This window comes from Streptomyces sp. NPDC004732 (assembly GCF_040609235.1).
Classification (GTDB): domain Bacteria; phylum Actinomycetota; class Actinomycetes; order Streptomycetales; family Streptomycetaceae; genus Streptomyces.
The window spans coordinates 393,633-451,303 of record NZ_JBEXJR010000009.1 but is presented as its reverse complement, the minus strand read 5'-3'; the positions used below and the strand labels follow the sequence as shown (position 1 = coordinate 451,303).

Below are 57,671 nucleotides of genomic sequence, written 5' to 3'. Positions count from 1 at the left end.
GCCACGGCGTCGGCGAGCGCGCGGGGCACGGGGGCGACCGGCACCCCCGTGATCTGCTGGGGAGTCGGCATCGCGGCGCTGCGCACGAGCCGGGCGAAGCCCACGGAGCGCAGCCGCCGGGTGCGGGGCACCAGGACGTCGATGCGGTCCAGGGAGAGCAGTGGGGGAGCGGACGAGAAGCGGTGCAGGGCGAGCGCGGCGAGCCCCGTGATCATCGCGTCGGCGTAGGCGGCGTGCGGCTCGCCCGCGCGGGGCTGCGAGGGCACCGCCCTGGCCTGGCGTGCGGGCAGCCGTCCCGCGTACAACAGGGCGCCGTGCAGCCGCTCCTCGCTGGTCGGCGGGCCGGGGTGCAGCAGGCAGACGCCGGGCAGGAGCTGCTGCCAGGGCCCGCCGGGGCGGCAGTGCGCGCCCGCGTCCGCGGCGGAGACGCCGTGCTCGCCGAGCTGGGCCGTGCTCATGACGCGGGGGCGGGCGTCGGCGAGGTGGGTGAGGGGGAGGGGGGAGAGCGGGGCGTTGTGGTTCATGACCCGGTCGTTCCCGCGCCCCCTCGCCCCGCTAACCGCTGTTACACGCCCGTCGACAAACCAGGACAACCTCGCCCTAAAGCACGGGCGTTCGACAGCCGATGATCCCTAGTCCCGGGAACATCGCCTGACCTGCACCGCCGCGAGACGGCGGCGCAGGCCCTTCCCTCGCCCGACACAGGCCCTAGACCGCCGCGCCCGCGTCGCACGCCTGTGCCCGCAGCGACCGCGCGAGGTCGTCGCGGGCCTCCAGGACCAGACGGCGCAGGGCAGGCGCGGACGCCTCGTGCGCGGTCAGCCACTCGTCCGCCGCCGCCAGCGTCGCCGCGTCGCCCTGCAGCTGCGGGAACAGGCCCCGCACCACGTCCATGCCGATCTGGATGGACCGCTCGGCCCACACCCGCTCGATCGCCGCGAAGTACTTGGACACGTACGGCGCCGCGAGCTCCCGCTGCGAGGGCTGCGCGAATCCCGCGATCGTCGCCTCGACCAGCGCGTTGGACAGCTGGTCGGACTCCACCACGGAGGCCCACGCCTGCGCCTTGACCGCCGCCGAGGGCCGCGCGGCCAGGCACCGCACCTGGTGCCGCTTGCCGGACGCCGTGTCGTCCCTGGCCAGCTCGGCGGCGAGCGCCTCCTCGTCGGCGGCGCCGTGCGCGGCCAGCGGGCTCAGGAACGCCCAGCGCAGCTCCTGGTCGACCTCCAGACCGTCGATCTTGGCGTTGCCGTCGAGCAGGCCCTGCAGCAGCTGCAGGTCGGCCGCCGACGACGCCACCGCGGCGAAGAACCGCGCCCACGTCAGCTGGTGCTGGCTGCCCGGCGCCGCGATCCGCAGCTCCCGCAGCGCACCCTCGGCGAGCGCCCGTGCGCCCTCCTCGCGCCACTCCGGAGCGGCGTAGTGCGTGACGGCGGAGTTCGTCCACGCGTGCAGCATCTGCAGCACGCCGATGTCGCTCTCGCGCCCGGCGAAGCGCAGCACGAGCCCGATGAAGTCCCGCGCGGGCATGAGCCCGTCCCGCGTGAGGCTCCACAGCGCGGACCAGCACAGGGCGCGGGCCAGCGGGTCGGTGATGTCCCCGAGGTGGTCCCGCAGCGTCGCCAGGGAGTTCTCGTCGAAGCGGATCTTGCAGTACGTCAGGTCGTCGTCGTTGACCAGGACGAGCTCGGGCGCCGTCTCGCCGGCCAGCTCGGACACGACCGTGCGCGGCCCGTCGACGTCGACCTCCGCGCGTGCGTACCGCTCCAGGTCGCCGCCCGCCGCCCTGCGGTAGAGGCCCACGGCCACGCGGTGCGGGCGCAGTTCGGGGTGGGACTCGGCGGCCTCCTGGAGGACGGAGAGCTCGGTGATCCGGCCCTCCGCGTTCAGGATGACCTGCGGGGTCAGGGAGTTGACCCCGGCCGTCTGGAGCCAGGCGCGCGACCAGGACGCCATGTCGCGCCCGGAGGTCTCCTCCAGGACCGAGAGCAGGTCGCCGAGGACCGTGTTGCCGTACGCATGCCGCTTGAAGTAGCGCCGGGCGCCTTCCAGGAACGCGTCCCGGCCGACGTACGCCACGAGTTGCTTGAGGACCGAGGCGCCCTTGGCGTACGTGATCCCGTCGAAGTTGAGCTTGGCGTCCTCCAGGTCGCGGATGTCGGCCGTGACCGGGTGCGTGGAGGGGAGCTGGTCGGCGCGGTAGGCCCACGCCTTGCGGTTGTTGGCGAAGGTGATCCAGCCGTTGGTGAAGCGGGTCGCCTCCACCATCGAGAAGGAGCCCATGAAGTCGGCGAAGGACTCCTTGAGCCACAGGTCGTCCCACCACCGCATGGTGACCAGGTCGCCGAACCACATGTGCGCCATCTCGTGGAGGATGACGTTGGCCCGGCGCTCGTACGACGCCTGGGTCACCTTGCCGCGGAAGATGAACTCCTCCCGGAAGGTCACCAGGCCCGGGTTCTCCATCGCGCCGAGGTTGTACTCCGGCACGAACGCCTGGTCGTACTTCCCGAAGGGGTACGGGTAGTCGAAGTTGTCGTGGAAGAAGTCCAGGCCCTGCTTGGTGACGAGGAAGACGTCGTCGGCGTCGAAGTGCGGGGCGAGGCCCTTGCGGCACATCGCGCCGAGGGGGATCTCCAGGCGGGAGCCGTCCTCCAGGACGCGGGTGTAGGAGTCCGTCACGTAGTGATACGGGCCTGCCACGACCGCCGTGATGTACGTCGAGATGGGCTTCGTCTCGGCGAACTTCCATACGCCGTCGGTCAGCTCGCCCTCGCCGTTGGACCACGCGGTCCATCCCTCGGGGGCCTGGACCGCGAAGCGGTAGGGCGCCTTGAGGTCGGGCTGCTCGAAGTTGGCGAAGACGCGGCGGGAGTCCGCGGGCTCGTACTGCGTGTAGAGATAGACCTCGCCGTCCTCCGGGTCGACGAAGCGGTGCATGCCCTCACCGGTGCGGCTGTAGGCGCACTGGGCGTCCACCACCAGTTCGTTCTCCTCGGCCAGGTCCTCCAGCGCGATCCTGGTGCCGTCGAAGACTTCGGAGGGGTCCAGGTCCTTGCCGTTGAGCGACACCGCCGTGACGCTCGGCGCGATCAGGTCCGCGAAGGTCGCGGCGCCGGGCTCGGCGCTGCGGAACCGGATCGTGGTGACCGAACGGAACGTGCGCGGCTCCTGACCGCTCTCGCCGATCGCCGAACGCAGGTCGAGGAAGACCTCGTACCCCTCGACGGACAGCAGCGCGGCCCTCTCGTGGGCCTCGTCGCGGGACAGATTCTCACCGGGCACGGGCGGCACTCCCTTGTGACTTGTGACTCGTGACTCGCATGGACTGTGGCTCGCACGACGCACATGACGCGCGTCACTCGTACGAATGTCTACGATCCTCGCATGTGCCGTCAGCGGTCGACATCCGGGAATGCCCCGGTGCGCCCCGGACGTTTTCCTGGCCAGATGCGAACGCATTCCCTAGGGAGAGACATGTCCGAGAACGGCAGCAAGACCCCCGTCGATTTCTGGTTCGACCCGCTGTGCCCCTGGGCCTGGATGACGTCCCGGTGGATGCTCGAGGTCGAGAAGGTCCGCGACGTGGAGGTCCGCTGGCATGTGATGAGCCTTGCCGTCCTGAACGAGGACAAGCTGGACGACCTCCCCGCGGAGTACCGCGAGATGCTCGAGACGAAGGCCTGGGGCCCGGTCCGGGTCGTCATCGCCGCCCAGCAGAAGCACGGCGACGAGATCCTCGGCAAGCTCTACACCGCGCTCGGCACCCGTTTCCACAACCGTGGCGAGGGCGCCACGCGCGAGGCGGTCGCCGGGGCTCTTGAGGACGCCGGTCTGCCCGCGGACCTCATCGATTACATGGACTCGGACGCGTACGACAAGGAATTGCGCGCCTCCCACCAGGAAGGCATCGACAAGGTCGGCCAGGAGGTCGGCACGCCGGTCATCGCCGTCCCCGGCGCCGACGGCTCGCAGGTCGCCTTCTTCGGCCCCGTCGTGACCCCGGCCCCCAAGGGCGAGGCGGCGGCCAGGCTCTGGGACGGCACCCTGCTGGTGGCCTCGACCCCGGGCTTCTACGAGATCAAGCGCACCCGCACCCAGGGCCCGATCTTCGACTGAGCCTCGGGCATACCGAAAGGCCCCCGTGAGTCATGTCCTCACGGGGGCCTTTCGTCTATCCGCCCGCCTCGGCGAAAGTTGAGAAGACGATCACGAGGCAGGACGTTCTTTACGGGAGCAGCCTCACGGGGCCAGCAGGAGGCTGTTCACGCGCTCCTTCGCGGCCGCGTAGCGCTTGGCCACGTCCTGCCAGTTGACGACCTCCCACATGGCCTCGATGAAGTCGACCTTCTGGTTCTTGTACTGCAGGTAGAAGGCGTGCTCCCAGGCGTCGAAGACCAGGATCGGCGTCGAGCCCTGGCCGATGTTGCCCTGGTGGTCGTAGACCTGCTCGACGATGAGGCGGTTGCTGAGCGGCTCGTAGGCGAGCACGCCCCAGCCCGAGCCCTGCGTCGTCGCCGAGGCCTTGGTCAGCTGGGCCTTGAACTTGGCGAAGGAGCCGAACGACTCGGTGATCGCGTCGGCGAGGTCGCCCACGCCGTCCGCGGCCAGCGGCTCGCCGCCGCCGCCGTCCTTCGGGCTGTTCATGTTGTGCCAGTAAATGCTGTGGAGGATGTGGCCGGAGAGGTGGAACGCGAGGTTCTTCTCCAGGCCGTTGATGGCGCCCCACGTCTCCTTGTCGCGCGCCTCCTCCAGCTGCTCAAGAGTGTCGTTCGCGCCCTTCACGTACGCCGCGTGGTGCTTGTCGTGGTGCAGCTCGATGATCTGCGGGTTGATGACAGGTTCGAGCGCCGCGTAGTCGTACGGAAGTTCAGGAAGCGTGTAAATGGCCATGATCCGAGCCCTCCGACTGCTGCTCTGCTGTGATTCTCAAGTTATTGCAAGTCTCTCGCAAGTGCAGGCTAGCAGCAGGTGACTGGAGAAGTTGATCAGCCCTTTGTCCTAGGTCCGTACGGGAATATCCGCGCATGCGAAGAAGCCCCGGACCGTCAGGTCCGGGGCTTCTCGGGGAATCTGCGGCCAGGGCCCTAGGCGGCCGCCGCCGCCCGCTTCTCCGCTATCTTCTGCCGCACGATTCCGATCACCGCGAGCGCCAGCGTCAGCGCGCCGGTGGCGAGCAACTGCTTGCGCGTGTCGGGCTGGTCGGTCATCAGGTAGAAGACGTACGCCATGGCGGCCAGCGCCACCCAGGTCAGGAACGGGAACGCCCACATCTTGATGACCAGCTTCTCCGGCGCCTCGCGCTCGGTCCTGCGGCGCAGGATCAGCTGCGAGACGGCGATGAAGATCCAGACCATCAGGATCATCGCGCCGATCATGTTGAGCAGCCAGGGGAAGACGTCGTCCGGACGCCAGTAGCTGAGCAGCACACAGACGAAGCCGAAGACCGAGGAGGCGAGCACCGCGAGGCGCGGCACGCCGCCCGAGACCTTGCCGAGCGCCTTGGGGCCCTGGCCGCGCTCGATCAGGGAGTACGACATGCGCGAGGCGCCGTAGATGTTGGCGTTCATCGCGGAGAGCAGGGCGACCAGGACGATGACGTTCATGATCTCGCCGGCGCCGGGGATGCCCAGGTGGTCGAGCGTGGCGACGTACGGGCCCTTGGCGACGACCTCCTTGTTGTCCCACGGCAGCAGCGTCACGACGACGAGCATCGAGCCGACGTAGAAGACGGCGATGCGCCACATCGCGGTGCGCACGGCCTTGGCGACGCTCCTGACCGGGTTCTCGGACTCGGCGGCGGCGATCGTGACGGTCTCCAGACCGCCGTACGCGAAGACGGAGGCGAGGAGGCCGATGATCAGGCCGTCCGTGCCGTTCGGCATGAACCCGCCCTCGCCGGTGAGGTTCTCCAGGCCGGGGGCCGAGGTGTCCGAGCCGGGCAGGATGCCGAGGATCGCGAGGACGCCGATGCCGAGGAAGAGCGTGATGGCGCCGACCTTGAGGGCGGCGAACCAGAACTCGAACTCGCCGAAGTTCTTCACGGCCGTCAGGTTGGCGGCGCAGAACACCAGCATGAAGAGGGCGACCCACGCCCACTCCGGGCTGTCGGGGAACCAGCCGACCATGATCTTGGCGGCGCCGATGCCCTCCAGGCCGACGGCGACGCAGAGCAGGAACCAGAAGCCCCAGCCCGCGGTGAAGCCCGCCCAGGGGCCGATGGCCCGCTCGGCGTGGACCGAGAACGAGCCCGACGCGGGGTTCGCGGCCGACATCTCGCCCAGCATGCGCATCACGAGCATGACGAGCGCGCCGGATATGGCGTAGGCGAGGACGATCGAGGGACCGGCCGCGGCGATGCCCGCCCCGGAGCCCACGAAGAGACCGGCGCCGATCACGCCACCGAGGGCGATCATGGAGAGATGCCGCTGCTTGAGGCCGTGGACCAGCGGGGAGTCGGCCTTCGGTGCTTCGTCGGGTGCTGCGTCCTGGTGGGTGGACGTCCGAGACATGGGCGTGCCCTGTTCAGTAGCCGAGACGGGGGAGCGAGCGGCCCACAGTCTGAGGTCCGGTACCGCTGACAGGGAACACTTGACCGCTATACGGACACGACGCTCACACGTTGTGAAGGAATACGCACGTCAAGTTCACCTGCTGTTCATGTGGCTTTCGCGCCACTCCCGCAGCCCCGCGACCACCAGGACCAGCGCCGTCGCCCCCGCCGACCACAGCAGCTGCGGCCGCGCGTCCTCGTCCGTCAGCATCAGGCCCAGCACGGCAACCATCGCGGCCAGCGCCGCCCACGTCAGATAAGGGAAAGCCCACATCCGCAGCACGAGACGCTCCGGCGCCTCGCGCTCGATGCGCCGTCGCAGCCGCAGCTGAGAGACCGCGATCAGCGCCCAGACGAAGAGCAGCACCGCCCCGACGGAGTTGAGCATGTAGAGGAAGACGGAGTCCGGCCACTTCAGATTGAGGACCACGGACACGAAGCCGAAGGCGACGGACGCGAGGACCGCGCGGCGCGGCACCCCGCCGCCGGACACCTTCAGGAGCACCTTGGGCGCCTCACCGCGCTCGGCCAGTGAGAAGACCATCCGGGACGACCCGTAGAGGTTGGCGTTCAGGGCGGAGAGCAGCGCCACGAACACCACGATGTTCATGATCGTCCCGGCGGACGGCACCCCGATCGAGTCGAGGACCGTCACATACGGGCTCGCTCCCGCCTTCTGTGCCGTCCAGGGCAGCACCGTCACGATGACCAGCATCGACCCGACGTAGAAGAAGAGGATCCGGTAGACCGCGCTGCGCACCGCGCGGGCGACCGAGCGCACCGGGTCGTCCGACTCGGCGGCCGCGATCGTCACGACCTCCAGGCCGCCGAACGCGAAGACGACGGCGAGGACGCCCGAGACGACGCCGTCCCAGCCGTGCGGCAGGAACCCGCCCTGTCCGGTCAGGTTCGTCAGGCCCACCGGGTCCGTCTCCGGAAGCACCCCGAAGACCGCGAGCAGACCGAGGATCAGGAACGCGACGATCGCGAAGACCTTCAGCGTCGCGAACCAGAACTCGAACTCGCCGAAGTTCTTCACCGACGCCAGGTTGGCCGCGGTGAAGACCAGCATGAAGACCAGCACCCAGGCCCACTGCGGCACCGCGGGCGCCCAGCCGTTGGCGATCTGCGCGGCGCCGGTCGCCTCCACGGCGAGCACCACCACCAGCAGGAACCAGTAGAGCCAGCCGACGCTGAACCCCGCCCAGCGGCCGAGCGCGCGCTCCGCGTGTACGGAGAAGGAACCCGATGCGGGCATCGCGGCCGACATCTCGCCGAGCATCCGCATCACACACATCGCGAGCGCGCCCGCGATCAGATACGAGACGACGATGCCGGGCCCCGCCACCGAGATCCCGGCCCCCGACCCCACGAAGAGCCCGGCACCGATGACACCGCCGAGCCCCAGCATGGTGAGGTGACGCTGCTTGAGACCACCGCCGAGGGGCTCCGGTCCCGAACCCGGCACGGGCGGGCTGTCCGATGGTGCGTCGTGCATGGTGCTCAGGCTGCTCTCGGGGGTCACAAGACTTTGGCGGGACCCCACAGTCTCCCCGCGGGGCGGCCCCTCGCGCAAAACGGGGCACCCACCCGCCGACCTCAGTGACGAGCATCACGCCGCCCGAGGTGTACGCGGATCCCTTTGTACGGAGCCCACCAAGGCCCCGCCCCCGGGTTGTCGGCCGATGACCGTGTTGCCGCCGCGTCGCCTGGGATAGCGTCAACGCGTTCCCACCTGCCCACGTCCCCCGCGGAGTCCCGATGAGCATCGCCGCTGCCACCACCCGTCCCGGCCAGGTCCTCGCCGACCTGCTGCCCGCGTCCCGCGTGAAGGACGCGGCCCTCGTGCTCGGCGGCGCCGCGCTCACCGGCATCGCCGCCCAGATTGCGGTGCCCGTGCCGGGCTCCCCGGTGCCGGTGACCTGGCAGACCTTCGCCGCGCTGCTCGTCGGCACGTCGCTGGGCGCCCGCCGCGGCTTCCTTTCGCTCGCCCTGTACGCCCTCGTGGGCATGGCGGGCATGCCGTGGTTCGCGCAGGCGGGATCCGGCGCCGCGGCCCCGTCCCTCGGCTACGTCCTCGGCATGCTGCTCGCCGCCACGGTGGTGGGCGCCCTGGCCCGCCGCGGCGGCGACCGCTCGGTGCTGCGCACGGCGGGCACGATGGTCCTCGGCTCCGCGATCATCTACGCGGTCGGCGTCCCGTACCTGGCCGCCGCCACCGGCATGTCGCTGACCCAGGCCGTCGCCGCCGGGCTCACGCCCTTCCTGATCGGCGACGCCCTGAAGGCCGCGCTCGCGATGGGCGCGCTGCCCACGGCGTGGAAGTTCCTGGACCGCTGACGGCGGGCGGCGGGGCAAGGCCCTAACCGACGCTGTAGTTCCGCCTGAAGAGGTTCGCCGGGTCGTACGTGGCCTTCAACACGGCGAGCCTCTTCCGCGTCTCCGCGTCGTACAGCCCCTCAGGACGGTCGCTGCCGCCGAAGACGAAGTTGAGCGACCGCCCCAGGGTCTGCGGCGCCACGAGCCCGAACGCCTCGGCGTGCACCTTCCGCTGGGCCTCGACGTCCGTCCCGTCCAGCGGCGACAGGAGCCGGAGCAGCCAGCCCGCCTCGCGGTAGGGGACGGCGTTCTGCGTGTGCTCGGAGGAGCGCGCCAGCGCCCCGCCCAGGTGGTTGAGCTGCAGGATGTGCATCGTGGCCGCGTCGGGCCCGGCCAGCGTGAGGATGTTCCCGGCCGCCTCGGTGTCGAGGGTGCTCAGGACGGCGTTGTCGCCGTAGAAGGCGTGCGGGAAGTCCGGGTCGCCGTGGATGGAGGGGCTCTCGGCGTACGGCATCTCCCGCAGCGTGTCCGACACCGTGGGCCCGAGCTCGCGCAGCGGCGCCACGAGCCGCTCTCCCTCGGCCGCCGAGCCGGTGAACGCGACCCGGATCAGGACGAGATAGCTGCCCCGCAGGTGCGGCGGGAGCTGCGGCAGGTCCGGGTAGACGAGCGCCGCGAGCGACGACGTCACCTCGTCGGGCAGGGTCCGCGTCCACTCCTCGTAGCCGCGCAGCACCGCGGCCGGGTCGACCGCCGTGCCGTCGAACGTCAGCGCACCGCCGTACAGCCGCGCCACCGGCACCAGGCCGATCTCCAGCTCCGTGACCACGCCGAGGTGCGCGCCGCCGCCGAGCAGGCCCCAGAACAGCTCGGGGTCGCTCTCCCGCGTGACGTGGCGCAGGACGCCGTCCGCGGTGACGACGTCGACCGAGCGGACGTGGTCGGCCGCGTACCCGAACTCACGGCCCAGGATGCCGAGTCCGCCGCCGAGCGTGTAGCCGACGGCGCCCACGGACGGCGCCGTGCCGTTCAGCGGGGCGAGGCCGTGCTCCACCGAGGCCTCGACGACCTGGCCCCAGCGGGCGCCCGCGCCGAAGGTGGCGGTGCGGGCCTCGGGGGCGATGCGCACGGAGTCCATGCGCCGCGTGCTGATCAGGACGCCGCCCTCCGACGCCCCCGGCAGGCCGTGCCCGGTGGCCTGGACGCCGACGGGCAGACCGGCTTCGGCCGCGTACGACACCGCGGCGACCACGTCGTCGGCACTTCCGGCGCCGAAGACGATGTCGGGCCGCGTCGCGAAACCCGTCTGCATTCCGGCGATCTCCTCGCCGTATCCGGCGTCGTCCGGCCGGAACACGAGTCGCTGTGCGGTGTAGTCCACGGGAGCCTCCGTTGTCGTGTCTGACACAGGAGAGCATTACTCACCGGCGGGCCGTCCTGTCGTCAACTCCTCCGTGACTCCAGCGGAATTCCGGTGCACTACCGCACGACGCCGCCCCCGCGGATGGCCCGCGGGGGCGGCGTCGGAGCTGGGGGAGGGGTCAGGCGTCGACCGCGTCCCTGGGCCGGACCTTCTCCCGTACCAGCGAGAAGGCGACCACGAAGGCGGCGGCGAGGAGCGAGAGCAGCACCTGCTTGCGGCCTGCCTCGTCGGTCAGCATGTAGACGAGGACGAACGAGATCATCGCGATCGTGACCCACGTCAGATACGGGAAGAGCCACATCTTCACGACGAGCTTCTCCGGCTCCTCGCGCAGGATGATCCCGCGCATCCGCAGCTGCGTGAAGGAGATCATCAGCCACACGAAGAGGGCCACCGCGCCCGAGGAGTTCAGCAGGAAGTCGAAGACGGTGTCCTTCCACTGGTAGTTGAACCAGACGGCGACGAAACCGAAGACGACCGAGCCGAGGATCGCGGCCTGCGGCACGCCCCGCTTGTTGGTGCGCGCGAAGGCCTTGGGCGCGTCACCGCGCTGGCCGAGCGAGAACGCCATGCGGGAGGCGGTGTACAGGCCGGAGTTGAGGCAGGAGAGCACGGCGGTGAGGACGATGACGTTCATGACCTGACCGGCGTGCGGGATGCCGATCGAGTTCAGCGCGGCGACGTAACTGCCGTCCTTGACGATCGACTTGTCGTTCCACGGAAGCAGGGTGATGACGACGAAGATCGAACCCAGGTAGAAGACGCCGATGCGCCAGATGACGCTGTTGGTCGCCTTGGTGACGGCGCGCTGCGGGTCCTCGGACTCACCGGCGGCCAGCGTGACGATCTCGCTGCCCATGAAGGAGAAGACGACCATCAGCACACCGGTGAGGATGGCGCCCGCGCCCTTGGGCATGAAGCCGCCCGCGTCGGTGAGGTGCGCGAATCCGGCGCCGGGGTTGTCGGAGCCGGGCAGCACGCCGAAGACGGCGAGCAGGCCGATGATCACGAAGCCGCCGATGGCGACGACCTTGATCCCGGCGAACCAGAACTCGAATTCGCCGTAGGAGCCCACCGAGACGAGGTTCGTCGCGGTGAGCACGACCATCACGATGAGCGCCCAGCCCCACTGCGGTACGGCGGGTATCCAGCCGTTGAGGATGACGGCACCGGCGGTGGCCTCCACCGCGAGCACGACGACCCAGAAGAACCAGTACAGCCAGCCGATGGAGAACCCGGCCCAGCGGCCGAGCGCCTGGTCGGCGTAGGTGGAGAAGGAGCCGGAGGCGGGCCGTGCGGCGGCCATCTCGCCGAGCATCCGCATCACGAGGACGACCATCGTGCCGACGAGGGCGTACGAGACGAGGATGGCGGGCCCCGCGGCGGCGATGCCGGAGCTCGATCCGACGAAGAGGCCCGCGCCGATCACACCACCGATGGCGATCATGGAGAGATGGCGGTTCTTGAGACCCGCCTTCAGGCCGTCACCGGTGTCACCACTGTCGCCAGACTGCGGATCCCCAGGGGAATTGGGGGTGCTGTCTGCCTTCGCAAGGGAGGGTTGCGAGGTCATGGACGAATCCTTAAGTTCTCGGGTCACGAGCCCCCGCATTCAAACTCAGGGGTGAACGGGACGGAAGTCCTGAATCCGGATCGTTGTATTCCGGGCTTAAGGCCTGGACCAAGGTCCCGACCAGGGAGATCAAGATCCTGCCCGGTCGCGGCTACCCGCCCCACGGCGTGCCACACTCGGACCCATGCGCGTGTACCTCGGCTCGGATCATGCCGGCTACGAACTCAAGAACCACCTGGTCGAATGGCTCAAGAGCCACGGCCATGAGCCCGTCGACTGCGGGCCCCACATCTATGACGCCCAGGACGACTACCCGCCGTTCTGCCTGCGCGCCGCGGAGCGGACCGCCGCGGACCCGGAGGCACTCGGCATCGTCATCGGCGGCTCGGGCAACGGCGAGCAGATCGCCGCGAACAAGGTGAAGGGCGTGCGGGCGGCCCTGGCCTGGAGCGAGCAGACGGCGGCGCTCGGCCGCGAGCACAACGACGCGAACGTCGTCTCGATCGGCGGCCGCATGCACACGCAGGAAGAGGCGACGAAGTTCGTCGAGATCTTCCTGGGTACGCCGTACTCGGGTGAGGAGCGTCATACCCGACGCATCGAGATGCTGTCGGCCTACGAGCAGTCGGGGGAGCTTCCCCCCATCCCCGCCGGGCACCCCCAGCAGTAGCGGGCGTCACGGGGCTCCGCCCCGGACCCCGCTCCTCAAACGCCGGAGGGGCTGGATCTTCCGACCCGGATCGTTCAGCCCCTCCGTACTCACCCCCGGAGGGACACCGTGCCGGAGGGGCACACGATTCACCGGCTCGCGGCCGACCACCGGGACCGGTTCCAGGGCCGCCCCGTCCGCGCGACCAGCCCGCAGGGCAAGTTCTCCGACAGCGCCGCCCTCGTCACCGGCCAGGTGCTGGACACCGCCGAGGCCCACGGCAAGCACCTCTTCCTCGGCTTCGAAGGCACCGGCTGGATCCACATCCACCTCGGCCTCTTCGGCAAGTACACCCTGGGGGAGACCCCCGCCCCGCCCCCGACGGACACCGTCCGCCTCCGGCTCCTGAACGACGCGTACCACTCCGACCTCCGCGGCCCCACCACCTGCGCCCTCATCACGGACGGGGAGAAGCAGGCGATACACGACCGGCTCGGCCCCGACCCCCTGCGCCCCGCGACCGCCCCCGAGAACGACCCGGCGAAGGCCTACCGCCGCATCTCCCGCAGCCGCACCACGATCGCCGCGCTCCTCATGGACCAGAAGGTCATCGCGGGCGTCGGCAACGTCTACCGCGCCGAGGTCCTCTTCCGGCACGGCATCGACCCGTACCTCCCGGGCAAGGACCTCACCGAGGCGCAGTGGACCGCGATCTGGGCGGACCTCGTGGAGCTGATGCACGAAGGCGTACGCCTCAACCGCATCGACACCGTCAGGCCCGAGCACACCCCGGAGGCGATGGGCCGCCCGCCGCGCGTCGACGACCACGGCGGCGAGGTCTACGTCTACCGGAGGGCGAACCAGCCCTGCCACCTCTGCGGCGGCGACATCCGCACCGCGGACCTGGCCGCCCGCAACCTCTTCTGGTGCCCCACCTGCCAACGGCCCGCCTGAAGCCCCCGGCTAGAACCCGTGCGGCAGCCACGGCTCCGTGTCCGACCCGAACGCCACGGACGCCTCGGCCAGCGCCCCCCGGCGCAGCTCCCGCACCCGCCCCGCACCCGCGAGCGACGTAAGGGAAGTGCCGCCGAGGTAGGCGGCACCCAACTCCCGTACGGACAGGGCGAGGTCGGCCGCGTCGTCCGTGCGCTCGCACGAGGCGCCCTTCGCGTCGCCGGTGAGCCGCCAGCGCCCCTCGTTCCAGGGGCAGAAGGCGTCCTCGACCTCGAACACCACGTCCAGGGGCGCCTGGTACGTCCGCGCCTCAAGGGCCGCGCCCACCTCGACGAGCCGCACGTGCAGCGAGTCCCGCACCGCGATGTCGCAGCGGCGGACGTCGGAGACCAGCTGCAGCAGCGCGTCGTCCACCGGGCGGTTGCGCGCGACGACCGACGACGTCAGGTCGATGTCGAACAGGAACCGCCACAGCGCCGCGTACGCCGCCGGGTCCAGGGCCTCGATGTCGTGCACCTGGACCGACCCCTTCGGGCCCTGCCAGTCCCAGTCGGGCTTCACCGCGAACCGCACGTACCCGACGAGCTCGCCCGCACGCTCGGCGACCACGCACTGCAGCGGCGACGCGCCGTTGCGCTCGCTCTGCGGGTCGAGCAGCGCGAGCCGCTCCCAGCCGGGCTGCCGGGCCGTCATGCCCGGACGCGCGGTCACCCGTCGTGCGTACAGCGCCTCACAGTCCTCGTGGACGTCGGCGGGCCGCACGTACCGAAGACGTACGTCGTCCGTCCCGGGCGGGGCGGACAGGGACACCCGCGTCGTGTCGATGTCGACCTTCATCTGCCGGGTCGCCGTGCCGTACCCGAACCGGCCGTAGATGACCGGCTCGGAGGCGGTGAGCACGGCGAGCGGCTCGCCCAGCGCACGCACGTCGTCCAGCTGCCGCCGCATCATCGACGTCAGGATCCCGCGCCGCCGGTGCGTGGCGGCGACGCCGACCATCGTCACGCCCGCCGCGTCCACCAGCGCGCCGCCCGGCACGGCGAGGCGGAAGGAGAAGGCTCCCGCCGTCCCCACGCACGCCTCCCCGTCCCACACGCCCACCGAACGGTCGTGCTCGGTGAGCGTGCGCCACAGCTCGCGCTCCTCGGCCGACTCGGCGACCCCGCCGAACGCCACCTCCAGCGATCCGTACCACGTGTCCCAGTCGGCCTTCGCGAGCACCCGCATGTCTGTCGTCGTCATATGCCATGCGTACCAGGGCAATACCACCCGATGCGACAGGATTTTCATGCTCCGCGGCCCCGTCGCCGCCCGTCCCCGGCATGCCCCTGACGGGGGACAACCGGGACCTCCCGTGCGAAGTACGCGGCCCGCTGGATAGGGTCCACGAGCAATGGCAGAACGACGAGCACGGCTCGCACGTCGCGTACGGCGGGATCGACGCGAAGGGCGTGCAGAAGCCGATACGTTCACGGCCCGGATGAAGAAGCGGCTGCACCGGGCCCGCATCGCGCTGCGCAAATCCGGGGTCGACTACTTCCGCGGCGACGGCTCCGACTGGGTCGCCCTCGCCGGTCTGCTCCTGACCATTCCCGTGATCACCACCTGCACGATCATCAACAACGTGTGGTTCTCACCGGCCGCGCTCGTCCTGCCCATCGTCGCGGGCGGCCTGCTGCTGCGCCCGGCCAGCCTCCTCGGCCTGTACGCGGCGTCGGCGGTGGCCCTCATCGTGGAGTCCGTCCGCCTCGGCCCGTACACGGAAGGGCCCTCCCGCGTCACACCGGGCACGGTCCTCGTGGTCGCTGCCTGCGGCTTCTTCGGGCTCCTCATCGCCCAGTTCCGCAGCCGGGTCGGCGTGCCCTGGCGCGGCGGCGGCACCATGCTCTTCGACCTGCGCGAGCGCATCCGCGTCCAGAGCAAGCTGCCGAAGCTGCCGCGCGGCTGGCACCGCGAGATGGCGCTGCGCCCGGCGGGCGGCCAGTCCTTCTCCGGCGACTTCGTGGTCGCGGCCCGTACGAACGGCGGCCGCACCCTGGAGGCCGTCCTCACCGACGTCTCGGGCAAGGGCATGGACGCCGGGTCGCGTGCGCTGCTGCTCTCCGGCGCGTTCGGCGGCCTGCTCGGCTCGCTGCCCCCGCACGCCTTCCTGCCCGCCGCCAACGGCTATCTGCTCCGCCAGGACTGGGACGAGGGTTTCGCGACCTCCATCCACCTGGTCCTGGACCTGGAGACCGGCGACTACGAACTGTTCTCCGCGGGCCACCCGCCGGGCCTCCAGCTCAGCGCGGGCAGCGGCCGCTGGGAGGAGAAGGCGGGCCAGGGCCCGCTGCTCGGCGTCTACGACGGCGCACAGTTCGACCCCGTCAAGGGAGTCCTGCGCCCCGGCGACGTCCTGATGCTCTTCACCGACGGCCTGGTCGAGACCTCCGACCGCGACATCGCCGAGGGCATGGACCGCCTGACGGGCGAGGCCGACCGCTATGTGGCCGGCGGCTTCCACGGCGCGGCCTGGCACCTGATCGAGGCGGTCGCAAAGGACGTGAACGACGACAGGGCGCTGCTGCTGATCTGCCGGGAGGCGTGAGGTGGGCGGCGTGCGGACGCCGGTGAGCGGTCTCGTGAGCGTGGCGTACGGCCAGCTCTACGTGGAGAGCGGCCCGGACGGCGCGGGCCTGGGCTTCCACGACGCGTGCGCGGGCCAGGAGAACGGGCTCTGCGGCGCGGCGATACCCGGCTTCCTGTACCTGAACTCGGGCCTGCACACCGGGGAGCTCGACTTCACGGTGGAGGTCCACGAGAGCCCGCCGCTCCTGGAGGACCAGTGGGAGGAGATCGTCGAGGTCTCCTTCCGTCCCGTGGGGCCGGAGACGGCGCTCGCCCTGTGGGGCGGCATGGGGGCATTCCAGCTGGGCCTCGAAGAGATCGACTACCGGGTCCGCTACTGCGGCAGCAGGCTGGACGAAGCCGTCGACAGGGAGGACGAGTTGATCGAGTCCCCCGGCATGGAGGAGCACCTCCTGCAGTTCTGGCCCGCGCCGCCGGAACGCGACCGGCTGGTCAAGCAGACCGGGAACTGCGCCGCGTACTGGCACCGAACGGCCCGCGACCTCCCGTCCGCCGAGCGGCGTGCCGAACAGCGGGCCGAGGCACAGCGCCGTGAGCGGGAAGCGGCGGAGCGGGCCACCCGGGAGGCGCACGAACGGTACGAACGCCACACCTGGGGCGGGCGGCTGCCCAGTGACCGCCTGCGGAACGTGGGCGGCAGCATCTGGGGGGTCCTCGAGCTCGACTCCGAACTCGCCCATGCCCTGGACCGGTTGGCCCCCGAACAGCAGCGCGCCGTCGCCCGCTGGGCCGCGCGCCGCGCCGCCGAGGAAGCCGGGCTCGACCGGGTCGACTGGATGGTCCCGGCACTGGAGGCGGCCGAGCGCGGGCGGCCGCTGCCCGCGCCCTTCGACGACCATGGCCACGTGGTGAGCCGCATCCTCGACGATCCGGCGGTGCCGGACACGACCGTGGCCCCGGCCCGGCCGACGTACCCGGCGGCCACCCGGCAGCAGTTCTCCGCGCTCCCCGCCCTGTACGCCGCGGTCGAGGACGACCCCCTGCGGGCCGCCCTCGATGCCGTCTTCGCCGCGGCCGTTACCGTCGGGCGTGACTACGCCGTGCTGCTCGCGGAGCTCCGTGTCAGGTTCTCCGACGAGCTGGGGCCGCCGGACGCGCCGTCTCCGTAGCCGTCGTCGTCCTTGCCGCCCGGCAGGATCCGGGCCAGCCACTCCGAGCGGCCCGCGGCCAGGGGGCCGAGGACCGCGAGCAGCAGCACGTACCCCGCGATGAAGGGGGAGAGGCGCTCGTCGAGGCCTGCGCCCGCCGCCATCGTGGCGAGGATCAGGGCGAACTCGCCGCGGGCGAGCAGCGTCGTGGAGATGTTCGCCGCGGGGCCCGCCCCGAAGCCGTACACACGCGCCGCGCCGAGCCCGGCGAGGACGTTCATCAGGAGCGTCACCGCGACCGCGGCGAGGACCGGCCAGAGCACCACCGGCAGGTCGCCCGGGTCGATGGAGAGTCCGAAGGCGAAGAAGAAGATCGCGCCGAAGGCGTCCCGCAGCGGGTGCACGAGGGTGCGGATGCGGTCGCCGGACGCCGTGCTGCCGAGCATCAGGCCGACCATGAACGCGCCGATGGCGTCCGCCACGCCGAACCACTCGGAGACACCGGCGACGAAGACGGCGACGCCGAGGAAGGAGATGACGAGCAGCTCGTCGTCCTTGGTGTCCATGAGGCGCCCGACGAGCTTGGTGCCGAAGCGGGCCGCGAGGGCGAGCAGGAGGAGGAAGCCGAAGGCCTTGCCGCCGTCCATCACGGCGGCGGCGAGACTGTCCGCGCCGGACAGGATGGGCTGCAGCGCCGCGAGGTACAGGGCCAGGAAGATGTCCTCGACGACGATGATGCCGAGGATCGGCTTCGTCTCGGGGTTGCCGAGCCTGCCGGTGTCGACGAGGACCTTCGTGACGATCGCCGAGGAGGAGATGCCGAGCACTCCGGCGAGGACCAGCGCTTCGGAGGTGCCCCAGCCGAGCGCGAATCCGAAGCCCAGGCCGGCGCCGACGTTCAGGGCGAGGTAGGTCCCTCCGGCGACGGCCATCTTGCGGCCACCGGTCTTGAGGTCGTCCATGTGGAACTCGAGGCCCAGGTAGAAGAGCAGCAGGACCAGGCCGAGCGCCGAGAGCATTTCCAGGTCGTGGGGGTCGGAGACCAGGACCACGCCGGGGGTGTGGGGGCCGAGGAGGATCCCGGCCAGGATGAAGAGCGGAATGGTGGGGAGTCCGATGCGGCCGCCGAGGCGGGCGAGGACTGCGGCGGCGAGAAAGGCGCCGCCCATGGCTATCAAGGTGTCTGCGTGTCCGATGGGCCCGTTCCTCCCGTAGGGGTGGCAAGTAAGGGAACAAAAAGAAGATGGCAAAGGGAGCGTCAAGAACGCGTCAATACTTAGGTTACCAAACGATCGATGAGGGTGTCCCTGAACGCGCGTGGTGGGGTTCTCCCCACCCTGGGTTCGCCAGCCGTCCTCATGGTCCACACCACCCCCGTCTCCGTACGTTCAAGAGGTCGAATTCGTATGGAGAGGTGGACAGGGACATGGGGCTGCGGCGGAAGAAGAACCGAGTCGTCGAGGAGGACGTTCGCGTTCTCGGCGGGGCGCCCGGCGACTGGGCCGTCGAACTGCGCGGCGTCCGCCGCCAGTACGGCCGCGGCTCCGGCGCCGTGCACGCCCTCGCAGGCATCGACCTCGCCCTGCCCCGCGGCAGCTTCACCGCCGTCATGGGCCCCTCGGGATCCGGCAAGTCCACCTTCCTGCAGTGCGCCGCGGGCCTGGACCGGCCGAGCGCGGGCACCGTCCGCCTCGGCGGCACCGAGATCACCGGCATGAGCGAGAACAAGCTCACCGCGCTCCGCCGCACCCGCCTCGGCTTCGTCTTCCAGGCCTTCAACCTGCTGCCGTCGCTGACCGTCGAACAGAACGTCGTGCTGCCGATGCGTCTCGCGGGCCACCGCCCCGACCGCCGCAAGGCCGCCGAGATGCTCACCCGCGTCGGCCTCGGCGACAAGGGCCGCCGCCGCCCAGGACAGCTCTCCGGCGGCCAGCAGCAGCGCGTCGCCATCGCCCGCGCCCTCGTCACCGAGCCGGACGTGATCTTCGCCGACGAACCGACCGGCGCCCTCGACACCACCACCGCGAGCGAGATCCTCGGCCTGCTGCGCTCCGCCGTCGACGGCCTGAACGCCACCGTCGTCATGGTCACCCACGACCCGGCCGCCGCCGCCCACGCCGACCGCGTCCTCTTCCTCGCCGACGGCGCCCTCGTCGACCGCCTGGAGCGCGCGTCCGCCGCTCAGATCGCCGCCCGGATGACCGCCCTGACCGCGCCTGCGTACGCGGGGGTGGCCGCGTAATGGCGTACGTCCCCAACGGCCTCGCCCGCGCGGCCGTCCGCTTCAAACCCGCCGCGTTCGCAGGCACCTTCGTCGCCCTCATGATGGCCTCGCTGATCGTGGCCGCCTGCGGAATCCTCCTGGAGACCGGGATACGCGCCTCCGTGCCGCCCGAGCGCTACGCGGGCGCCCCCGTCGTGGCCGCCGCGGACCAGTCCATCCACTTCGTCACCGGCAGCGGCGACAGCGAGTCCGAGGACGCCACACCGCTGCCCGACCAGGCGCGCATCGACAACTCCCTGGTAGCCAAGGCCGGTTCGGTGCCCGGCGCCCGCACCGCCGTCCCCGACGTCACCTTCCCCGTCAAGTCCGGCGGCAAGGACGTCACCGCACACGGCTGGGGCTCCACCGCCTTCACCGGCGAGAAGCTGACCGCGGGCCGCGCCCCGCAGCCCGGCGAGGTCGTCCTCGCCGCGCCCGGCGGCCGCGTCGGCGACCGCACCACGCTCACGACGGCCGACGGCCCCCGCGACTTCCGCGTCTCCGGCACCGTGCGGGCCGGACAGTCCGCCCCCACCGCCTGGTTCGCCGACTCCGAGGCCGTCCGCATCTCCGGGCACCCCGGACGCGTCGACGCCATCGCCGTCCTGCCCGAGAAGGGCGTGTCCGACGACACCCTCAAGTCCCAGGTCGCCCACGCCATCGGCAAGAAGGCCGACGTCCACACCGGCAACGACCGCAGCGCGGCCGAAGGCTCCTCGCTCGCCTACGCCAAGGAAATGCTCACCGGCCTCGGCGGCTCCTTCGGCGGCATCGCCGCCCTGACCGCCGTCTTCACCGCCGCGGGAACCGTCGCCCTCTCGGTGGGCCAGCGCGCCCGCGAGTACGCACTCCTGCGCGCCATCGGCACCACGCCCCGCCAGATCCGCCGCACCATCGCCACCGAGACCCTGCTCGTCGCCCCGGCCGCCGCGGCCGTCGGCCTCCTGCCCGGCATCGCCCTGGCCACCTGGTGGTTCGGGCAGCTGAAGGAGAAGGGCGCGATCCCCGAGGCCGTCGACCTGTCCATCTCCTTCATCCCGCTCGTCAGCGCCGCCGGAGTCGCCGTCCTCACCGCGCTCGGCGCCGGATACATGGCCGCCCGCCGCCCCTCCCGCATCAAGCCGGGACAGGCGCTCAGCGAGGCCTCCGTGGAGCGGGTGCCGCTCGGCTGGATCAGGACGCCGCTGGGCATCGCCGCCGCCGTCGGCGGTGCGATCTTCGCCGGCTTCGCCGCCAGCAACACCGGCGAGGACGCGGCGAACGCGGCGCTCGGCGTCGTCATGCTCTTCATGCTCGCCGTGGCCCTGCTCGGCCCGCTGGTGGCCCGCGGCTGCGCCGCCCTGTTCGGCCTCCCGCTGCGCGGCGCCGGTGCGTCCGCCTCGCTCGCGGCCGCCAACTCCCGTTCCAACGCCCGCCGACTGGCCTCCGCGATCACCCCGATCGTGCTCGCCATGGCCTTCTCCTCCGTCCTCGTCTTCATGCACACCAGCGAGGAGCGGGTCGCCGCCGACCAGCAGCGCGCGGGCATCACCGCCGACCACATCGTCACCTCCGAAGGCGGCCTCGCCCCGGCAACGCTGGCCAAGGCCGCCGACGCGAAGGGCGTCACCTCGGCCGTCGGCCTGCTCAAGACCTCCCTGCTCGTGCCGGTCGGCTCGGGCGGCGACCGCTGGCTGGAGTCCGCGTCGGCCCAGGGCGTCACGGGCACGGCGGCCGGGCTCGCCAAGGTCCAGGACCTCAAGGTGGAGACCGGCGCCCTGAAGCTCGGCAGGGGCCAGATCGCCGTCGACGCCGCCCTCGCCACCTCCGCCCACGTGCAGACCGGCGACCGCCTCGACGTCCGCCTGCCCGACGGCACCAAGGCCTCGCCGACCATCGTCGCCACGTACGGCAGGGGCCTCGGCCTCTCCCAGGTGACCATGCCCGCGGCCGACCTCAAGCAGCACGTCACCTCGTCCTTCGCCACCGAGATCTGGACCAGGGGTGGCTCCGCGCAGGCGCTCTCCGGACTCGGCGAACTCAAGGACCGCGACGGCTACGCCACCGCCCGCTCCATGGACAATGAACTCAACGCCTGGGCCAACACCACGATGGCGGCCGTCCTCGGCGGCTTCGCGGCCGTCGCCGCCGTCAACACCCTGGTGATGACGGTCCTGGACCGCCGCCGCGAACTCGGCACGCTGCGCCTGATCGGCTCCACCCGCCGCCAGGTCCTCCGGATGATCCGCTGGGAGGCGCTCCTCGTGGCCAGCGCGGGCATCGTCATCGGCTCGGCGATCGCGTTCGCCACCCTCGTCCCGATGATGAGGGGCCTGACCGGCGAATCCCCGTACGTCCCGCCGCTGGTGTACGGCTCCTTCGTGGGCGCGGTCCTGGTCCTCGGCCTGGCCTCGGCGACGATCCCGGCGAGGGCGGCGCTAAGGTCGGCCGCATGACGCCCGCCGACCGAGGCCACCCGCCGCTGTCCCTGCCCGAGGTGGCGGCCATCGCCCGCGAGGCCCACGCCGCCCAGCAGGACAAGGCGGGCCGCCCCTACGCCGAACACCTCCAGGCCGTGGCCGAGGGAGTGCGGCGGCGGGGCGGTGACGACGAGCAGATCGCGGCCGCCTGGCTGCACGACTCCGTCGAGGACGACGCCCTGTCCGAGCAGTGGCTCGGGGACGCCCCGCTGACCCGGCGCACCAAGGACATCGTCCTCGCCCTCACCAAGCGCGCGGGCGAGCCCAAGGAGGCGTACGCCGAGCGCATCCTCGCGACCCCGGGCGCCCGCCTCGTGAAGGAGGCGGACCTGGCGCACAACGCGGACCCGGCCCGCCTCGCGGTCCTCGACGCAACGACAAGGGCGCGCCTGACGGCGAAGTACGCCACCATGCGCGCCCTGTTGGGGCTCGGGGAGAACCCGCTCCCGTAGCTTCCGTTACGTCGACTTGGCCCGCTCACGGGCGAGTTGCGCCGCGTCCCGCTTGAACGCCCACTCCATCTTGGGCTCCATCGCGAAACGGAACATCCGCTGCACCGGTGGTGTGCACAACGCCGTCACCACGCTTGCGGCGACCACCGACACGAAGATCTCGCCGAGCGGCTGGTGCAGCCACTCGTAGTTGTCGAACCAGCCCCAGAAGCGGGAGCCCTTGGCGAGGAAGCCGTGCAGCAGGTAGCCGTACAGCGTGCCGGCGCCGAGGACCGTGAACCACATCTTGCGGCGCGGCACCCAGGCGAAGAAGCACGCGGTGAGGACGACGGAGCAGCCGAAGAGCGCCAGCGTCATCACGACACCGGCCCACCACGGGGCGCCCAGCTCCTGGGCGCTGTCCCGGCGGTAGAACCAGGCCGAGGTCATCCGGGGAGCCGCCCAGTACGCCAGGAGCAGCGCGCTCGCGAAGACCGGGATCGACAGGATCCGCACCTCGCGGCGGCGCACCAGCTGGAAGTACTCGGGCTTCATGAAGAGGCCCAGTACGAAGAACGGCAGGAACTGCAGCACGCGCTGCAGGTCGAGGTCGTCGCCGATGTCGGGTGAGATCACGGCGAGCGTGGCGATGGCCAGTGCGAGCGGCACCGGCCAGCGCACGATCTTCCACAGCGGCACGGTGAGCCGCCACACGAAGAGCGCGACCAGGAACCAGGTGAGGTACCAGGGGTCGAGCAGGCTGATCGGCTGACCGGGGTCGTCGTCCGCCCAGCGCTTGAAGAAGGTGTACGCGATCTCGAAGATGACGTACGGCACGGCGATGCCGGTCACGAGCCGCTTGAGGCGGTCGGCCCGCATGTCGAAACTGCGCGAGAAGTAGCCGGAGATCACGATGAACGCCGGCATGTGGAAGGTGTAGACGGTCATGTACAGCGACTCGGCGACGCGGCTGTGATCCGTCAGGGGTTCCCATGCGTGGGCCATCGCCACGAGGACGATCGCCAGGTACTTGGCGTTGTCGAAGAACGCGTCGCGCTGCTTGGCGGGCTTGGACCCGCTCTGGGCGGTGCTGCGGCCTGCCGGGGTGGGGGGTGCGGTGGCGACGGCCTGCGGGGGCGGTTGGGGGGCGCGGGGAGTGGGGACTCCGTCCGCCGGCACCTGGGCCGGGGGGAGGGGCGCCCGGTGGCGTCCGTGCGGGTGCACCGAGTTGGTCACAGGCCCTCCCACCAAGAGCTCGGTGAGACGACCCGGGACCGCACTGCGCCTACGGGGGTGGTGGCAGCGTGGAACATCTGAGGCACCCTAGCGTCGCTGCCGTCTATTCGTAAAACCCTCGTCACTTCTCTCAACGCAATCTCCGACAATCACGTGGGTGAATCCCGCTTAACCGGGTAGCCGGTACCCCGAGATTCGGTCGAGTCGACAAAGAGATCTGGTCGCATGCGGCCCGGTTCTGTCCGTTACGTCACAACTCATCCGGTTTAAATGGTGCATAACGCCTGCGGGCGACTCTGGTGAAATGTCCGGTTGGCCGGAGGTATCGACGGAGTTCACCTCTCTTGGTGCACCTTCGATGTGCCCTCGGCGACAATTCGAATTTCCTGCGAACGTCGTGTGTGGCGATGGCAACGATCAAGGCGAATTCCTGATGACGGCAGGTCGTCGAATTGCTGTACGACAGTGCGCTGCCCTTGCGCCCCCAAGGCGCCCTTGCGCTCCGGGGCCGTGACGTGTTGGCCGACGATGTGTCACCGGCCGCATGGAGGGGGCTTGTTGGTGGCACGATGGTCCCTGGCGGGGGTGTGCGGGGTCGTACCCCCCGGGCCGGGAGAGCGACCGACCTAGGGTGTGATCAGTGTGGCCATTTCGCTGTCAGTGGTGCTGCTGTTGGCGATCATCCTTGTGGTGCTGATCCGAGGGGGATCGCTCAAGGCGGGGCCCGCGATCGTCGCGGTGCTCTTCGGTTTCTTCCTCGCCTCCACAGGCATGGCGCCTTCCATAAACCGCTTCTTGAACGAAGTGGCGGAGACCATCAACTCGATCAGCTTCTGAGGTCCCCCGGGGGAGCGTTCTCGAACCCGCGTACGCTGCGGGGCGACGACCAGGAGTTCCGTACCCTCCCCCGAGCTCTTAAGGAGCAGGGGGGGACGCCCATCGCCGTGAGGTGGCCGCCGCCCGTCAGGTCAGCGGGGCCTTCACCGCACCCGTCGTGGACGCCGACGCGGACGCGTCGAGCCCCTGGATGGCCACGGTCCACATCCCGGGCGAGAACCTCGGCACCCATGTGCGCCGCGAGGGCCCGCTCCCCCTCGACCGGCTCCACGAACCGGCCGCGGGCCTCACCGAAGCGCTGCGCGACATCCACCGCGTGGGCGTGGTCCACCGCGACCTCAAGCCCGCCAACGTCATGCTCGCGGAGGACGGCCCGCGCGTCATCGACTTCGGGGTGTCCCGCGCCGCCGAGGCCCTCGGCGCCGACGCCCTCACCCAGACCGGCCGCGATGGGGGTGCCCCCTGCTCCTTGAGAGCTCGGGGGAGGGCACCCCGCCCTACATGTCCCCGGAACAGCTCACCAACCCCCGCGACGTCGGCCCCGCGTCCGACGTCTTCTCCCTCGGCGCCGTCCTCGCGTACGCGGCGACCGGACGCGGCCCCTTCGACAGCGACAGCCCCTACGAGACGGCCGCCTGTGTCGTCACGGGCACCCCACCCCCGACGAACTCCTCGCGCTGCTCAAGGGCGAGCCGGTACCGCCGCGCCGCGAGACGCCCCCGCCCGCCGAGCAGCAGCCCCCGGCCCCCGGCTCCGCTCCTCCCCGGCGCCGCCGCCGCGGACTCCTCCTTGCGGCCGCGGTGGGCGGGCTGCTGCTCGCGCTGGTCGGTACGGGCGTGGTCGTACGCCTCGTACGGGACGACGACCAGGTGGCGAGCCAACTGCCCGCGGGCTGGCGGGACTGGACGGCGAAGGACGCCGTCACCGCCGCAGAGGGAAAGGACCCCTCGCCCTCCGGCCCCTTCGTGCGCTGCACCACCGCCCGCGGCGGCCTGATCTGCGCAGGCGACGACGTCAAGGCCGTCCGCTTCTCCCTCGCCACGGGAAAGCGGGAAAGCCGAGCACCCGCGTCTCCCGCCTCGACCCCGCCACCGGCAGGCCCGCCTGGACGGTCACCGTGCGCGGCACCCTCACCCTCGTCGGCCAGGCCGACGGGCGGCTCCTGCTCACCGACACCTCCGGTCCCGAGTACCGCAGCATCGTCGCCGTCACCGCGACCGGCAGCCACACCCGCCGCACCATCGGGCTGTCCCGCACCCAGCCCGGGGCGGCGTCCGTCACGCTCAGCCGGGGCACGCTCCGCGACCCACGTCTTCGTCGCCTCGCCCAGCGGCCGCCTCGCCGCACTGGACGGCAGGACCGGCGACGTCGCGTGGACCCGGCCCGGACGGGGCGTCGGCTCGGCCTGGATAGGAGATGAAGGCGCCCGGCTCACGCTGGCGGGAGACGCGCTCTACATCCCCTACGGCACACGCTCCGTGTACACGGTCGACGTACGCCATCCCTGAGTGCCGCAGCAGTGCCGCGGCCGGGCTCGAACGCAGAAACCCCAGGCCGTCTCCGGCCTGGGGTTTCCCTATGAGAGCGGGCGACGGGAATCGAACCCGCGTAGCTAGTTTGGAAGACTAGGGCTCTACCATTGAGCTACGCCCGCACAGATCGCGCCACGAGCGGAAGCCGCGGCACGACAGGCATCGTAGCGGGTCCCGGCGCCTCGCCGCACGTGCCCCCCTGATCCGCCCCCGTTTAACGGGGAGCCGCACTGCCTGCGGGCATGTACCCTACGTGTCGCACCGACGGGGTGTGGCGCAGCTTGGTAGCGCGTCCGCTTTGGGAGCGGAAGGCCGTGGGTTCAAATCCCGCCACCCCGACCACCTTTTTCCCCTTCTGGGAACCGTCCCGTCCTTCTTCGCGGGATGCCGGTCCAAGATCGCATTGTCGGTCGGCTCCTGCTTGCCGTTACTATGCAAGCTGTGTGCCCGTGTGTCTCTGAGCCGGGCAGAATCCCAAGAAGTCAGCCCCAAGGAGACCGAACCGTGAAGAGCGCCGTGGAGACCCTGAACCCGACCCGGGTTCGGCTCACTGTTGAGGTGCCCTTCGAGGAGCTCAAGGACAGCCTCGACGCGGCCTACAAGAAGATCAACCAGCAGGTCACGGTGAAGGGCTTCCGTAAGGGCAAGATCCCGAACCGGGTCATCGACCAGCGGTTCGGTCGCGGCGCCGTCCTCGAAGAGGCCGTCAACGACGCGCTCCCGAAGTTCTACACCGAGGCCGTGAACGAGGCCGAGCTCAACGTCCTGGGCCAGCCCGAGGTGGACATCACCGAGCTGAAGGACAACGAGACCCTCAATTTCACCGCTGAGGTCGACATCCGTCCCGCGATCGAGATCCCGGACTACTCCGGCATCGAGGTCGAGGTCGACGCGGTCGAGGTCAGCGACGAGGACGTCGACAAGGCCGTCGAGGAGCTCCGTGAGCGCTTCGCGTCCACCTCGCCGGTCGAGCGTGCCGCCGCGGACGGCGACGTCGTGACGATCGACCTGGAGGCCAAGGTCGACGGCGAGGTCCTGGAGGACGGCGTCGCGTCCGGCGTCTCCTACACGATCGGCTCCGGCGAGCTCCTCGAAGGCATCGACGAGGCCGTGACGGGCGTGGAGGCCGGTGGCGAGGCCACCTTCACCTCCGAGCTCAAGGGCGGCTCCGCGCAGGGCAAGGAGGCCGAGGTCACCGTCAAGGTCACCCAGGTCGCCGCCCGTGAACTCCCGTCCCTGGACGACGACTTCGCGCAGCTCGCCTCCGAGTTCGACACCCTCGACGAGCTGAAGGCCGACAGCCGCAAGCGCCTCGAGAACATGAAGCAGTACGACCAGGCGACGCAGGCCCAGGAGCGCGTCCTGGAGAAGCTGCTCGAGCTGGTCGAGGTCCCCGTCCCCGAGAAGCTCCTCGCGGACGAGATCCAGACCCGCACGCACAACCTCGAGCACCACCAGCTCGGCCAGATGGGCCTCGACCTGGACAAGTACCTGGAGATCCAGGGCAAGTCCCGCGAGGAGTTCGACGCCGAGACCAAGGAGCAGGCCGAGAAGGGCATCAAGACGCAGTTCGTCCTCGACGAGCTCGTCAACAAGGAGAAGCTGAACGTGAACCAGGAGGAGCTCACCGAGCACCTCATGCGTCGCGCGCAGTCCTCCAACATGTCCCCCGACCAGTTCGCCCAGGCCGTCGTCGAAGGCGGCCAGGTCCCGATGCTGGTCGGCGAGGTCGCCCGCGGCAAGGCCCTCGCGGTCGTCGTCGAGGCCGCCACGGTCAAGGACACGAACGGTGAGGTCGTCGACCTCGAGGACGACGAAGACGAGACGGCCGAGACGGCTGAGGCCGCCGAAGCCGCCGAGTCGACCGACGAGAAGGCCGAGGAGAAGACCGAGGCCTGAGCCTCGCTCTGACGCTCGCACACCGGGCCCCCAGGACTTCTCGGTCCCGGGGGCCCGGTGTCTTTAGGGGCGCGGGGAACTGCGCGAGCAACCCCCACAGGCCGCACCCGCCGTGGGTCCTGCCGCGGCAGACGCGCCCGCGGCCCCGCGGGGGCTGACCGCGCAGTTCCCCGCGCCCCTGACGGGGCACGACCGGCACCACTCGAGGCGCCCCGCAGAACCTGCGCTCACAGCGAACAGTCACCTTTGCGGGATTCCCCGGACGGGGCTGAGCGTTAGGGTCCATGAATACGAGGGCAGGGGAGTCCCCGGAGCCGCCCCGGAGCGGCGAGCACGCGGGTGCCCCAGGCCCCAGCTGAAGACGTGAGACGGCCCGGCGCCGTCGTAAGACGAGCAGGTGGATACGTGACGAATCTGATGCCCTCCGCCGCCGGCGACCCCTCCATCGGTGGTGGCCTCGGCGACCAGGTCTACAACCGGCTGCTCGGCGAGCGGATCATCTTCCTCGGCCAGCCGGTCGACGACGACATTGCCAACAAGATCACCGCACAGCTGCTGCTCCTTGCCTCCGATCCGGAGAAGGACATCTACCTCTACATCAACAGCCCCGGCGGCTCGATCACGGCCGGCATGGCGATCTACGACACCATGCAGTACATCAAGAACGACGTGGTGACGATCGCGATGGGCATGGCCGCCTCCATGGGCCAGTTCCTGCTCAGCGCGGGCACGCCCGGCAAGCGCTTCGCGCTGCCGAACGCCGAGATCCTGATCCACCAGCCGTCCGCGGGCCTCGCGGGCTCCGCGTCGGACATCAAGATCCACGCAGAGCGGCTGCTGCTGACCAAGAAGAAGATGGCCGAGCTCACGGCGTTCCACACCGGCCAGTCCGTCGAGCAGGTCACGCGCGACTCGGACCGCGACCGCTGGTTCGACCCGCAGGAGGCCAAGGAGTACGGCCTCATCGACGACATCATGTCCAGCGCCGCAGGCATGCCGGGCGGGGGCGGCACCGGCGCCTGAGCCCCGCTCAGCGCCCCGGAGCCGACACCTAAGCCCCTCGCTTCTCAGGAGAACCCAGAGATGAACAACTTCCCCGGTCGCGGCCTCTACGGCCGTGCGCAGGCCGAGAGCGGCCAGGCCGAGTTCACCGGCCCCAGTGCCGAGTCGCGTTACGTGATCCCGCGCTTCGTCGAGCGCACCTCGCAGGGCGTGCGTGAGTACGACCCGTACGCGAAGCTCTTCGAGGAGCGCGTGATCTTCCTCGGCGTGCAGATCGACGACGCCTCCGCCAACGACGTCATGGCGCAGCTCCTGTGCCTGGAGTCGATGGACCCGGACCGCGACATCTCCATCTACATCAACAGCCCGGGCGGCTCGTTCACGGCCCTCACGGCCATCTACGACACGATGCAGTTCGTGAAGCCCGACGTGCAGACCGTCTGCATGGGTCAGGCCGCCTCGGCCGCCGCCGTGCTCCTCGCGGCGGGCACGCCCGGCAAGCGCATGGCGCTGCCGAACGCTCGCGTGCTGATCCACCAGCCCTACAGCGAGACCGGTCGCGGCCAGGTCTCCGACCTGGAGATCGCCGCCAACGAGATCCTCCGGATGCGCTCGCAGCTGGAGGAGATGCTGGCCAAGCACTCCACGACGCCGATCGAGAAGATCCGCGACGACATCGAGCGCGACAAGATCCTCACGGCCGAGGACGCGCTCTCGTACGGCCTGGTCGACCAGATCATCTCCACCCGGAAGATGAACAATGCCTCGGTTGCCTGACGCAGGGCTGTAGCATCTGCCGCTCCTTGGCACGGTTTGCGCACGACCCACGTCGAAGTGAACCGTGCCAAGGGGGGCCCGAACGGGGGGCCCGGCAAGGTACCGTCGGATATGAGGCACCAGGAGCCGCTGAACGTGGCGTCTCCCAGGCGAAGGGGAAGCACCTCGTGGCACGCATCGGTGACGGCGGCGATCTGCTCAAGTGCTCGTTCTGCGGAAAGAGTCAGAAGCAGGTCAAGAAGCTCATCGCAGGCCCCGGTGTGTACATCTGCGATGAGTGCATCGACCTCTGTAACGAGATCATCGAGGAAGAGCTCGCGGAGACGAGCGAGGTGCGCTGGGAGGAACTCCCCAAGCCTCGCGAGATCTACGAATTCCTTGAGGGCTACGTCGTGGGCCAGGAGCCCGCGAAGAAGGCCCTCTCGGTAGCGGTGTACAACCACTACAAGCGGGTCCAGGCAGGAGAGAACGGCGGCGCGCAGGGCCGTGACGACGCGATCGAACTCGCGAAGTCCAACATCCTGCTGCTCGGCCCGACCGGCTCCGGCAAGACGCTCCTGGCGCAGACGCTCGCCCGCATGCTGAACGTTCCGTTCGCCATCGCGGACGCGACGGCGCTCACGGAGGCGGGCTATGTCGGCGAGGACGTCGAGAACATCCTGCTGAAGCTGATCCAGGCGGCGGACTACGACGTCAAGAAGGCCGAGACCGGGATCATCTACATCGACGAGATCGACAAGGTGGCTCGCAAGAGCGAGAACCCCTCGATCACGCGCGACGTCTCGGGTGAGGGCGTCCAGCAGGCCCTGCTGAAGATCCTGGAGGGCACCACCGCCTCCGTACCGCCGCAGGGCGGCCGCAAGCACCCGCACCAGGAGTTCATCCAGATCGACACGACGAACGTCCTGTTCATCGTGGGCGGTGCCTTCGCGGGCCTGGAGAAGATCATCGAATCCCGGGCGGGCGCCAAGGGCATCGGCTTCGGCGCCACCATCCGCTCCAAGCGCGAGATGGAGGAGAAGGACCAGTTCGAGGACATCATGCCGGAGGACCTGGTGAAGTTCGGGATGATCCCCGAGTTCATCGGCCGCCTCCCCGTGATCACCTCGGTCCACAACCTCGACCGTGAGGCCCTGCTCCAGATCCTCGTCGAGCCGCGCAACGCGCTGGTGAAGCAGTACCAGCGGCTGTTCGAACTCGACGGCGTGGAGCTGGAGTTCGAGCGTGAGGCCCTTGAGGCCATCGCGGACCAGGCGATCCTGCGGCAGACCGGCGCCCGAGGGCTCCGCGCCATCATGGAAGAGGTCCTGCAGTCGGTGATGTACGAGGTGCCGTCCCGCAAGGACGTGGCCCGTGTCGTCATCACGGCGGACGTCGTTCGCTCGAACGTGAACCCGACGCTGGTGCCGCGCGACGCGCGCGGTCCGGGCGCCGGGGAGCAGAAGTCCGCATAAGCGGCAGCTGTTTGCGCTACGCCGAAGGGGGCGCCCCGCGAGTGATCGCGGGGCGCCCCCTTCGGCGTTACTTGGCCTCGACGCGGACGTCGGCGCGGAGCTTGGCGGCCAGGCCCGCGACCGTGTCCAGGGAGATCTTCTCGCCGCTGGCGGTGGCGCTCGCGTCGGAGTGGCCGACGGAGGCGACCGTGCTGTGGTCGCCCCAGATGCACAGCGGGGTCTCGAAGGTGTTCGGGATGCTGTCGTCCGTCTCGGCCTTGTCGGGGGCGCCCAACCGGAACTCGGCCTTCTGGCACTTCATGACGCCGTTGTCGAAGCCGTCGGGGGTGAACTCCTGAGGGCTGCCCAGGAGGGTGATGCTCCCGGGCTGCTCCTTGGACTTCTTCTTCATCTCGGCGAACATCGCGTCGACGACCTTCTCGGGGTCATCGATCTTGCCGTACACGCCGGAGAAGTTGAGGCTCTTCTGGCTGGTGCTCGTGCCGTTGCTGTACTGGCCGTCGACGTCCGTCGGATTGCTGACGCCCTGGCTCTCCAGGTCCTTGAGGTCACCGGAGGACATGCCGCCGCCACCGCCTGCCGACTCCGTCTTCTTGTACGTGCCGCCCAGCACGGTCGCGGGAGCCGTCAGCTTGTACGTCTTGCCGTCGTCGGCGACGGAGGAGCCGCCGTCGCTCTTGGCGAAGAGGAAGTACCCGCCGACCGCGGCCGCCGCCACGACCACCACGGCACCGATGACCAGCCCGGTCTTCTTCTTGCCGCCACCCTGAGGGGGCCCGGGGTACTGCCCGTACGGCTGCTGCGGCGGGACGCCCTGCGGCGGCTGCCCGTAGGGGCCGGGCTGCTGGGGCTGGCCGTAGCCGTAGGGCTGGGCGGGCTGGGCGGGCTGGCCGTAGGGGGGCTGCGGCGGGACGCCCTGCGGCTGCTGGCCGTACGGGCCGGGCTGCTGGGGCGGCTGTCCGCCGTATGGACCGGGCTGGTTGTAGCTCACTTCGTGTTCCCCTCGTTGGTGATGCGGTGGTGCGGTGGTGCGTCAGGACTTGACGCGGACCTCCTTGCGGACGCGGAGCGTGGTGGCCGAGGCGTCGCTGAGCGAGACCTTGCCCGCCATGGCGTTCGCGACCTCGACGGGCACCACGACGGCGACGGTGCTGTGGTCGCCCCAGATGCAGACCGGCATGCGGATCTCCTTGGGGCCGGAGGCCGAGCCGCTGCCGCCGCTGTCGTTCTTGATCACGGACTCCTGGCACTTGAGGACCGCGGCGCCCGTGCTGAAGTCCTTGGGGCTGCCGACGAGTTCGCCCGTCTCCGAGCTGTTCTTCTTGGAGTCCTGCTGGATCTTGGCGAACATGGCGTCGACGACCTTGCCCGGGTCCTTGATCTCGCCGTAGACGCCCATGAACTGGATGGCCTTCTGCGACAGGGGATTGCTCTCGTCCCCGGACTCGTAGCCCGCGTCCACGTCCTGCGCGTCCTTCACGCCCGCCTGCTCGGCGGCCTCCAGGTCGCTGGAGTTGAAGCCGCCGGTCGAGTCGTCGCTCTTGTCGTACTCGCTGAGGATCGTGGCGGGCGTCGTCAGCGTGTGCGGGCCGTCGTCCTTGAGGCCGCCGTCCGCCACGTTCGAGGTGCCGCCGTTCTTGCCGTTCTTGCCGCCCTTGTCGTCGCCGCCCGCGAAGACGAAGTAGCCGCCGACTGCGGCGGCGGCGACCACGGCGACCGCGGCGATGATGAGGCCGGTCTTCTTGCCGCTGCCACCGCCGGGGGGCGGGGGCGGGACCTGGCCGTAGGGGGCCTGCTGGCCGTATGGGGGCTGGGGCGGCTGCCCGTAGGGGCCGGGCTGCTGGGGCTGGCTGTAGCCGCCCTGCTGCGGGGCCTGCTGGGGGTAGCCGTAGCCGGGCTGGGGCGGGGGAGCCTGCTGGGGGTAGCCGTAGCCGGGCTGCGGCGCCTGCGGCGGCTGGCCGTAGGGGCCGGGCTGCTGCGGCGGGGCGCCCTGCGGCTGCTGGCCGTACGGCCCGGGCTGCTGGGGCTGCTGCCCGCCGTACGGGCCCGGCTGGTTGTAGCTCATGGGGTTCCCCTCCGAAATGCTTAAGTGTTGCCGACATCCTGACGCAGCAGGGCCCGGCCGGATGACCGGGCCCTGCTGCGTCGAGGCCGACGGGCCGGACGCGGCCCGGCAGGTGTCAGAGCTTGACGCGGACTTCCCCGCGGAACTTGGCGGTGGTGCTCGCCGACGCGTCGAGGTCGGCGGGCGTTCCGGCCAGTGCGCTGGCGACGTCCGTGGTGACGACGTAGCCGAGGGTGCTGTGGTCGCCCCAGATGCAGGTCGCCGCGGACATCTTGCTCGGCCCGGAGGAGCCGGAGGTGCCGGCCGTGGAGCCGGAGGTGCCCGCGCCCCCGCCCAGGTCGACCTTCATCTCCTGGCACTTCAGGACGGCGCCGTTCAGCCCGGCGGGCTTGTACTCCTTGGGCTCGCCGACCAGCGTGACGCTCTCGCCGCTGCTGCCGCCCGCCTCGTTCTTCTCCTTGGCGTTCGTGAACATGTGGTCGACGACGCCCTCCGGGTCCTCGATGTCTCCGTAGACACCGCCGAAGGTCAGCACCTTCTGCGCCATCGGGTTGTCCTTGCTGCCCGACTGGTACTGCGCCTGCACGTCCTTGGGGTTCTTCACCCCGGCCGCCTCGGCCTTGTCGAGGTCGATGCTGTTCAGACCGTCGGAGCGCGACTCGTCCTTCTTGTAGTCGGTCATGACGAGCGACGGCGTCGTCAGCTTGTGCGGGCCGTCGTCCTTGATGCCGGAGCCGTCGCCCCCGCCACCCGCCACGTCCGAGGACCCGCCGTTCTTGCCGCCCTTGTCGTCGTCGCCGCCCGCGAAGACGAAGTAGCCGCCGACCGCGGCGGCGGCGACCACGGCGACGGCCGCGATGATGAGGCCGGTCTTCTTGCCGCCACCGCCACCGGGGGGCGGGGGCGGGACCTGGCCGTAGGGGGCCTGCTGGCCGTACGGGGGCTGGGGCGGCTGCCCGTAAGGGGCGGGCTGCTGGGGCTGGCTGTAGCCGCCCTGCTGCGGGGCCTGCGGCGGCGCCTGCGGCGGGGGAGCCTGCTGGGGGTAGCCGTAGCCGGGCTGCGGGGCCTGCGGCGGCTGGCCGTAGGGGCCAGGCTGCTGCGGCTGCTGGCCGTACGGCCCGGGCTGCTGGGGCTGCTGCCCGCCGTACGGGCCCGGCTGGTTGTAGCTCATTGCTGGGGGTCCCTCCCAATGCTTATGTGTTCCGAACATCCTGGCGGATGGGAGCGCGGGGTTGGGCGGCCGGGGCGGATCGATGCGGAGTTGTTGAGCGGCTGTTCCAGAGGACGGACGTACGAGGGGCGTCCCCGGGGGCTCACGAGGGGCGTACGACGGCCCGGGGCGCGCGCACCACCCCGGGCCATTCCTCCGCGTATGTTCCGCTGATCCGCTACGCCTTGACGCGCGCCGCCTTGCGCAGGTCGCTGGCGAACTGGGCGACGTCGTCCGTGGGCAGACCGCCACCGCCGCCCTTCACGAACGCGGCCACGTCGATGCCGAAGACGATGCCGTACGTGCTGTGGTCTGCCCAGATGCAGAGCGGCAGCTTCGTCTGGCCGCGGCCGCCTTTGATGGTCGCGGTCTGGCACTTCATGACGGCGTTGTCGAAGCCGTCCGGCTCGACGCTCTCGGGGCTGCCGACGAGCTTGATCTGCTGGCCGGGTTCGCCGGTGTCCTTGCCCGACTCCTCCTTGGAGTTCTCCTCGGCCTTGGCGAAGCCGTCGTCGACGGCCTTCTCCGGGTCGGCGATGTCGCCGTACATCCCCTGGAAGCTCATCTGCTTGCCCTCGGAAGCTTCACCGGATTCGTACGAGGCCGCCACGTTCTCCGGGTTCTTGATGCCGATTTCTTCGGCGTTCTCCTTGTCGCCGGAGCCGAGCGGGCCGTCGTCGGGGTCGTTGGACGAGTCGCTCTTCTTGTACTCGCCCACCGAGGCGGGCGGCACCAGCTTATGCGCGCCGTCGTCCTCGACCGAGGCGGAGTCGCTCCCGCCGAAGAGGAAGTACGCGCCGACGGCGGCAGCGGCGACCACGGCGACCGCACCGATCACGAGCCCGGTCTTCTTCTTGCCGCCACCCTGAGGGGGCCCGGGGTACTGGCCGTACGGCGCCTGCGGCGGGGGAGGCTGCTGGGGGTAGCCGTAGCCGGGCTGCGGCTGGGGCTGCTGCTGCGGAGGCTGCCCGTAGGGGCCGGGCGGCTGCTGCGGCTGGCCGCCGTACGGACCGGGCGGCTGCTGCGGCGGCTGGCCCCCGTACGGCCCCGGCTGGCCCCCGTACGGCCCCGGCTGCTGCCCCCCGTAAGGGCCTGGCTCGTTGTAGCTCATGGTGTGGGTCCCCCTAAGAACGCTGACGTGTTCCGGACATCCTGAACGAGGTTCAGCCCTCCCCGGACCACCAGGCCACAACCGATGCCGAACGTTCCGGTTTCGGGACCGCTCCGTCGCCCCTCTAAACTGGCCGCGTGACCGAGAACGCTCAGCAGCAGCCTCCAGCGACCACTCCCGAACTGCCGACCCAGTACGCGCCGGCCGAGGTAGAGGGGCCGCTGTACGAGCGCTGGGTAGAACGGGGCTACTTCTCCGCCGACGAGAAGAGCGAGAAGCCGCCGTACACCGTCGTCATCCCCCCGCCGAACGTCACCGGCGCGCTGCACCTGGGCCACGCCTTCGAGCACACGCTGATCGACGCCCTCACCCGCCGCAAGCGCATGCAGGGCCACGAGACGCTCTGGCAGCCCGGCATGGACCACGCGGGCATCGCCACGCAGAACGTCGTGGAGCGCGAGCTCGGCAAGGAGGGCAAGTCCCGCCACGACCTCGGGCGCGAGGCGTTCATCGAGCGCGTCTGGAAGTGGAAGGGCGAGTCCGGCGGCCAGATCTCCGGACAGATGCGCCGCCTCGGCGACGGCGTCGACTGGGACCGCGAGCGCTTCACCATGGACGAGGGCCTCTCGCAGTCCGTCCAGACCATCTTCAAGAAGCTCTACGACGACGAGCTGATCTACCGCGCCGAGCGCATCATCAACTGGTGCCCGCGCTGTCTGACGGCGATCTCGGACATCGAGGTCGAGTACCAGGACGACGACGGCGAGCTCGTCTCCATGAAGTACGGCGAGGGCGACGAGACGATCGTCGTCGCCACGACCCGTGCCGAGACGATGCTCGGTGACACCGCCGTCGCGGTCCACCCCGAGGACGAGCGGTACAAGCACCTGGTCGGCAAGCAGATCAAGCTGCCGCTGACCGACCGCACCATCCCCGTCGTCGCCGACGAGCACGTCGACCCCGAGTTCGGCACCGGCGCCGTCAAGGTGACCCCGGCGCACGACCCCAACGACTTCGAGATCGGCCAGCGCCACAGCCTGCCGAACATCGCGGTCATGGACGAGCACGCGATCATCACGGTCCCCGGCCCCTTCCAGGGCCTGGACCGCCTGGAGGCCCGCTCCGCGATCGTCGGCGCCCTGCGCGCCGAGGGCCGCATCGTCGCCGAGAAGCGTCCGTACACGCACTCGGTCGGCCACTGCTCGCGCTGCAAGACCACCATCGAGCCGCGCCTCTCGATGCAGTGGTGGGTCAAGGTCGGCCCGCTGGCGAAGGCCGCAGGTGACGCGGTCCGCGACGGCAAGGTCAAGATCCACCCGCAGGAGATGGAGAAGCGGTACTTCGACTGGGTCGACAACCTCCACGACTGGTGCATCTCGCGCCAGCTCTGGTGGGGCCACCGCATCCCCGTCTGGTACGGCCCGAACGGCGAGGTCGTCTGCGTCGGCCCCGACGACGAGGCCCCGACCGGCGAGGGCTGGACGCAGGACAACGACGTGCTGGACACGTGGTTCTCCTCCGGCCTGTGGCCGTTCTCCACCCTTGGCTGGCCCGAGCAGACCGACTCGCTCGCGAAGTTCTACCCGAACTCCGTCCTGGTCACCGGCTACGACATCCTCTTCTTCTGGGTCGCCCGGATGATGATGTTCGGCCTGTACGCGATGGACGGCACCCCGCCGTTCCACACGATCGTGCTGCACGGCATGGTCCGCGACCAGTTCGGCAAGAAGATGTCGAAGTCCTTCGGCAACGCGGTCAACCCGCTGGACTGGATGGACAAGTACGGCTCGGACGCCCTGCGCTTCACCCTCGCCCGCGGCGCCAACCCCGGCACCGACGTGCCGATCGGCGAGGACTGGGTCCAGGGCTCGCGCAACTTCGCGAACAAGATCTGGAACGCCACGCGCTTCGCGATGATGAACGGCGCCACGATCGAGGGCGACCTGCCCCCGGCCGAGCAGCTGTCCGCCACGGACCGCTGGGTGCTCTCGCGCCTCAACGCGACGGTCGCCGAAGTCGACGCGCTCTACGACGACTACCAGTTCGCCAAGCTCTCGGACGCCCTCTTCCACTTCGCGTGGGACGAGGTCTTCGACTGGTACGTCGAGCTGTCCAAGACCACGTTCATGGCGGGCGGCGAGGGCGCGAAGGTCTCGGCCCGCGTCCTGGGCGAGGTCCTCGACGTCACCCTGCGCCTGCTCCACCCGATCGTCCCGTTCGTGACGGAGACGCTCTGGACCGCGCTGACCGGCGGCGAGTCGCTCGTCATCGCCGACTGGCCGTCGGACAGCGGCTTCCGCGACACGGCCGCCGAGCAGGAGATCGAGACGCTCCAGCAGGTCATCACCGAGGTCCGCCGCTTCCGCGCCGACCAGGGCCTGCAGCCGGGCCAGAAGGTCCCGGCCCGGCTGGCCCTGGACGGCACGGCGCTCGCCCCGCACGAGGCCGCCATCCGCCAGCTGCTGCGCCTCCAGCCGGAGGGCGACGCCTTCACGGCGACGGCGACGCTGCCGGTCTCGGGCGCCACGGTCGCGCTCGACCTGTCCGGCACGATCGACGTGGCCGCCGAACGCAAGCGCCTGGCCAAGGACTTGGCGGCGGCGCAGAAGGAGCGTCAGCAGGCGGAGGGCAAGCTCGGTAACGAGGCGTTCCTGGCGAAGGCTCCGGACCAGGTGGTGGAGAAGATTCGTACGCGGCTGAGCAAGGCGATGAAGGACATCGCGCGTTTGGAAGACCAGCTGGCGAAGCTGCCGGTAGCCTGACGCGGCTATGCCTCTCCGCTCATGCGGAGGTGAGCCCGACTTGGCCGCTGCCGAGAAGGACAAGGCTCAGTGTTCCCCGCCGTTGCGGGGGTGACGAAGGCGCCCGGAACCACTCGGTTCCGGGCGCCTTCGTTCGCGTACCGCCGGGCCGGTCAGGCCTCCGTGGCGACCGGCCCCGTACCCACGACCTCGGCGTTGCGCCGCGTCTTGGCCCAGCCGTTCCGGCCCCGCAGCACGCGCAGCAGCCCGCGCGAGGCGACGACGAAGACGTGGTACGCGTACAGCCACAGCGCGAAGCCCCACAACAGGCCCTTGAACCAGGAGCTTTCGGGAGCGAAGTCCCTGCGGTAGACCGGGCCCCACAGCGCGAACGGCAGGACCGAGAGCAGGCAGAGCACGAGCACCAGCGGCCAGACGCCGAGCGCGGAGTCCAGCGGGGAGTGTCCGAGGGCGAGGGCGGCGACGAGGAACACGGTGAGTATCAGGCTCGCGACGTGCGCGAGGGGCTGCATGAAGGTGTAGAGCGTCTCCAGGACGCCGCGCCCCGAGTAGTGGCGCGAGCCGACGATGCGCGGCGCGTACCGCACGCACTGCAGGTTGCCCTGCGCCCAGCGGGTGCGCTGCGTCAGGAAGCGGCGGGCGTGCGGCAGGCCTTCCTGGGAGACGTACGTGTCCGCGATGTGCGCCACCTTGTAGCCGCCGAGGATCATGTGCAGGCCCAGCTCGTAGTCCTCCAGGAGCGCGTCGCGCTGCCAGGGGCGGCGCTCGGCCGCCGCGATCCGGTCGAGTGCGGTGAGCCGGGTGAACTGTCCGTTGCCGCCGAGGCCGACGGACCCGGTGCGGCCGCGCAGCAGCTGCATGCCCGCGTTGGAGACGGCGAACTCCATGTCCTGCATGCGCACGAGCAGCCGCGCCAGGGCGTTGAGCACGCGGCCGCGCTCGGGCAGCGGACGCGGCTCGTCGACGTTCCGCATCCGCACGCTGACCTGCACGCCGCCCATCTCGGGGTCGCCGAAACCGGCGGGCCCGCTGACCGCGCTCAGTGCGTCGGGGGCGAGGTGCCCGTCGGCGTCGACGACACACACCACGACGCGGGACCGGTCGGCGTCGTCCGGCAGGAACTCGTCGAGCTCGGCGTAGGCGGCGTTGAGGGCCGCGCCCTTGCCGATCCGGGCGTCGGGCCTGCGGCGCGAGACCAGGTGGACGCGGACGTCGTCCTCGGCGAGCGCGGCGACCACGGAGGCCGTGCGGTCCTCGCTCGCGTCGTCGACGACCCACACGTGCGCGGCGGGAAAGTCCGTGCGCAGCCGGGTCACGGTGGCTCCGACGACGGTCTCCTCGTCGCGGCAGGGCACGAAGAAGTGCCACTCGAAGGCGCCGGGGTCACCGGCTTCGTGGGCGGGGCGGCGCAGATAGGCGTGGCGGGCGCCCGCCCAGTAGAGGAGGAAGCAGGCGAGGAGGAGGAAGGGGAAGAGGAAGAGCAGCCGGTCGAAGGTCAGCATCGGAAGTCCTGGTGGGGTGGGGGAGTCGAGGGTCAGGCGGCGGCGGGGAGCGCGGCGTCGCCCGCGGCACGGGAGGCGACCAGGTCCGCCAGCAGCGCGACGATGCGCTGCGAGGCCAGGGCGTCGCCGAAGGGGCTCGGGGTGTGGGCGAGGCGGCGGAGCCCGGCGTCGCCCTCGGCGAGCCTGAGCCGGGCGGCGCGGCCGACCTCGGGCCCCGGCGCGACGAGTTCGGCGAACCCGGCGGCCATGGCCTCGGGACGCTCGGTGGACCGGCGTACGACGACCAGCGGCCGCCCGAGGACGGTGGCCTCCTCCTGCACGCCGCCGGAGTCGGAGACGAGCAGCGCCGCGTGCCGGGCGAGCGCGAGGAACTCCCCGTACCCGACGGGCGGCAGCAGGGTGAGCGCCGCGAGCAGCCCGTCGAGCCCGGCGGCCTCGGCGCGGGCGCGGGTGCGCGGGTGCAGCGGGACGAGGACGGGCACCTGCTCGGCGAGCGCGGCCAGTTCGGTCAGGACGGACCGGAGCGCCGCCGGGTCGTCGGTGTTCTCGGGGCGGTGCACGGTGGCCAGGACGTACGCGTCCGGGGTGAGCCCGTGGGCGGCGAGCAGCGCGGCGCGCTCGTCGGGGCCGGGCAGCGTGTCGCGGACGGCCTCCACGACGGTGTTGCCGGTGACGGCGATCCGCTCGGCGGGGATCGACTCGGCGGCGAGGTTGGCGCGGTTGTCCTCGGTGGCGGCGCACAGGACGTCGGAGAGCTGGTCGATCAGGACGCGGTTGTGCTCCTCGGGCATCGCGCGGTCGTGGCTGCGCAGGCCCGCCTCGATGTGGACGAGGGGGATGCCGCGGGCGTTGGCGGCGAGGGCGCCGGACAGGGCCGCGTTGGTGTCGCCCTGTACGACGACGGCGTGGGGCGGCCGGGCGGCGAACTCCGCGTCGAGCTGTGCGAGCGCGACGGAGATCTGCACGGCACGGGTCTGCCCGCCGACACCGGCGAGCAGGGTGGGTTCGGGCAGCCCGAGCTCGGCGAGGAAACGCCCCGACAGCGAGTCGTCGTAGTGCTGCCCGGTGTGGATCAGCCGTGCCGCCGCGCCGAGCGCCCGCACGAGGGGCGCCATCTTGACCAGCTCGGGCCGGGTACCGAGTACGACGGCGACGCTCCCTGCGGGGAGGCCGCAGGTGGCGCGGGCGTCGGTGGTCGGGGCGGCGGTGATCACGGGGGCACTCCAGGAGGAACGGGACATTACGGGGTACGTCCTGGAGAGTGCGGTGCCTCGGTTGCGGCCCCGGATCGCTTTCGGTTGCGCGACGGTTGCGAACCCCGATTTCCCGGACCGAGGACTTCGGTCCCGGGACTTTGGTCCGTGCGGCGACACGACCGGGCTAGCGCCCGGCCGGGTGGCTCAGGGGCGCGGGGAACTGCGCGCCAAGCCCCCACTGCCCGCAGACGCCCCCTACCGATCCCCCCGGTCCCGGTCCCGGTCCCGGTCCCGATCCCGGTCCCGATACCGATACCCGACCCCCCGCACCGACTCAAGCGGGTCATCGCCGCCCGAGGCGCCCCGCACGGCCAAGCGCCGCCGCAACCGAAGCACCGCGAACTTCACCCGCTCCCGCCCGGCCCCATCGGGCGAGTCCCACACCAGGTCGAGAAGCTGCTCGGTAGTAACGACGCGCCCCCGATTGCGGACGAGCACCTGAAGCAGCCGGTACTCGATGTCGCTGAGCCGGATCTCCTGGCCCTGCCAGACCGCGGACCGCCGCTCCGGCACCATCCGGAGCCCTGCCTCCACATAGTCGCCGCGCCACTGGTCCGGTCGGCTCCGCCGCAGCAGCGCCTCGATGCGGGCGAGCAGCTCCTGGGTGTCGAAGGGCTTGGTCAGGTAGTCGTCCGCGCCCGCGCGGAGCCCCCGCACCCGTTCGGCGGGACTCGTGCGGCCGGAGAGGATCAGGACGGGCAGGTCGGTCATGTCCCGGGTGCGGTCGAGGACCTCCCAGCCGTCGAGACCCGGCAGCATCAGGTCGAGGACCATCAGGGCCGGACGTTCGGCGAAGAGCAGGCGCAGCGCGGCCTGTCCGTCCGCGGCGAGCACCGTCTCGTATCCGGCCCGGTCGAGGACGGTGCGCAGCGCGAGGCCGAGGTCGGGGTCGTCCTCGACGACGAGCAGACCCGTCATCCGTGCCCGGCCGGGGCGGGACGGCCCGTGGGCAGCCGGAGGACCACGGCCGTCCCTTCGCCCTCCCCGCCGTGCAGGGCGATGTGCCCGTCGTGCATCCGTACGGTGTCGCGGACGGCGGAGAGGCCGAGGCCGGTGCCGGGGTAGGCGCCGCGGCGGGCGTTGGGGGCGCGTACGAACTCGGTGAAGACCTCCTCCTGGAACTCCTTGGGGATGCCGATGCCGGTGTCGGCGACGGAGATCTCCCAGCCCGCACCGTCCGGCTCGTCGTAGGGGTGGGCGGAGACGGTCACCGTGCCGCCCCGCGGGGTGAACTTCACGGCGTTGTCCAGCAGCGCGGCGAGCGCGTTCTCCAGCTGGCTGCGGTCGGCGAAGGAGGGCGGCCCCGGTTCGTGGGCGTGGACGAGGAAGATGCCCGCGGCCTGCGCGCGTGGCTGCAGGTCGCCGGTGAGGCGCCCCAGGAGCCGAGCCATGTCGACCCGTGCGTACGTCGTCTCCGGGCGGGTCCCCGCGGCCGTGGCGGCGTGCAGCAGCCCGTCGACCATCTCCTGCATGCGCTGCGCGTTGCGTCGGATGGTGTCCAGGTATGTGGCCTGCGCCACGGAGAGCGGATCGCCCGACGACGGCGCGAGCAGCTCGCAGAAGCTGAGGATCGTGGCGAGCGGGGTGCGCAGCTCGTGCGAGGCGCGGGCGGTGAACTCGGACCGCTCGCGGGCGAGCTCCCCCAGCGTGCGGACGTGGCGCCGCAGGTCGTGCTCGCGGCGGCGCTGTTCGGTGATGTCCTCGGCCAGCCAGAGCACGCCGACGCGTTCGCCCGCCACGTCGATCGGCCGCCGGTTGGTCCTGATCACCCGGCCGTCGAGGAAGCGGACCTCGGCGGTCCGCGGAAACTGGCGGCGGTTGAGCTGGCGCAGGGAGGTGCTGCCCGCGGGCAGCTGCTTCGCGACGGCCTTGGCGAGGGCCCCCACCGACGTGCCCGTCGAGGTGTCGACGTCCTGCAGCCGCGCCAGCTCGACGAGCTGGTGGTTGACGGCCACCACCCGGTTGTCCGCGCCGACCAGCAGCGCGCCTTCGGGCACCGCGTCGAGCAGGGCTTCGGCGACCTGCGCGGTGAGCCGCAGGTTCAGGGGCACCGCGCTAGCCGATCGGATCGATGACGGAGTCGGTCGCCCCCACGGCCCCCACAGCCCCAGAGCCACCCACAGCCTCAGCGGCCGCCACAGCCTCGGTGGCCTGAGCCTGGGCCTGGGCCGGGACCGGGCGGGCAAGGCCCCCCGGCGGCGCCTGAGGCGTCACGAGGTCGAAATCGAGCCCGAGCCGCTCCAGCTCCGCCTCGGCCAGCGCGTCCAGCGTCTCGGGGTCGCCGTGCCGCCAGCCCCAGGCGAGGCTGCCGGGCGTCGCGTCCGGGATCTCCGATGCGGTGACGGCGACCTCGTGCAGGGGCCGGAGCAGGGAGCGCAGGGCGAGCAGTTCGCGGCCGTCGTCGGAGGCGGCGAGGTCCCGGGCGGCGCCCGCCTGCCGGATCCAGCGCAGTCGGCGCGGCAGCCACGCGCCGAGGACGAGCCCGACGGGGACGACGAAGAGGGCGACGGCGCCCACGGCCACGGCGGTCCGTACGGTCACCGGGTCCATGGCGTCGACGGCGCCCGCGATGCGCCGCAGCGCGGTGTCGACGCGTCCGCCGACCAGCGGGAGCGGCGCGTTGTGCTGCTGCAGGGCGCGGGGAAGGGCGAGCAGACAGGCCAGCCTGTACGCGACGACGGCCGCGGTGGCCCACAGCGCGGTCCACAGGAGGACCCCGGCGTCACCGGCGAGCTGATGGGTCCGCCTGGCGGGATTCTGGGCATACCACATGGTCCGATTTGACCCCCGGCACGCGCCGGGACGAGGCAGCCGCGCCGAAAATGCACCCGTTAATACACCCGTTGTGTGCACACCCAAGTGGTTCGACCGTGTTCATCCGCAAAGCTCCGGGGTGCGGCAAATCACCAAAACAAGGACGTAAGTCCAGTGAAACGGGCCGAAAGACCTTGGATGATGGAGAGCATGCGCACCCTGCCCGCCGCCCAGGCGATCCGCCAGGCGGCGGCCACGGCCGGCCGCCTCTGCGGGCGCTGGTCGAGGGAGCCCCGCGCCCTGGACGTCCTCACCGCACTGAGCGCGTTCGCGCTGATGAGCCTGGACGTCCCCGGCCTAGCCGAGGCGGACAACTCCCTGAACGGCCCGCTGGCCGTGCTGGCCCTGGCCGCAGGAGCGTCCTCCCTGCTCATGCGCCGCAGGGTGCCTTGGCTGACGTACGCGATCGCGCTCCTCTATCTGAGCTGGCTGCACGAGCTGACGCTGGCCCAGTTCGCGCTCTACTCCCTGGGTCGCTACCGGGGCCGCCTCGCGGGCGCCCTCGGCGTCGTCGGATACGTCGCGTTCGCGTACGTGATGTTCAATCTCCCCGGCTGGCCCGTGCACCGGGGGGACACGCTCGGCGAGTTCTCCAGCCTGGTAGTCCCGATCGGCGTGCTCGCGGCGGGCGTCGGCGTCGCCGCGAACCGGCAGGACCTGGTCCGTGCGCTGGAGGCGCAGCGCACGGAGACGGACACGCTGCACGCGGTGCAGAAGGAGCGCACCCGCATCGCGCGGGACGTGCACGACTTCGTGGGCCGCGAGCTGACGCTCCTGAGCGTGCGCTCGCAGGTCCTTGCACGCAGGGCCGAGGGCGGCCCCTTCGAGGACGACTTCGACGAGCTGTCGGAGACGGCCCGCAGCGCCCACCGGATGCTGAACGAGATCATCGTCCAGCGCGGCACGGACGGCGCCCCGACGCCGGGCCTCGCCGCGCTCCCCGAACTGGCCGAGCGCAGCGGCCACGCGGGCAGCCCCGTCGACCTCCTCATCGACGGCGCGGCCTACCGCCTCTCCCCGCTCCGCCAGGCAGCCGTGCACCGGGTGGTCCAGGAGTGCCTGACGAACGCGGCGAAGCACGCGCCGGGCGAGCGGGTCTCCGTCCGAGTGGCCCTGAAGGACGACCGCCTAAAGATCACAGTCAGCAACCCCCTCCCCACAAAGCCCCCCCACTCCACCCCCATCTCCGCGGGCACCGGCACAACAGGCATGGCGGAACGCATCAGAGCAGTGGGCGGCACGTTCACGGCGGGCCCGAAAGCAGCAACGTACGAGGTGAAGGCAACCCTCTCCGCAGGCGAACTGTCCTGAGGACCTGAGGACCTGAGGAGCATGCACCACCGGTCAGCCGCGTACGAGACGGGAGGGGCCGCGGGGGGATGTGCGCACGGAGCACCGAGCAAACGCAGGCGCCCAGAAACATCGAACCAGGCCGCAGGGATGGCGAGTACGTACATCCCCCCGCGGCCCCGCACCCACATACGCACCCCGGGCGAGACGCCAGAACACAGCCCTCAGGCCGCGGACATCACCCGCTCAAGCCCATCAAAGTCCTCAACACACTTCCCGCACCCCATGGCAACACTGTCCAGCGGATCATCGGCCACGAAAACAGGGATCCCCGTAGCGGAGGCGATGCGCAGATCAAGCCCAGGCAACAAGGCACCGCCACCCGTCAGCACGATCCCGTGCTCCATGATGTCCCCGGACAACTCAGGCGGGCACTCCTCCAGGGTCGTCTTCACGGCCGCGATGATCTGCTCGACGGGCTCGTCCAGCGCGGCCCGCACCTCACGTGCCGTCAGGTCCAGCGTCTTCGGCAGCCCGCCCACCTTCTCCCGCCCCCGCACGGTGAACGTCCGCATCTCCAGGGCGTCCTCGCCCGGCACCGGCCACGCCGACCCGATGCCGACCTTGATGTCCTCGGCGGTGCGCTCGCCGATGAGCAGCGCGTGCTCCTTGCGGACGAAGTCGGTGATGGCCGCGTCGAGCCGGTCGCCGCCCACCCGCAGCGACTGGGCCGTGACGATGCCGCCCAGGGAGATCACCGCGACCTCGGTCGTCCCGCCGCCGATGTCGACGACCATCGACCCGCGGGGCTCGGCGACGGGCAGCCCCGCGCCGATCGCCGCCGCCATCGGCTCCTCGACCAGGTGCACGGCCCGCGCCCCGGCCCGCTGCGAGGCGTGCACGATCGCGCGCCGCTCGACGGGAGTGACCCCGCTCGGCACGCAGACGACCATGCGCGTACGGGGCCGGCGCCCCGGCACGGCCTTGCGCACGAAGTGCCGGATCAGCTCCTCCGCGGCTTCATAATCGCTGATCACGCCGTCGCGGAGCGGCCGGATGGCGGTGATGGACCCGGGCGTCCGCCCGATGGTCTCCTTGGCCTCCGCCCCCACGGCGAGCACCCCGCTCTTGCCGCCCTTGTCCGCCCGTACGGCGACCACCGACGGCTCGTTGAGCACGATCCCCTTGCCGCGCACATAGAGGAGGGTGTTCGCAGTGCCGAGGTCGATACCTATGTCCATGATCGCCAAGTTTGCCCGGTGGCTTCCCGATACGGAGGGACCAAGGTCCCGAATCGGACGGGCCGAAGGTCCCGACGAAGGTCCCGGGCCCCGACCGACCGGTCCAGACGACGGCTGTCGGTGCCGCTCCGTAGACTGGCGTACGTGAGTGATCTCCCCGCGCGCGACGACCATGCCGACAACCCCGCCGACCCGGACGACGCCTTCGAGGACATCGTCGGGGCCGAAACCGACCGTGACCCCGACCTCGCAGTGATCGAGGCGGGCAGCCGCACCCTGCGCACCCAGGCGGCCCCGCCCGAGAGCGACGTCCCCGCGCGCCCCACCGACCCGGAGGTGGACCGGGCGCTGCGTGAAGTGGAGACGGAGCTCGCGGGCCGCTGGGGCGAGACGAAGCTTGAGCCCTCCGTCCGCCGCATCGCCGCGCTGATGGACGTCCTGGGCGAGCCCCAGCGCGCGTACCCCTCGATCCACATCACGGGTACGAACGGCAAGACGTCCACGGCCCGCATGATCGAGGCCCTGCTCTCCGCCTTCGAGCTGCGCACCGGGCGGTACACCTCGCCCCACGTCCAGTCGATCACCGAGCGCATCAGCCTGGACGGCGCCCCCATCGAGGCCGAGCGTTTCGTCGAGGCCTACGAAGACATCAAGCCGTACGTGGAGCTGGTGGACGCCAAGGAGGAGTACCGCCTCTCCTTCTTCGAGGTCCTCACCGGCATGGCGTACGCGGCCTTCGCCGACGCCCCCGTGGACGTGGCCGTCGTCGAGGTCGGCATGGGCGGCAGCTGGGACGCGACGAACGTGATCGACAGCTCCGTCGCCGTCGTCACCCCCATCGACCTGGACCACACGGACCGCCTGGGCAACACGCCGGGCGAGATCGCCAAGGAGAAGGCCGGCATCATCAAGCCGGACGCCACGGTGATCATGGCTCAGCAGCCGGTGGACGCCGCGCAGGTCCTCCTGAAGAAGGCCGTCGAGGTCGACGCGACGGTCGCCCGCGAGGGCCTGGAGTTCGGCGTCGTCGCCCGCCAGGTGGCGGTCGGCGGCCAGCTCCTGACGCTCCGCGGCCTCGGCGGGGAGTATGAGGAGGTGTTCCTGCCGCTGCACGGCGAGCACCAGGCGCACAACGCCGCGGTGGCGCTCGCCGCCGTCGAGGCGTTCTTCGGCATCGGCTCGCAGCACGCGCACCCGCTGGACATCGACACGATCCGCAAGGCGTTCGCCACGGTCTCGTCACCCGGTCGCCTGGAGGTCGTGCGCCGCTCGCCCACCGTCGTCCTGGACGCCGCGCACAACCCGGCGGGCGCCCGCGCCACCTCCGCCGCGATCAGCGAGGTCTTCGACTTCAGCCGACTGATCGGCGTGGTCGGCGCGAGCGACGACAAGGACGTGAAGGGGCTCCTCGAAGCCTTCGAACCGATCTTCGCCGAGGTCGTCGTCACGCAGAACTCAAGCCATCGCGCGATGGACGCGGACACGCTCGCCGGACTCGCCGTCGAGGTCTTCGGCGACGACCGCGTGCAGGTCGAGCCGCGTCTGGACGATGCGCTTGAAGCGGCGATCACCCTCGCCGAGGAAGAGGGGGAGTTCGCGGGCGGCGGCGTCCTCGTCACTGGTTCCGTCATCACGGTCGGCGAGGCCCGACTGCTTCTGGGGAGAGGCTGATTTCCTGTGCGTACGCTCTGTGCTTCGACGCTGATCGGCGAGTTCTTCGTGATCGGCTTCGCGGGTCTGGTCGCCATGAAGGACGACGACCTGTCCATGGGCACGGTCTGGACCGTCTGCGGCATCGCGATGCTGCTGAGCCTGCTGCTCTGCGGGATGATCACGCGGCCGGGCGGGGTGCAGCTCGGCTGGGCCCTCCAGGTCGCGCTGATCGCGAGCGGCTTCGTGGTGCCGACGATGTTCTTCCTGGGCGCGGTGTTCGCCGCCATCTGGTGGGCTTCGGTGCACTTCGGCCGCAAGATCGACGAGGCGAAGGCACGCTTCGCGGCCATGGCGGAGGGGCAGCCGGAGGCCGGAGGTAACGCGGCGTAGCCGACCCCGGTATCGTGCGGCCCAATCCCACCCGATCGCAAAGATCGTACGAACACCCCTTGGAGCCGCACATGAGCCAGCGCACCCTCGTCCTGCTGAAGCCCGACGCCGTCCGTCGTGGCCTGATCGGCGAGATCATCGGCCGCATCGAGCGCAAGGCGGGCTGGACGATCTCCGCGCTGGAGCTGCGTTCCCTGGACCAGGACACCCTGGAGCAGCACTACGGCGAGCACAAGGGCAAGCCCTTCTACGAGCCGCTGGTCGCCTTCATGTCGTCCGGTCCCGTCGTCGCGCTCGTCGTCGAGGGTGAGCGGGTCATCGAGGGCGTGCGCGCGCTCGCCGGGCCGACCGACCCGATCGCCGCGGCGCCGGGCTCGATCCGCGGTGACTTCGGCTCGATCGTCCGGGAGAACCTGATCCACGCCTCGGACTCCGAGGAGTCCGCGGAGCGCGAGCTCAAGATCTTCTTCCCGGGTGTCGTCTAGTCCGACGCACGGTCTTCTGACCCCGAGTCAGAAGCGCGCTGTTCCAGCCATGGGCGGCCGAAGGAATTCGGCCGTCCTTTGGCATATGCGCCCCAATTGGGGGAACCCGTGCCTCCGATGGCACGTCTCCAAGAGCGAGGCGGCCCATCATCTGCTGACAATGGCGAAGACCCTAGCGCCGTGTTCGCGCAGCCGAGACTACGATGGAAGCCTCCACTGCCACACAGCACCCACCTCGCCTACCTAAAAAGCCATCACACGCTCCACTAGGGAAGGCCAGACGCATCCTCATGGGGAACAACATGTCGTTCATCGGCCGTGACATGGCTGTCGACCTCGGGACCGCCAACACGCTGGTGTACGTCAGGGGTCGGGGGATCGTACTCAACGAGCCGTCCGTCGTCGCGATCAACACCAACACCGGTGGCATCCTCGCGGTCGGCGCCGAAGCGAAGAAGATGATCGGGCGCACGCCCGGCAACATCGTTGCGGTGCGTCCGCTGAAGGACGGCGTCATCGCCGACTTCGAGATCACCGAGCGCATGCTCCGCTACTTCATCCTGAAGATCCACAAGCGGCGCTACCTCGCCCGCCCGCGCGTCGTCGTCTGCGTGCCCTCCGGCATCACGGGCGTCGAGCGCCGCGCCGTCATCGAGGCCTCCTCGCAGGCCGGCGCGCGCCAGGTGCACATCATCGAGGAGCCCATGGCCGCGGCCATCGGTTCCGGCCTGCCGGTCCACGAGGCCACGGGCAACATGGTGGTGGACATCGGCGGCGGCACCACCGAGGTCGCGGTCATCAGCCTCGGCGGAATCGTCACGGCACAGTCGATCCGCGTCGCGGGCGACGAGCTGGACAACGCGATCATCCAGCACATCAAGAAGGAGTACTCCCTCCTCCTCGGCGAGCGCACCGCCGAACAGATCAAGATCACCATCGGCTCGGCGTACGACATGGACGCCGACGAGCACACCGAGATCCGCGGCCGGGACCTGGTCTCCGGGCTGCCCAAGACCGTCGTCATCTCCGCCGCCGAGGTCCGCAAGGCCATCGAGGAGCCGGTCAACGCGATCGTGGACGCGGTCAAGACCACCCTCGACAAGTGCCCGCCCGAGCTTTCGGGTGACGTCATGGACCGCGGCATCGTTCTCACCGGTGGCGGCGCCCTGCTGCGCGGCCTCGACGAGCGGCTGCGCCGGGAGACCGGCATGCCGATCCACATCGCCGAGGACCCGCTGGACAGCGTGGCGCTCGGCTCCGGAAAGTGTGTCGAGGAGTTCGAGGCGTTGCAGCAGGTGCTGGACGCCCAGCCGCGCAGATGATCTGACGCGCGAAGATCCGCCGTACGAGTGCCTGCCAACTCGTGCGGCGGATCGTTGATATAGAGGCAAGGCACGACAATTCCCCAGAAGCCCGTGGATCCCGCAGACTCCACGGAATCCGATTGAGGAAGGCACGCCGCCGCACGTGAGGGACACACGAGAGAGCCGGCTGCTCCTGGTGCTGCTGGTAGCCATCGCGTTCGCTTTGATCACGGTGGACATCCGCGGCGGCGAGGACTCACCGGTCGACGGTGCCCGCCAAGCCGCAGCCACCGTCTTCGGGCCGGTCGAGGAGGGCATGTCCTCCGCCGTCGACCCGATCGGCAACGCCATCGGCGCGGTGCGCGACTCCGGTGAGCGCCACAACCGCATCGCCGACCTGGAGCGCCAGAACGCCGCGCTGAAGGCCAAGCTCGGCAGCGACGACCGCAACCGCAGCCGGGTGCGCCAGCTCGACAGCATGCTGAAGACGGCGGGCGCCGGGCAGTACGGCATCAAGGGCGCCGAGGTCATCGGCATAGGAGCGGCCCAGGGCTTCTCCTGGACCGTCACCATCGACGCCGGTGCGAACGACGGACTCAAGCGGGACATGACCGTCCTGAACGGCGACGGCCTGGTCGGCCGCGTCACCACGGTCGGCCCGAACACCTCGACCGTCCTGCTCGCCAACGACCCCGACTTCACCGTCGGCACCCGCATGGAGAAGACCGACGAGCTCGGCTTCGCGACCGGACAGGGCGACCGTCCGCTCTCCGTCCAGCTGCTCAACGGCAAGGCCAAGGTGAAGAAGGGCGACCGCCTGGTGACCTTCGGCTCGCGCAAGGACAAGCCGTTCGTGCCGGGCGTCCCGGTCGGCGAGATCGTCCGCGTCGACCCCTCGGGCGGCGACCTCACCCGCAACGTCTACGTGAAGCCGTACGTCGGGTTCACCAAGCTCGACATCGTCGGTGTCGTCGTTGAAGCGCCCCGTGACGACCCGCGCGACACGGTGCTGCCGAAGAAGCCCGAAAAGCCCAAGCCGACCCCGACGGTGACCGTCACGGCCACCCCGTCGGGCCGGCCCCAGGCCGACGGCGCCGACAACGGCAACGACGAGCAGTAGGAGACCGGACCCATGCGCTTCAACCGAATCCTGCTGTCCGCCACCCTCGTCGTCGTCGCCCTGGTCGTCCAGGTCAGCGTCCTGGCCAGGCTGCAGCTGCCGGGCGCGGTCCCGGACCTCGTCCTGCTCACCGTCCTCGGCCTCGCCCTGGTCTACGGCCACGTCGGCGGCGCCCTCGTCGGCTTCGGCGCGGGCCTCCTGGCCGACCTGGCGCCGCCCGCCGACCACGCTGCCGGGCGGTACGCGCTGGTGCTCTGCGTCATCGGCTACCTCGCGGGCCTCGCCAAGCCCGACGGCGGCCGGCTCCGCTCCGCCACCGGGCCGCTCGTCGTGGTCGTCGGCGCCGCCATCGGCTCGACGCTGCTGTACGCGGGCGTCGGCTCCCTCGTCGGGGACACCGCCGCCCGCCATGTGGGCCTGGTCGGGCTGCTGTTCACCGCCGCGCTCTACGACCTGCTGCTCGCGCCGTTCACCGTGCCGCTGATCATCGCGCTGGCCCGGCGCGCCGACAACGACCCGCTGGGGGAGAGCTCACCGGCCAACAAGGCGGCCGACGTCTCGTCCGGCTGGCTCTCGTCCGGCACCGGACTGCGCATCGGCAACCAGCGCGGCGGCCTGCGGGCGAAGGCGGCCAAGGCCCGCGTCGCCCGCGCCGGACGCATCAAGGGGGTCAAGCGCCTGTGAGTGCCACTCAGTTGGCCCCGCACCCGGCCCCGCGGACGCACAGCTTGAGCGTGTACACGTACTACCCGTACGCACACTGAGAGGGGGAGGCACCAGTGACCAACATCCCCGAGACGGGACGGACCCCACGGGTCCAGATCCGCCTCATCATCATCCAGATCCTCGTCGTCTCCCTCCTGCTCACCCTCGGCGGCCGCCTCTGGTACCTCCAGATCCGCAACGGCGACGAGTACGCGGAGGAGGCCTCGGGCAACCACGTCCAGCAGGTCGTCCAGCCCGCCGTGCGCGGCTCGATCCTGGACGCCCGCGGAGTGCCGATCGCCGACAACGAGACCCGGCTCGTCGTCTCCGCGTCCCGCACCGACCTGATGAAGATGAAGGACGACGGCAAGGCGGTCCTCACCAAGCTCGCCGACGTCCTCGACATGAAGCCCGAGGACGTCGAGGGCAAGGTCCGCCTCTGCGACGCCAAGACGCCGCAGCCCTGCTGGAACGGCTCGCCCTACCAGCCCATCCCGATCACCGACGAGGCCACGCCCAAGCAGGCCCTGCAGATCCGTGAGCGCTCCGAGGACTTCCCCGGCATCACCGCCGAGCCCACGGCCGTCCGTCGGTACGCGGCCCCCGGCAAGTCCAACACCGCCCAGGTCCTCGGCTATCTCTCGCCCGTCACGGACGAGGAGATCAAGAAGGCCGAGAACACGGACTCGCCGTTCCTCCGCTCCGACCAGGTCGGCCGCTCCGGCCTGGAGCGGACGTACGACAAGCAGCTGCGCGGCAAGGCGGGCGTGACCCGCTACGAGGTCGACAACCTCGGCCGCGTCATCGGCGAGGCCGAGTCGGACGACGCGAAGCCCGGTGCGAACGTCGTGACGAGCATCGACGCGCGCGTGCAGGCCGTCTCCGAGTACTGGCTGAACGACGCGATGAAGAAGGCCCGCCACGAGTTCGACAAGAACACCGGCGAGAACTACAAGGCCGACGCGGGCGCCGTCGTCGTCATGGAGAACAAGACGGGGCGCATCGTCTCCATGGCCTCCAACCCGACGTACGACCCGAACGCCTGGGTCGGCGGCATCTCCGGCAAGGACTACTCCCGGCTCACCGGCAAGCAGTCCAACTACCCGCTCCTGAACCGCGCCATCCAGGGCCAGGCGGCCCCCGGCTCCATCTTCAAGGTCATCCCGACGACCGCGGCGGTCCGCGCCGGATACCGGTTCAACGGCAGCTACCCGTGCCCCAGCTCGTACTCCATCGGCGGCCAGACCTTCAAGAACTTCGAGTCCAAGGGCCACGGCTCCATCACCCTCGGCCAGGCCCTCGAGGTCTCCTGCGACACCGTCTTCTACAAGCTGTCGCACGACCAGTGGGCCAAGGACGGCGGGAACAAACCGAAGAAGGACCCCAAGGACTGGTTCTACCGGACCGCCCACGAGTTCGGCCTCGGCAAGGAGACCGGCATCGACCTCCCCAACGAGGTCACCGGCCGCGTCCCCGACCGCCAGTGGAAGAAGGACTACTGGAAGGCCAACAAGGACGCCTGGTGCAAGCAGGGCAAGAAGGGCGGCGAGTACGCCGAGCGCATCGCGTACGAGAACTGCCTCGAAGGCATGAAGATGCGCGCCGGTGACTCCGTCAACTACTCCATCGGACAGGGCGACACCCTCGTCACGCCGATACAGATGGCGTCGATCTACTCCGGCATCGCCAACGGCGGCACCATGTACAACCCCACCGTCGGCAAGGCGATCGTCAGCGCCGACGGCAAGCAGGTCGAGGAGATCAAGCCGAAGTCGCACGGCAAGCTGCCGATGGACGCGGCGCTCCAGAAGGACATAGACGGTGCCCTCGCGGACGTCGCGACCCGCGGTACGGCTGCCTGGCGGTTCCAGGGCTGGCCGCAGGACAAGATCCCGATGCACGCCAAGACGGGTACCGCCGAGGTCTACGGCAAGCAGACCACCTCGTGGTTCGCGACGTACACCAAGGACTACTCGATCGTCATGACCATCGCCCAGGGCGGTACGGGTTCCGGTGCCTCGGGACCCGCCGTCCGCAAGATCTACAACGCGATCTACGGCCTGGACGACGACGGCAAGCAGAACCTGAAGAAGGCCCTGCTGCCCGAGCCGGAGAAGAACCTGCCGAAGATCCAGACCGACGGCTCCATCGACTCCCCGAAGATCAAGCCGTACAAGCCCGAGGCGCCCAAGCCGCCGGCCGGGCAGCAGGAGCTGGCCGGTGCCCCGGCCAACTGGAGGCGTGACTGATGACCGGCAGTGGCTTCTCCGTCTCCGGGTACGGCCCGGAGCGCTCCGGAATGTCGCGGCTCCTCGCCCGCGACTCGGTGGTGCGCAGGCTCGACTGGGTGATATTGCTCTGCGCCCTCGCGCTCTCCATGATCGGCTCCGCGCTCGTCTACTCGGCGACCCGCAACCGCACGGAACTCGTCGGCGACGACCCGTACGCCTTCCTGATCAAGCACATCATCAACGTCGGCGTCGGCCTCGCCCTGATGGCGGCCACGGTCTGGCTCGGCCACCGCACGCTGCGCACCGCGGTGCCGATCCTCTACGGCGTCTCGGTCTTCCTGGTGCTGCTCGTCCTGACCCCGCTCGGCGCGACCATCAACGGCGCCCACGCGTGGATCGTGATCGCGGGCCAGTCGCTCCAGCCGTCCGAGTTCTGCAAGATCACGATCATCCTGGGCATGGCCATGCTGCTCGCCGCCCGCGTCGACGCGGGCGACAAGGAGCACCCCGACCACCGCACGGTGCTGCAGGCACTCGGCCTCGCCGCCGTGCCGATCATGATCGTCATGCTGATGCCCGACCTGGGCTCGGTCATGGTGATGGTGATGATCGTGCTCGGCGTCCTGCTGGCCTCCGGCGCCTCCAACCGCTGGGTCCTCGGCCTGCTCGGCGCGGGCGCCCTGGGCGGCGTCGCCATATGGCAGCTCGGCATCCTGGACGACTACCAGATCGCCCGCTTCGCGGCCTTCGCCAACCCCGCACTCGACCCGGCGGGCGTCGGCTACAACACCAACCAGGCCCGCATCGCCATCGGCTCCGGCGGCCTGACGGGCACCGGCCTGACCAAGGGCTCCCAGACCACCGGCCAGTTCGTCCCCGAACAGCAGACCGACTTCGTCTTCACCGTGGCGGGCGAGGAGCTCGGCTTCATGGGCGCGGGCGCGATCCTGGTCCTGCTCGGCATCGTCCTGTGGCGCGCCTGCCGCATCGCACGCGAGACCACCGAGCTCTACGGCACCATCGTGGCCGCCGGAATCATCGCGTGGTTCGCCTTCCAGGCCTTCGAGAACATCGGGATGACCCTCGGCATCATGCCGGTCGCGGGCCTTCCGCTGCCCTTCGTCTCGTACGGAGGCACATCCATGTTCGCGGTCTGGGTGGCGGTCGGGCTCTTGCAGTCGATCAAGGTGCAACGGCCGATGTCGGCCTAGGGCTGCCGAAGGCATGTCTGCCTTCGCTTTTCGCGTCTAGATTCGGTTCATGGCGGAGACGAAGCGCGAGATCGAGCGGAAGTACGACGTCAAGGCGGGCACCGAGCTGCCCGACCTCTCCAGGGTCACCGGGGTCACGGACGTCGTGGACAGAGGCACGGCGGACCTGGACGCCGTCTACTGGGACACCTCCGACGAGCGTCTCGCCGCGGCCTCGATCACGCTGCGGCGCCGCACGGGAGGCCACGACGCGGGCTGGCACCTGAAGCTTCCGGTTTCGCTCGCGGAGGGCGTGCGGGACGAGGTCCAGGCACCGCTCTCCGACGCGGTGCCGCGCGCGCTGCTCGGTCTCGTACGCGCCAGGGTGCGCGAGGCCGAACTGGTGCCGCTGCTGCGCCTGGAGACCTCGCGCCACGTGCGGCACCTCGTCGACGAGAAGGGCGCGATGCTCGCCGAGGTCAGCCTCGACGCGGTGCGGGCCGAGCGGTGCGCCCCCGGCGGCGAGCGGATCGGCTGGTCCGAGCTGGAGGTCGAGCTCGCCGACGACGGCGACCCGAAATTCCTCGACAAGGTCGAAAAGAAGCTGCGGAAAGCGGGCGTACGGCGCTCGATGTGGCCCTCCAAGCTGGGCCGGGCGCTGCGGACGACGGCGCCCCCGGACCCCGAGACCCACTGGACGGACGAAGAGGGCACGGGCCACGCCGTCGTCCACCTCAGGGACGACACCCCCGTCACCGCGGGCGACCACGTCCTCGCCCACCTCCGCGCCCAGCGCGACGCCCTCCTCTCGCTCGACCCCGCCGTCCGCCGCGACCTGCCCGACTCCGTGCACCAGATGCGGGTCGCCACCCGCCGGATGCGCAGCGCCTTCAAGTCGTACCGGAATGTCCTCGACCGGACCGTCACCGATCCCGTCGGCGAGGAACTCAAGTGGCTCGCGGCCGAGCTGGGCGTCGACCGCGATCAGGAAGTCCTCACCGAGCGCCTCACCGGCCGCATCGGCGCCCTGCCGCGGACCCTCCTCCTCGGCCCGGTGCGCGGACGGCTGCGCATCTGGACCGTGGCCCGCCGCGCGGGCTCCCGGCGCAGGACGGTCGCCGTCCTGGACAGCAAGCGCTACCTCGCCCTCCTGGACACCCTCGACGCCCTGCTGGCCGCGCCCCCGCTGCGCCCCGCGGCCCCCCGGCCGCCGGAGCAGGTCCTGACCAAGGCGGCCCTCAAGGACTACGCCCGCCTGGCCGCCCGCGTCGAGCACGCCCTGGACCTGCCCCCGGGCCACGAGCGGGACCTCGCCCTGCACGACGCCCGCAAGGCCGCCAAGCGCGCCCGGTACGCGGGCGAGGCGGCGACGCCCGCGCTCGGCAAGCCCGCGAAGCGGTTCGCCAAGCGGATGAAGTCCGTGCAGAAGGTGCTCGGCGACCACCAGGACAGCGTCGTCGCCCGCGAGGCCCTGCGCGCCCTTGCCATCCAGGCGCATCTGGCCGGGGAATCCGCTTTCACCTGGGGCCTGTTGTACGGCCAGGAGGAGGCGGCGGGCAGGGATCGCGAGCGGGAACTGCCCGAGGTGTGGGCCGCGGCGTCCCGGGCGAAAGTGCGGTCGGCGCTGGGCGGCTGAACGCCGGGGTACGCTGGATGGTCACCCCTGCCGCTCATGAAGGTTCGCGATGTCTGCCGAATCGGTCTTCCCACAGCTCGAAGCTCTGCTCCCGCATGTGCAGAAGCCCATCCAGTACGTCGGCGGTGAGCTGAACTCCACCGTCAAACCGTGGGAAGCCTGCGATGTCCGCTGGGCGCTCATGTACCCCGACGCGTACGAGGTGGGGCTGCCCAACCAGGGCGTCATGATCCTCTACGAGGTCCTCAACGAGCGCGAGGGCGTGCTCGCCGAGCGCACCTACAGCGTGTGGCCGGACCTCGAGGCCCTGATGCGCGAGCACCAGGTCCCCCAGTTCACCGTCGACTCGCACCGCCCGGTCGGCGCCTTCGACGTCTTCGGCCTGAGCTTCTCCACCGAGCTCGGCTACACGAACATGCTCACCGCCCTTGATCTCGCGGGCATCCCGCTGGAGGCCAAGGACCGCACCGTCGAGGACCCGATCGTGCTCGCCGGCGGTCACGCCGCCTTCAACCCCGAGCCGATCGCCGAGTTCATCGACGCCGCGATCATCGGCGACGGCGAGCAGGCCGTGCTCGACATGACGGAGATCATCCGCACCTGGAAGGCCGAGGGCCGCCCCGGCGGCC

At 70.6% G+C, this 57,671-nt stretch carries 48 protein-coding genes, 2 tRNA genes and 1 pseudogene (2 of these 51 cut by a window edge); 29 read left to right on the top strand and 22 right to left on the bottom strand.

Going from position 1 to position 57,671, the window contains the following annotated elements:
* Together ABZV77_RS28645 and pepN are read right to left on the bottom strand one after the other, a co-directional pair.
* Positions 1–524 carry the 5' portion of a hypothetical protein gene (locus tag ABZV77_RS28645; RefSeq protein ID WP_356262605.1) on the bottom strand. 535 nt of this gene lie to the left of the window's left edge, so only the first 524 of its 1,059 coding nucleotides appear in the window; the start codon lies at positions 522–524; its stop codon lies off the left edge, out of view.
* Positions 525–708: 184 nt separating this feature from the next.
* Positions 709–3,285 (bottom strand): aminopeptidase N, encoded by a 2,577-nt coding sequence (gene pepN / locus ABZV77_RS28640; RefSeq protein ID WP_356262602.1) that lies wholly within the window; start codon positions 3,283–3,285, stop codon positions 709–711.
* Between the two features lie 192 nt (positions 3,286–3,477).
* Here pepN and ABZV77_RS28635 point away from each other — a divergent pair, with 192 nt between their 5' ends.
* The gene (locus tag ABZV77_RS28635) at positions 3,478–4,119 is read left to right on the top strand and encodes a DsbA family protein (protein WP_356262600.1); all 642 of its coding nucleotides are present in this window, start codon (positions 3,478–3,480) and stop codon (positions 4,117–4,119) included.
* 123 nt (positions 4,120–4,242) lie between these two features.
* Here the strand turns inward: ABZV77_RS28635 and ABZV77_RS28630 are convergent, their stop codons facing one another.
* The 3 genes from ABZV77_RS28630 to ABZV77_RS28620 form a co-directional block, all read right to left on the bottom strand.
* A complete protein-coding gene (locus tag ABZV77_RS28630; protein WP_356262598.1) occupies positions 4,243–4,893 on the bottom strand; it encodes a superoxide dismutase in 651 nt (216 codons plus the stop codon).
* 194 nt (positions 4,894–5,087) lie between these two features.
* Complete coding sequence (locus ABZV77_RS28625; RefSeq protein ID WP_356262596.1) at positions 5,088–6,512, bottom strand: amino acid permease; 1,425 nt, start codon at positions 6,510–6,512, stop codon at positions 5,088–5,090.
* A 135-nt stretch (positions 6,513–6,647) separates the two neighbouring features.
* Positions 6,648–8,051: an amino acid permease gene (locus ABZV77_RS28620; protein ID WP_356262593.1), complete on the bottom strand. Its 1,404-nt coding sequence runs from the start codon at positions 8,049–8,051 to the stop codon at positions 6,648–6,650.
* 263 nt (positions 8,052–8,314) lie between these two features.
* Between ABZV77_RS28620 and ABZV77_RS28615 the strand changes: the two genes are divergently transcribed.
* Complete coding sequence (locus ABZV77_RS28615) at positions 8,315–8,893, top strand: biotin transporter BioY (protein ID WP_356262591.1); 579 nt, start codon at positions 8,315–8,317, stop codon at positions 8,891–8,893.
* A 22-nt stretch (positions 8,894–8,915) separates the two neighbouring features.
* Here the strand turns inward: ABZV77_RS28615 and ABZV77_RS28610 are convergent, their stop codons facing one another.
* Positions 8,916–10,184: an FAD-binding oxidoreductase gene (locus tag ABZV77_RS28610; protein ID WP_356262737.1), complete on the bottom strand. Its 1,269-nt coding sequence runs from the start codon at positions 10,182–10,184 to the stop codon at positions 8,916–8,918.
* Between the two features lie 229 nt (positions 10,185–10,413).
* Positions 10,414–11,868, bottom strand: a complete 1,455-nt coding sequence (locus ABZV77_RS28605) for an amino acid permease (RefSeq protein WP_356262588.1) — start codon at positions 11,866–11,868, stop codon at positions 10,414–10,416.
* Positions 11,869–12,052: 184 nt separating this feature from the next.
* On the opposite strand from ABZV77_RS28605, the gene ABZV77_RS28600 reads away from it, so the two are divergent.
* Both ABZV77_RS28600 and ABZV77_RS28595 read left to right on the top strand, forming a co-directional pair.
* A complete protein-coding gene (locus tag ABZV77_RS28600; RefSeq protein ID WP_356262585.1) occupies positions 12,053–12,538 on the top strand; it encodes a ribose-5-phosphate isomerase in 486 nt (161 codons plus the stop codon).
* A 108-nt stretch (positions 12,539–12,646) separates the two neighbouring features.
* Positions 12,647–13,471: a DNA-formamidopyrimidine glycosylase family protein gene (locus ABZV77_RS28595; protein WP_356262583.1), complete on the top strand. Its 825-nt coding sequence runs from the start codon at positions 12,647–12,649 to the stop codon at positions 13,469–13,471.
* A 9-nt stretch (positions 13,472–13,480) separates the two neighbouring features.
* Here ABZV77_RS28595 and ABZV77_RS28590 read toward each other — a convergent pair whose 3' ends face one another.
* A complete protein-coding gene (locus ABZV77_RS28590) occupies positions 13,481–14,713 on the bottom strand; it encodes a GNAT family N-acetyltransferase (protein WP_356262580.1) in 1,233 nt (410 codons plus the stop codon).
* 238 nt (positions 14,714–14,951) lie between these two features.
* On the opposite strand from ABZV77_RS28590, the gene ABZV77_RS28585 reads away from it, so the two are divergent.
* Together ABZV77_RS28585 and ABZV77_RS28580 are read left to right on the top strand one after the other, a co-directional pair.
* Positions 14,952–16,058, top strand: a complete 1,107-nt coding sequence (locus ABZV77_RS28585) for a PP2C family protein-serine/threonine phosphatase (protein WP_356262578.1) — start codon at positions 14,952–14,954, stop codon at positions 16,056–16,058.
* 10 nt (positions 16,059–16,068) lie between these two features.
* On the top strand, positions 16,069–17,208 hold the full coding sequence (locus ABZV77_RS28580; protein WP_356262575.1) for a hypothetical protein: 1,140 nt from the start codon (positions 16,069–16,071) through the stop codon (positions 17,206–17,208).
* Here ABZV77_RS28580 and ABZV77_RS28575 read toward each other — a convergent pair.
* Entirely contained in the window at positions 17,133–18,356 is a 1,224-nt protein-coding gene (locus ABZV77_RS28575) for a cation:proton antiporter (RefSeq protein ID WP_356262573.1), read from the bottom strand. The genes ABZV77_RS28580 and ABZV77_RS28575 overlap by 76 nt on opposite strands.
* A 257-nt stretch (positions 18,357–18,613) precedes the next feature.
* Here ABZV77_RS28575 and ABZV77_RS28570 point away from each other — a divergent pair, with 257 nt between their 5' ends.
* Genes ABZV77_RS28570 through ABZV77_RS28560 form a run of 3 tightly spaced genes read left to right on the top strand, consistent with a single transcriptional unit; the run spans position 18,614 to position 22,361 of the window.
* On the top strand, positions 18,614–19,429 hold the full coding sequence (locus tag ABZV77_RS28570; RefSeq protein WP_356262570.1) for an ABC transporter ATP-binding protein: 816 nt from the start codon (positions 18,614–18,616) through the stop codon (positions 19,427–19,429).
* A complete protein-coding gene (locus ABZV77_RS28565; RefSeq protein WP_356262567.1) occupies positions 19,429–21,885 on the top strand; it encodes an FtsX-like permease family protein in 2,457 nt (818 codons plus the stop codon). The genes ABZV77_RS28570 and ABZV77_RS28565 overlap by 1 nt, the downstream gene beginning before the upstream one ends.
* Complete coding sequence (locus ABZV77_RS28560; protein ID WP_356262565.1) at positions 21,882–22,361, top strand: HD domain-containing protein; 480 nt, start codon at positions 21,882–21,884, stop codon at positions 22,359–22,361. The genes ABZV77_RS28565 and ABZV77_RS28560 overlap by 4 nt, the downstream gene beginning before the upstream one ends.
* Positions 22,362–22,367: 6 nt before the next feature.
* Here the strand turns inward: ABZV77_RS28560 and ABZV77_RS28555 are convergent, their stop codons facing one another.
* Complete coding sequence (locus tag ABZV77_RS28555; RefSeq protein WP_356262562.1) at positions 22,368–23,576, bottom strand: acyltransferase family protein; 1,209 nt, start codon at positions 23,574–23,576, stop codon at positions 22,368–22,370.
* 642 nt (positions 23,577–24,218) lie between these two features.
* Here ABZV77_RS28555 and ABZV77_RS28550 point away from each other — a divergent pair.
* Positions 24,219–24,413 carry a hypothetical protein gene (locus ABZV77_RS28550; RefSeq protein WP_055570088.1) on the top strand — a complete coding sequence of 65 codons (195 nt, stop codon included), beginning with the start codon at positions 24,219–24,221 and terminating at the stop codon, positions 24,411–24,413.
* Positions 24,414–24,516: 103 nt separating this feature from the next.
* Positions 24,517–25,037: pseudogene (locus tag ABZV77_RS28545) on the top strand (serine/threonine-protein kinase); the annotation flags it as partial.
* Here ABZV77_RS28545 and ABZV77_RS28540 read toward each other — a convergent pair.
* The gene (locus ABZV77_RS28540) at positions 25,034–25,294 is read right to left on the bottom strand and encodes a hypothetical protein (protein ID WP_356262742.1); all 261 of its coding nucleotides are present in this window, start codon (positions 25,292–25,294) and stop codon (positions 25,034–25,036) included. The pseudogene ABZV77_RS28545 and the gene ABZV77_RS28540 overlap by 4 nt on opposite strands.
* Between ABZV77_RS28540 and ABZV77_RS28535 the strand changes: the two genes are divergently transcribed.
* Positions 25,214–25,921, top strand: a complete 708-nt coding sequence (locus ABZV77_RS28535) for a hypothetical protein (protein WP_356262559.1) — start codon at positions 25,214–25,216, stop codon at positions 25,919–25,921. The genes ABZV77_RS28540 and ABZV77_RS28535 overlap by 81 nt on opposite strands.
* A gap of 75 nt (positions 25,922–25,996) precedes the next feature.
* On the opposite strand, the gene ABZV77_RS28530 is transcribed toward ABZV77_RS28535, so the two are convergent.
* A tRNA-Gly gene (locus ABZV77_RS28530) sits at positions 25,997–26,067 on the bottom strand.
* Positions 26,068–26,210: 143 nt separating this feature from the next.
* On the opposite strand from ABZV77_RS28530, the gene ABZV77_RS28525 reads away from it, so the two are divergent.
* From ABZV77_RS28525 to clpX, 5 genes are all read left to right on the top strand, one after another.
* Positions 26,211–26,287 (top strand) — tRNA-Pro (locus tag ABZV77_RS28525).
* Positions 26,288–26,449: 162 nt separating this feature from the next.
* Positions 26,450–27,844, top strand: coding sequence for a trigger factor (gene tig / locus ABZV77_RS28520; RefSeq protein ID WP_356262557.1), 1,395 nt, complete (start codon positions 26,450–26,452; stop codon positions 27,842–27,844).
* A 405-nt stretch (positions 27,845–28,249) separates the two neighbouring features.
* A complete protein-coding gene (locus ABZV77_RS28515; protein ID WP_356262554.1) occupies positions 28,250–28,867 on the top strand; it encodes an ATP-dependent Clp protease proteolytic subunit in 618 nt (205 codons plus the stop codon).
* A 60-nt stretch (positions 28,868–28,927) separates the two neighbouring features.
* On the top strand, positions 28,928–29,623 hold the full coding sequence (locus ABZV77_RS28510; RefSeq protein ID WP_356262551.1) for an ATP-dependent Clp protease proteolytic subunit: 696 nt from the start codon (positions 28,928–28,930) through the stop codon (positions 29,621–29,623).
* 167 nt (positions 29,624–29,790) lie between these two features.
* Complete coding sequence (clpX, locus tag ABZV77_RS28505; RefSeq protein ID WP_055569952.1) at positions 29,791–31,077, top strand: ATP-dependent Clp protease ATP-binding subunit ClpX; 1,287 nt, start codon at positions 29,791–29,793, stop codon at positions 31,075–31,077.
* Between the two features lie 67 nt (positions 31,078–31,144).
* On the opposite strand, the gene ABZV77_RS28500 is transcribed toward clpX, so the two are convergent.
* From ABZV77_RS28500 to ABZV77_RS28485, 4 genes are all read right to left on the bottom strand, one after another.
* Positions 31,145–32,068, bottom strand: a complete 924-nt coding sequence (locus ABZV77_RS28500) for a hypothetical protein (RefSeq protein WP_356262548.1) — start codon at positions 32,066–32,068, stop codon at positions 31,145–31,147.
* A 42-nt stretch (positions 32,069–32,110) separates the two neighbouring features.
* Positions 32,111–33,142, bottom strand: coding sequence for a hypothetical protein (locus tag ABZV77_RS28495; protein ID WP_356262545.1), 1,032 nt, complete (start codon positions 33,140–33,142; stop codon positions 32,111–32,113).
* Positions 33,143–33,257: 115 nt separating this feature from the next.
* The gene (locus ABZV77_RS28490) at positions 33,258–34,313 is read right to left on the bottom strand and encodes a hypothetical protein (RefSeq protein WP_356262542.1); all 1,056 of its coding nucleotides are present in this window, start codon (positions 34,311–34,313) and stop codon (positions 33,258–33,260) included.
* A gap of 217 nt (positions 34,314–34,530) precedes the next feature.
* A complete protein-coding gene (locus tag ABZV77_RS28485; RefSeq protein ID WP_356262539.1) occupies positions 34,531–35,463 on the bottom strand; it encodes a hypothetical protein in 933 nt (310 codons plus the stop codon).
* 137 nt (positions 35,464–35,600) lie between these two features.
* Between ABZV77_RS28485 and ABZV77_RS28480 the strand changes: the two genes are divergently transcribed.
* Positions 35,601–38,225 carry a valine--tRNA ligase gene (locus ABZV77_RS28480; protein ID WP_356262536.1) on the top strand — a complete coding sequence of 875 codons (2,625 nt, stop codon included), beginning with the start codon at positions 35,601–35,603 and terminating at the stop codon, positions 38,223–38,225.
* A 152-nt stretch (positions 38,226–38,377) separates the two neighbouring features.
* On the opposite strand, the gene ABZV77_RS28475 is transcribed toward ABZV77_RS28480, so the two are convergent.
* The 5 genes from ABZV77_RS28475 to ABZV77_RS28455 form a co-directional block, all read right to left on the bottom strand.
* Complete coding sequence (locus ABZV77_RS28475; RefSeq protein ID WP_356262533.1) at positions 38,378–39,727, bottom strand: glycosyltransferase; 1,350 nt, start codon at positions 39,725–39,727, stop codon at positions 38,378–38,380.
* A gap of 32 nt (positions 39,728–39,759) precedes the next feature.
* A complete protein-coding gene (gene wecB / locus ABZV77_RS28470) occupies positions 39,760–40,842 on the bottom strand; it encodes a UDP-N-acetylglucosamine 2-epimerase (non-hydrolyzing) (RefSeq protein WP_356262735.1) in 1,083 nt (360 codons plus the stop codon).
* A 336-nt stretch (positions 40,843–41,178) separates the two neighbouring features.
* Positions 41,179–41,901, bottom strand: coding sequence for a response regulator transcription factor (locus ABZV77_RS28465; protein WP_356262530.1), 723 nt, complete (start codon positions 41,899–41,901; stop codon positions 41,179–41,181).
* Positions 41,898–43,034 (bottom strand): ATP-binding protein, encoded by a 1,137-nt coding sequence (locus ABZV77_RS28460; RefSeq protein ID WP_356262527.1) that lies wholly within the window; start codon positions 43,032–43,034, stop codon positions 41,898–41,900. Before ABZV77_RS28460 ends, ABZV77_RS28465 begins: the two co-directional genes overlap by 4 nt.
* A 4-nt stretch (positions 43,035–43,038) precedes the next feature.
* Complete coding sequence (locus ABZV77_RS28455; RefSeq protein ID WP_356262524.1) at positions 43,039–43,755, bottom strand: hypothetical protein; 717 nt, start codon at positions 43,753–43,755, stop codon at positions 43,039–43,041.
* Between the two features lie 192 nt (positions 43,756–43,947).
* On the opposite strand from ABZV77_RS28455, the gene ABZV77_RS28450 reads away from it, so the two are divergent.
* Positions 43,948–45,108 carry a histidine kinase gene (locus ABZV77_RS28450; protein WP_356262521.1) on the top strand — a complete coding sequence of 387 codons (1,161 nt, stop codon included), beginning with the start codon at positions 43,948–43,950 and terminating at the stop codon, positions 45,106–45,108.
* A gap of 203 nt (positions 45,109–45,311) precedes the next feature.
* On the opposite strand, the gene ABZV77_RS28445 is transcribed toward ABZV77_RS28450, so the two are convergent.
* The gene (locus tag ABZV77_RS28445) at positions 45,312–46,328 is read right to left on the bottom strand and encodes a rod shape-determining protein (RefSeq protein WP_356262518.1); all 1,017 of its coding nucleotides are present in this window, start codon (positions 46,326–46,328) and stop codon (positions 45,312–45,314) included.
* Between the two features lie 144 nt (positions 46,329–46,472).
* Here ABZV77_RS28445 and ABZV77_RS28440 point away from each other — a divergent pair, with 144 nt between their 5' ends.
* The 10 genes from ABZV77_RS28440 to ABZV77_RS28395 all read left to right on the top strand — a co-directional run.
* A complete protein-coding gene (locus tag ABZV77_RS28440) occupies positions 46,473–47,999 on the top strand; it encodes a folylpolyglutamate synthase/dihydrofolate synthase family protein (RefSeq protein ID WP_356262515.1) in 1,527 nt (508 codons plus the stop codon).
* Positions 48,000–48,005: 6 nt separating this feature from the next.
* Positions 48,006–48,371 (top strand): DUF4233 domain-containing protein, encoded by a 366-nt coding sequence (locus ABZV77_RS28435; RefSeq protein WP_356262512.1) that lies wholly within the window; start codon positions 48,006–48,008, stop codon positions 48,369–48,371.
* Between the two features lie 71 nt (positions 48,372–48,442).
* Positions 48,443–48,856: a nucleoside-diphosphate kinase gene (ndk, locus tag ABZV77_RS28430; RefSeq protein ID WP_055566960.1), complete on the top strand. Its 414-nt coding sequence runs from the start codon at positions 48,443–48,445 to the stop codon at positions 48,854–48,856.
* Between the two features lie 302 nt (positions 48,857–49,158).
* Positions 49,159–50,178 (top strand): rod shape-determining protein, encoded by a 1,020-nt coding sequence (locus tag ABZV77_RS28425; RefSeq protein WP_030362602.1) that lies wholly within the window; start codon positions 49,159–49,161, stop codon positions 50,176–50,178.
* Between the two features lie 145 nt (positions 50,179–50,323).
* Positions 50,324–51,280 (top strand): rod shape-determining protein MreC, encoded by a 957-nt coding sequence (mreC, locus tag ABZV77_RS28420; RefSeq protein ID WP_356262508.1) that lies wholly within the window; start codon positions 50,324–50,326, stop codon positions 51,278–51,280.
* Positions 51,281–51,292: 12 nt separating this feature from the next.
* Positions 51,293–51,964 (top strand): rod shape-determining protein MreD, encoded by a 672-nt coding sequence (gene mreD / locus ABZV77_RS28415; protein WP_356262505.1) that lies wholly within the window; start codon positions 51,293–51,295, stop codon positions 51,962–51,964.
* 95 nt (positions 51,965–52,059) lie between these two features.
* Complete coding sequence (mrdA, locus tag ABZV77_RS28410; protein WP_356262502.1) at positions 52,060–54,234, top strand: penicillin-binding protein 2; 2,175 nt, start codon at positions 52,060–52,062, stop codon at positions 54,232–54,234.
* Positions 54,234–55,427, top strand: coding sequence for a rod shape-determining protein RodA (gene rodA, locus ABZV77_RS28405; RefSeq protein WP_356262499.1), 1,194 nt, complete (start codon positions 54,234–54,236; stop codon positions 55,425–55,427). The genes mrdA and rodA overlap by 1 nt, the downstream gene beginning before the upstream one ends.
* 49 nt (positions 55,428–55,476) lie before the next feature.
* A complete protein-coding gene (locus tag ABZV77_RS28400) occupies positions 55,477–57,042 on the top strand; it encodes a CYTH and CHAD domain-containing protein (RefSeq protein WP_356262496.1) in 1,566 nt (521 codons plus the stop codon).
* Between the two features lie 49 nt (positions 57,043–57,091).
* Positions 57,092–57,671, top strand: partial view of a TIGR03960 family B12-binding radical SAM protein gene (locus ABZV77_RS28395; RefSeq protein ID WP_356262493.1) — the 5' portion only. 1,346 nt of this gene lie beyond the right edge of the window; only the first 580 of its 1,926 coding nucleotides appear in the window; it begins with the start codon at positions 57,092–57,094; its stop codon lies off the right edge, out of view.

Bases quoted from the DNA above. Each gene is read 5' to 3' on its own strand.
- ABZV77_RS28635 (WP_356262600.1), top strand. From the start codon at position 3,478: ATGTCCGAGAACGGCAGCAAGACCCCCGTCGATTTCTGGTTCGACCCG.
- ABZV77_RS28630 (WP_356262598.1), bottom strand. From the start codon at position 4,893: ATGGCCATTTACACGCTTCCTGAACTTCCGTACGACTACGCGGCGCTC.
- ABZV77_RS28625 (WP_356262596.1), bottom strand. From the start codon at position 6,512: ATGTCTCGGACGTCCACCCACCAGGACGCAGCACCCGACGAAGCACCG.
- ABZV77_RS28620 (WP_356262593.1), bottom strand. From the start codon at position 8,051: ATGCACGACGCACCATCGGACAGCCCGCCCGTGCCGGGTTCGGGACCG.
- ABZV77_RS28615 (WP_356262591.1), top strand. From the start codon at position 8,315: ATGAGCATCGCCGCTGCCACCACCCGTCCCGGCCAGGTCCTCGCCGAC.
- ABZV77_RS28610 (WP_356262737.1), bottom strand. From the start codon at position 10,184: ATGCAGACGGGTTTCGCGACGCGGCCCGACATCGTCTTCGGCGCCGGA.
- ABZV77_RS28605 (WP_356262588.1), bottom strand. From the start codon at position 11,868: ATGACCTCGCAACCCTCCCTTGCGAAGGCAGACAGCACCCCCAATTCC.
- ABZV77_RS28600 (WP_356262585.1), top strand. From the start codon at position 12,053: ATGCGCGTGTACCTCGGCTCGGATCATGCCGGCTACGAACTCAAGAAC.
- ABZV77_RS28590 (WP_356262580.1), bottom strand. From the start codon at position 14,713: ATGACGACGACAGACATGCGGGTGCTCGCGAAGGCCGACTGGGACACG.
- ABZV77_RS28585 (WP_356262578.1), top strand. From the start codon at position 14,952: ATGAAGAAGCGGCTGCACCGGGCCCGCATCGCGCTGCGCAAATCCGGG.
- ABZV77_RS28575 (WP_356262573.1), bottom strand. From the start codon at position 18,356: ATGGGCGGCGCCTTTCTCGCCGCCGCAGTCCTCGCCCGCCTCGGCGGC.
- ABZV77_RS28570 (WP_356262570.1), top strand. From the start codon at position 18,614: ATGGGGCTGCGGCGGAAGAAGAACCGAGTCGTCGAGGAGGACGTTCGC.
- ABZV77_RS28565 (WP_356262567.1), top strand. From the start codon at position 19,429: ATGGCGTACGTCCCCAACGGCCTCGCCCGCGCGGCCGTCCGCTTCAAA.
- ABZV77_RS28560 (WP_356262565.1), top strand. From the start codon at position 21,882: ATGACGCCCGCCGACCGAGGCCACCCGCCGCTGTCCCTGCCCGAGGTG.
- ABZV77_RS28510 (WP_356262551.1), top strand. From the start codon at position 28,928: ATGAACAACTTCCCCGGTCGCGGCCTCTACGGCCGTGCGCAGGCCGAG.
- ABZV77_RS28495 (WP_356262545.1), bottom strand. From the start codon at position 33,142: ATGAGCTACAACCAGCCGGGCCCGTACGGCGGGCAGCAGCCCCAGCAG.
- ABZV77_RS28490 (WP_356262542.1), bottom strand. From the start codon at position 34,313: ATGAGCTACAACCAGCCGGGCCCGTACGGCGGGCAGCAGCCCCAGCAG.
- ABZV77_RS28485 (WP_356262539.1), bottom strand. From the start codon at position 35,463: ATGAGCTACAACGAGCCAGGCCCTTACGGGGGGCAGCAGCCGGGGCCG.
- ABZV77_RS28475 (WP_356262533.1), bottom strand. From the start codon at position 39,727: ATGCTGACCTTCGACCGGCTGCTCTTCCTCTTCCCCTTCCTCCTCCTC.
- wecB (WP_356262735.1), bottom strand. From the start codon at position 40,842: ATGGCGCCCCTCGTGCGGGCGCTCGGCGCGGCGGCACGGCTGATCCAC.
- ABZV77_RS28465 (WP_356262530.1), bottom strand. From the start codon at position 41,901: ATGACGGGTCTGCTCGTCGTCGAGGACGACCCCGACCTCGGCCTCGCG.
- ABZV77_RS28455 (WP_356262524.1), bottom strand. From the start codon at position 43,755: ATGTGGTATGCCCAGAATCCCGCCAGGCGGACCCATCAGCTCGCCGGT.
- ABZV77_RS28450 (WP_356262521.1), top strand. From the start codon at position 43,948: ATGCGCACCCTGCCCGCCGCCCAGGCGATCCGCCAGGCGGCGGCCACG.
- ABZV77_RS28445 (WP_356262518.1), bottom strand. From the start codon at position 46,328: ATGGACATAGGTATCGACCTCGGCACTGCGAACACCCTCCTCTATGTG.
- ndk (WP_055566960.1), top strand. From the start codon at position 48,443: ATGAGCCAGCGCACCCTCGTCCTGCTGAAGCCCGACGCCGTCCGTCGT.
- ABZV77_RS28425 (WP_030362602.1), top strand. From the start codon at position 49,159: ATGTCGTTCATCGGCCGTGACATGGCTGTCGACCTCGGGACCGCCAAC.
- mreD (WP_356262505.1), top strand. From the start codon at position 51,293: ATGCGCTTCAACCGAATCCTGCTGTCCGCCACCCTCGTCGTCGTCGCC.
- rodA (WP_356262499.1), top strand. From the start codon at position 54,234: ATGACCGGCAGTGGCTTCTCCGTCTCCGGGTACGGCCCGGAGCGCTCC.
- ABZV77_RS28400 (WP_356262496.1), top strand. From the start codon at position 55,477: ATGGCGGAGACGAAGCGCGAGATCGAGCGGAAGTACGACGTCAAGGCG.